The organism is Nonomuraea sp. K271, from assembly GCF_009908215.1.
GTDB lineage: Bacteria > Actinomycetota > Actinomycetes > Streptosporangiales > Streptosporangiaceae > Nonomuraea > Nonomuraea longispora.
This window is the reverse complement of record NZ_JAAAHR010000055.1, coordinates 1-48,793: the sequence shown is the minus strand read 5'-3', so window position 1 is coordinate 48,793 and position 48,793 is coordinate 1. Positions and strand designations below refer to the sequence as shown.

The 48,793-nt window shown below is 67.5% G+C and carries 51 protein-coding genes and 1 tRNA gene; 34 read left to right on the top strand and 18 right to left on the bottom strand.

The genetic code is table 11. The annotated features are described in order from the left end of the window. The 4 genes from GUY59_RS20460 to GUY59_RS20445 all read right to left on the bottom strand — a co-directional run. Positions 1–823: glycoside hydrolase family 36 N-terminal domain-containing protein (locus GUY59_RS20460; protein ID WP_330849186.1), on the bottom strand; the 823-nt coding region annotated here is incomplete at its 3' end. 51 nt (positions 824–874) lie between these two features. Further along, positions 875–1,726, bottom strand: coding sequence for a carbohydrate ABC transporter permease (locus tag GUY59_RS20455; RefSeq protein ID WP_138208508.1), 852 nt, complete (start codon positions 1,724–1,726; stop codon positions 875–877). Further along, positions 1,723–2,637 carry a carbohydrate ABC transporter permease gene (locus GUY59_RS20450; RefSeq protein WP_138208509.1) on the bottom strand — a complete coding sequence of 305 codons (915 nt, stop codon included), beginning with the start codon at positions 2,635–2,637 and terminating at the stop codon, positions 1,723–1,725. Before GUY59_RS20450 ends, GUY59_RS20455 begins: the two co-directional genes overlap by 4 nt. Continuing rightward, a complete protein-coding gene (locus GUY59_RS20445; protein WP_138208510.1) occupies positions 2,634–3,944 on the bottom strand; it encodes an ABC transporter substrate-binding protein in 1,311 nt (436 codons plus the stop codon). The genes GUY59_RS20450 and GUY59_RS20445 overlap by 4 nt, the downstream gene beginning before the upstream one ends. 203 nt (positions 3,945–4,147) lie before the next feature. Here GUY59_RS20445 and GUY59_RS20440 point away from each other — a divergent pair, with 203 nt between their 5' ends. Then, a complete protein-coding gene (locus GUY59_RS20440) occupies positions 4,148–5,296 on the top strand; it encodes an ROK family transcriptional regulator (protein WP_138208511.1) in 1,149 nt (382 codons plus the stop codon). Here GUY59_RS20440 and GUY59_RS20435 read toward each other — a convergent pair. Then, positions 5,293–5,976, bottom strand: a complete 684-nt coding sequence (locus GUY59_RS20435) for a TetR/AcrR family transcriptional regulator (protein WP_138208512.1) — start codon at positions 5,974–5,976, stop codon at positions 5,293–5,295. The genes GUY59_RS20440 and GUY59_RS20435 overlap by 4 nt on opposite strands. Before the next feature lie 86 nt (positions 5,977–6,062). Here GUY59_RS20435 and GUY59_RS20430 point away from each other — a divergent pair, with 86 nt between their 5' ends. Next, positions 6,063–7,001, top strand: coding sequence for an aldo/keto reductase (locus GUY59_RS20430; protein ID WP_161714626.1), 939 nt, complete (start codon positions 6,063–6,065; stop codon positions 6,999–7,001). 92 nt (positions 7,002–7,093) lie between these two features. Here the strand turns inward: GUY59_RS20430 and GUY59_RS20425 are convergent, their stop codons facing one another. Then, entirely contained in the window at positions 7,094–7,855 is a 762-nt protein-coding gene (locus tag GUY59_RS20425; protein ID WP_138201916.1) for a class I SAM-dependent methyltransferase, read from the bottom strand. A gap of 168 nt (positions 7,856–8,023) precedes the next feature. Between GUY59_RS20425 and GUY59_RS20420 the strand changes: the two genes are divergently transcribed. The 3 genes from GUY59_RS20420 (at position 8,024) to GUY59_RS20410 (ending at position 10,483) form a co-directional block, all read left to right on the top strand. Further along, positions 8,024–8,476, top strand: coding sequence for a hypothetical protein (locus tag GUY59_RS20420; RefSeq protein ID WP_138201917.1), 453 nt, complete (start codon positions 8,024–8,026; stop codon positions 8,474–8,476). 304 nt (positions 8,477–8,780) lie between these two features. Beyond that, positions 8,781–9,725, top strand: a complete 945-nt coding sequence (locus GUY59_RS20415; protein ID WP_138201918.1) for an ATP-binding cassette domain-containing protein — start codon at positions 8,781–8,783, stop codon at positions 9,723–9,725. Continuing rightward, positions 9,722–10,483 carry an ABC transporter permease gene (locus tag GUY59_RS20410; protein ID WP_171055429.1) on the top strand — a complete coding sequence of 254 codons (762 nt, stop codon included), beginning with the start codon at positions 9,722–9,724 and terminating at the stop codon, positions 10,481–10,483. The genes GUY59_RS20415 and GUY59_RS20410 overlap by 4 nt, the downstream gene beginning before the upstream one ends. Here GUY59_RS20410 and GUY59_RS20405 read toward each other — a convergent pair. Next, a complete protein-coding gene (locus GUY59_RS20405) occupies positions 10,467–13,622 on the bottom strand; it encodes a BTAD domain-containing putative transcriptional regulator (RefSeq protein ID WP_201761110.1) in 3,156 nt (1,051 codons plus the stop codon). The two genes, GUY59_RS20410 and GUY59_RS20405, sit on opposite strands and share 17 nt — an antisense overlap. 114 nt (positions 13,623–13,736) lie before the next feature. Between GUY59_RS20405 and GUY59_RS20400 the strand changes: the two genes are divergently transcribed. Next, positions 13,737–14,927 (top strand): cytochrome P450, encoded by a 1,191-nt coding sequence (locus GUY59_RS20400; RefSeq protein ID WP_138201920.1) that lies wholly within the window; start codon positions 13,737–13,739, stop codon positions 14,925–14,927. A 215-nt stretch (positions 14,928–15,142) separates the two neighbouring features. On the opposite strand, the gene GUY59_RS20395 is transcribed toward GUY59_RS20400, so the two are convergent. Beyond that, the gene (locus GUY59_RS20395; protein WP_138201921.1) at positions 15,143–15,589 is read right to left on the bottom strand and encodes a hypothetical protein; all 447 of its coding nucleotides are present in this window, start codon (positions 15,587–15,589) and stop codon (positions 15,143–15,145) included. A gap of 463 nt (positions 15,590–16,052) precedes the next feature. On the opposite strand from GUY59_RS20395, the gene GUY59_RS20390 reads away from it, so the two are divergent. After that, the gene (locus GUY59_RS20390; RefSeq protein ID WP_138201922.1) at positions 16,053–16,541 is read left to right on the top strand and encodes a tetratricopeptide repeat protein; all 489 of its coding nucleotides are present in this window, start codon (positions 16,053–16,055) and stop codon (positions 16,539–16,541) included. Positions 16,542–16,700: 159 nt separating this feature from the next. Here the strand turns inward: GUY59_RS20390 and GUY59_RS20385 are convergent, their stop codons facing one another. After that, complete coding sequence (locus GUY59_RS20385; RefSeq protein ID WP_252375004.1) at positions 16,701–17,297, bottom strand: TetR/AcrR family transcriptional regulator; 597 nt, start codon at positions 17,295–17,297, stop codon at positions 16,701–16,703. Between the two features lie 109 nt (positions 17,298–17,406). Here GUY59_RS20385 and GUY59_RS20380 point away from each other — a divergent pair, with 109 nt between their 5' ends. After that, positions 17,407–18,195 carry an SDR family oxidoreductase gene (locus GUY59_RS20380; protein WP_138201924.1) on the top strand — a complete coding sequence of 263 codons (789 nt, stop codon included), beginning with the start codon at positions 17,407–17,409 and terminating at the stop codon, positions 18,193–18,195. 74 nt (positions 18,196–18,269) lie between these two features. Here the strand turns inward: GUY59_RS20380 and GUY59_RS20375 are convergent, their stop codons facing one another. After that, positions 18,270–18,866 carry a CGNR zinc finger domain-containing protein gene (locus GUY59_RS20375; RefSeq protein ID WP_138201925.1) on the bottom strand — a complete coding sequence of 199 codons (597 nt, stop codon included), beginning with the start codon at positions 18,864–18,866 and terminating at the stop codon, positions 18,270–18,272. A gap of 84 nt (positions 18,867–18,950) precedes the next feature. On the opposite strand from GUY59_RS20375, the gene GUY59_RS20370 reads away from it, so the two are divergent. Further along, complete coding sequence (locus GUY59_RS20370) at positions 18,951–19,733, top strand: MBL fold metallo-hydrolase (RefSeq protein ID WP_138201926.1); 783 nt, start codon at positions 18,951–18,953, stop codon at positions 19,731–19,733. 56 nt (positions 19,734–19,789) lie between these two features. Beyond that, positions 19,790–21,055 (top strand): MFS transporter, encoded by a 1,266-nt coding sequence (locus GUY59_RS20365; protein WP_252375005.1) that lies wholly within the window; start codon positions 19,790–19,792, stop codon positions 21,053–21,055. A 579-nt stretch (positions 21,056–21,634) separates the two neighbouring features. Here the strand turns inward: GUY59_RS20365 and GUY59_RS50790 are convergent. Together GUY59_RS50790 and GUY59_RS20360 are read right to left on the bottom strand one after the other, a co-directional pair. Beyond that, positions 21,635–21,775, bottom strand: coding sequence for a DUF4267 domain-containing protein (locus tag GUY59_RS50790; protein ID WP_330849187.1), 141 nt, complete (start codon positions 21,773–21,775; stop codon positions 21,635–21,637). A 48-nt stretch (positions 21,776–21,823) separates the two neighbouring features. Continuing rightward, positions 21,824–22,387, bottom strand: a complete 564-nt coding sequence (locus GUY59_RS20360; protein ID WP_138201927.1) for a dihydrofolate reductase family protein — start codon at positions 22,385–22,387, stop codon at positions 21,824–21,826. Between the two features lie 1,063 nt (positions 22,388–23,450). Between GUY59_RS20360 and GUY59_RS20355 the strand changes: the two genes are divergently transcribed. From GUY59_RS20355 to GUY59_RS20350, 3 genes are read left to right on the top strand one after another with little or no spacing between them, the layout of a single operon-like run. Next, a complete protein-coding gene (locus tag GUY59_RS20355) occupies positions 23,451–24,389 on the top strand; it encodes an ABC-three component system protein (protein WP_201761109.1) in 939 nt (312 codons plus the stop codon). Beyond that, a complete protein-coding gene (locus tag GUY59_RS50785) occupies positions 24,386–24,655 on the top strand; it encodes an ABC-three component system middle component 6 (RefSeq protein ID WP_106246361.1) in 270 nt (89 codons plus the stop codon). Before GUY59_RS20355 ends, GUY59_RS50785 begins: the two co-directional genes overlap by 4 nt. After that, positions 24,630–26,369: an ABC-three component system protein gene (locus tag GUY59_RS20350; RefSeq protein WP_138201928.1), complete on the top strand. Its 1,740-nt coding sequence runs from the start codon at positions 24,630–24,632 to the stop codon at positions 26,367–26,369. The genes GUY59_RS50785 and GUY59_RS20350 overlap by 26 nt, the downstream gene beginning before the upstream one ends. Positions 26,370–26,624: 255 nt before the next feature. On the opposite strand, the gene GUY59_RS20345 is transcribed toward GUY59_RS20350, so the two are convergent. Next, positions 26,625–27,080, bottom strand: a complete 456-nt coding sequence (locus GUY59_RS20345; protein ID WP_161714625.1) for a GntR family transcriptional regulator — start codon at positions 27,078–27,080, stop codon at positions 26,625–26,627. A 138-nt stretch (positions 27,081–27,218) separates the two neighbouring features. Between GUY59_RS20345 and GUY59_RS20340 the strand changes: the two genes are divergently transcribed. The 8 genes from GUY59_RS20340 (at position 27,219) to GUY59_RS20305 (ending at position 32,425) form a co-directional block, all read left to right on the top strand. Further along, positions 27,219–27,491, top strand: a complete 273-nt coding sequence (locus GUY59_RS20340) for a hypothetical protein (RefSeq protein WP_138201930.1) — start codon at positions 27,219–27,221, stop codon at positions 27,489–27,491. Further along, complete coding sequence (locus tag GUY59_RS20335) at positions 27,475–27,786, top strand: hypothetical protein (protein WP_138201931.1); 312 nt, start codon at positions 27,475–27,477, stop codon at positions 27,784–27,786. The genes GUY59_RS20340 and GUY59_RS20335 overlap by 17 nt, the downstream gene beginning before the upstream one ends. 287 nt (positions 27,787–28,073) lie before the next feature. Beyond that, positions 28,074–28,766, top strand: a complete 693-nt coding sequence (locus tag GUY59_RS20330) for a GntR family transcriptional regulator (protein ID WP_138201932.1) — start codon at positions 28,074–28,076, stop codon at positions 28,764–28,766. Next, positions 28,763–29,671: an aminoglycoside phosphotransferase family protein gene (locus GUY59_RS20325; RefSeq protein WP_138201933.1), complete on the top strand. Its 909-nt coding sequence runs from the start codon at positions 28,763–28,765 to the stop codon at positions 29,669–29,671. Before GUY59_RS20330 ends, GUY59_RS20325 begins: the two co-directional genes overlap by 4 nt. A gap of 254 nt (positions 29,672–29,925) precedes the next feature. Beyond that, a complete protein-coding gene (locus GUY59_RS20320; RefSeq protein WP_138201934.1) occupies positions 29,926–30,873 on the top strand; it encodes a hypothetical protein in 948 nt (315 codons plus the stop codon). Between the two features lie 30 nt (positions 30,874–30,903). Continuing rightward, a complete protein-coding gene (locus GUY59_RS20315; protein WP_138201935.1) occupies positions 30,904–31,320 on the top strand; it encodes an RDD family protein in 417 nt (138 codons plus the stop codon). 6 nt (positions 31,321–31,326) lie between these two features. Beyond that, on the top strand, positions 31,327–32,145 hold the full coding sequence (locus GUY59_RS20310; protein WP_201761108.1) for a hypothetical protein: 819 nt from the start codon (positions 31,327–31,329) through the stop codon (positions 32,143–32,145). Next, positions 32,138–32,425 carry a hypothetical protein gene (locus GUY59_RS20305; RefSeq protein ID WP_138201936.1) on the top strand — a complete coding sequence of 96 codons (288 nt, stop codon included), beginning with the start codon at positions 32,138–32,140 and terminating at the stop codon, positions 32,423–32,425. The genes GUY59_RS20310 and GUY59_RS20305 overlap by 8 nt, the downstream gene beginning before the upstream one ends. A 168-nt stretch (positions 32,426–32,593) precedes the next feature. Here the strand turns inward: GUY59_RS20305 and GUY59_RS20300 are convergent, their stop codons facing one another. After that, a complete protein-coding gene (locus GUY59_RS20300; RefSeq protein ID WP_138201937.1) occupies positions 32,594–33,025 on the bottom strand; it encodes a hypothetical protein in 432 nt (143 codons plus the stop codon). Positions 33,026–33,091: 66 nt separating this feature from the next. Beyond that, positions 33,092–34,333 (bottom strand): sporulation protein, encoded by a 1,242-nt coding sequence (locus GUY59_RS20295; RefSeq protein ID WP_138201938.1) that lies wholly within the window; start codon positions 34,331–34,333, stop codon positions 33,092–33,094. Positions 34,334–34,786: 453 nt separating this feature from the next. On the opposite strand from GUY59_RS20295, the gene GUY59_RS20290 reads away from it, so the two are divergent. The 11 genes from GUY59_RS20290 to GUY59_RS20240 all read left to right on the top strand — a co-directional run bounded on the left by GUY59_RS20290 (position 34,787) and on the right by GUY59_RS20240 (position 43,528). Continuing rightward, positions 34,787–34,954: a hypothetical protein gene (locus tag GUY59_RS20290; protein WP_161714624.1), complete on the top strand. Its 168-nt coding sequence runs from the start codon at positions 34,787–34,789 to the stop codon at positions 34,952–34,954. A 21-nt stretch (positions 34,955–34,975) separates the two neighbouring features. After that, positions 34,976–35,305 (top strand): WhiB family transcriptional regulator, encoded by a 330-nt coding sequence (locus tag GUY59_RS20285; protein ID WP_138201939.1) that lies wholly within the window; start codon positions 34,976–34,978, stop codon positions 35,303–35,305. A 1-nt stretch (position 35,306) separates the two neighbouring features. Beyond that, positions 35,307–35,669 carry a hypothetical protein gene (locus GUY59_RS20280; RefSeq protein ID WP_138201940.1) on the top strand — a complete coding sequence of 121 codons (363 nt, stop codon included), beginning with the start codon at positions 35,307–35,309 and terminating at the stop codon, positions 35,667–35,669. Further along, positions 35,666–36,619, top strand: a complete 954-nt coding sequence (locus tag GUY59_RS20275; RefSeq protein WP_138201941.1) for a DUF2637 domain-containing protein — start codon at positions 35,666–35,668, stop codon at positions 36,617–36,619. The genes GUY59_RS20280 and GUY59_RS20275 overlap by 4 nt, the downstream gene beginning before the upstream one ends. Next, positions 36,619–36,945, top strand: coding sequence for a hypothetical protein (locus GUY59_RS20270; protein WP_138201942.1), 327 nt, complete (start codon positions 36,619–36,621; stop codon positions 36,943–36,945). Before GUY59_RS20275 ends, GUY59_RS20270 begins: the two co-directional genes overlap by 1 nt. Next, on the top strand, positions 36,942–39,122 hold the full coding sequence (locus tag GUY59_RS20265; RefSeq protein WP_138201943.1) for a cell division protein FtsK: 2,181 nt from the start codon (positions 36,942–36,944) through the stop codon (positions 39,120–39,122). The genes GUY59_RS20270 and GUY59_RS20265 overlap by 4 nt, the downstream gene beginning before the upstream one ends. A 141-nt stretch (positions 39,123–39,263) precedes the next feature. Continuing rightward, positions 39,264–39,476 (top strand): hypothetical protein, encoded by a 213-nt coding sequence (locus GUY59_RS20260; protein WP_138201944.1) that lies wholly within the window; start codon positions 39,264–39,266, stop codon positions 39,474–39,476. Further along, the gene (locus GUY59_RS20255; protein ID WP_236667329.1) at positions 39,476–40,384 is read left to right on the top strand and encodes a bifunctional DNA primase/polymerase; all 909 of its coding nucleotides are present in this window, start codon (positions 39,476–39,478) and stop codon (positions 40,382–40,384) included. Before GUY59_RS20260 ends, GUY59_RS20255 begins: the two co-directional genes overlap by 1 nt. After that, positions 40,381–41,931, top strand: a complete 1,551-nt coding sequence (locus tag GUY59_RS20250; RefSeq protein WP_161714623.1) for a YfjI family protein — start codon at positions 40,381–40,383, stop codon at positions 41,929–41,931. The genes GUY59_RS20255 and GUY59_RS20250 overlap by 4 nt, the downstream gene beginning before the upstream one ends. 14 nt (positions 41,932–41,945) lie before the next feature. Then, a complete protein-coding gene (locus GUY59_RS20245; protein ID WP_138201946.1) occupies positions 41,946–42,143 on the top strand; it encodes a helix-turn-helix transcriptional regulator in 198 nt (65 codons plus the stop codon). Beyond that, positions 42,143–43,528, top strand: a complete 1,386-nt coding sequence (locus tag GUY59_RS20240) for a tyrosine-type recombinase/integrase (RefSeq protein ID WP_138201947.1) — start codon at positions 42,143–42,145, stop codon at positions 43,526–43,528. Before GUY59_RS20245 ends, GUY59_RS20240 begins: the two co-directional genes overlap by 1 nt. A 67-nt stretch (positions 43,529–43,595) precedes the next feature. Here the strand turns inward: GUY59_RS20240 and GUY59_RS20235 are convergent, their stop codons facing one another. Both GUY59_RS20235 and GUY59_RS20230 read right to left on the bottom strand, forming a co-directional pair. Then, a complete protein-coding gene (locus GUY59_RS20235) occupies positions 43,596–43,931 on the bottom strand; it encodes a hypothetical protein (protein WP_161714622.1) in 336 nt (111 codons plus the stop codon). Positions 43,932–44,569: 638 nt separating this feature from the next. Then, complete coding sequence (locus GUY59_RS20230) at positions 44,570–45,595, bottom strand: helix-turn-helix domain-containing protein (protein ID WP_138201949.1); 1,026 nt, start codon at positions 45,593–45,595, stop codon at positions 44,570–44,572. A gap of 194 nt (positions 45,596–45,789) precedes the next feature. Between GUY59_RS20230 and GUY59_RS20225 the strand changes: the two genes are divergently transcribed. After that, entirely contained in the window at positions 45,790–46,737 is a 948-nt protein-coding gene (locus tag GUY59_RS20225) for a CBASS cGAMP-activated phospholipase (protein WP_201761107.1), read from the top strand. Between the two features lie 2 nt (positions 46,738–46,739). Further along, a complete protein-coding gene (locus tag GUY59_RS20220) occupies positions 46,740–47,900 on the top strand; it encodes a nucleotidyltransferase domain-containing protein (protein ID WP_201761106.1) in 1,161 nt (386 codons plus the stop codon). Between the two features lie 615 nt (positions 47,901–48,515). Here GUY59_RS20220 and GUY59_RS20215 read toward each other — a convergent pair. Continuing rightward, positions 48,516–48,597, bottom strand: a tRNA-Tyr gene (locus GUY59_RS20215). Positions 48,598–48,793 lie beyond the last annotated feature (196 nt).

Here is a 48,793-nt window from a genome sequence, read left to right as displayed (position 1 = left end):
GGGCCGCCTCGTCGAGGCCGCGGCCGTAGGTGGCGTGGACCCAGGGGCTCGCGTACGTCTCGCCGGTGGCCAGGATGACCTCGCCGGGCAGCAGCAGTTCGCCGCCGCCGAGCATCGTCCGGCCGGTCGCGGTGCGCTCGGCGTAGTAGCGGTGGTTGCCGCTGAAGCCGACGTGCAGGCCCCACGCCTCGCCGCGCTGGAACCCGGTCCCCTCGGTGGTGGCGAGCAGCACGGTGGCCGCGTCGGCGCCGGTGCGGCCACGGCGGTTCTCGCGCAGGTGGGTGCCGACGGTCAGCGGCCGCCGCTGCGGGACCCGTTCCTTGGACCACCGTCCCGCCTGGTCGAGCAGCTCGGTGGGGTTGCCCGGCACGGGCAGGACGAGGTTGAGCGCGTCCAGCGTGTACGGCAGCGCGTGGCGGTTGCGCAGCTCCGCCCGCGCGCGCAGCAGCCCGGAAGCGCCCAGTTCGACGGTGAGCATGAGGTCGAGCCGGGCGCGCTCGTCCGTGGCGGTGGCGGTGACGCCCCGTCCCTCCCGCTCGTACGTGACGACGGTGAAGGCGGGGGACCAGTTCTCTCCCTGGTGGTGACCGGACAGACCGGGCATGCCCACCCATCCGGTACGCCCCTCGGGAACCAGCGCCGTGCGTACGGGTGCCTCCACGGTCTGGTCGGCCCGTGGCCGCAGCTCGGCCGCCAGCCGCCCGAGGGCGTCGGCGCCGAGCACACCCAGGTCCGGCCCCCAGTACAGGATCGCGGGCAGGGCGTCGGGCGGACATTCCAGGACGACGGACACGCCGGCGGCGTGGAAGTGATGGAGGTGCATGAACGGCTTTCTGCTAGGCGGCATGGCGGTCGAATGCGGGTGCGGCAGCGCTCATCCCTTGAGCCCTCCGCTGAGCAGGTCCAGCCGCCAGAACCGCTGCAGGAACAACATCAGCGCGACGAGCGGGATCACCGACACGGCGGCGCCCACGATGGCGATGCCGTAGAGGGCGGGCTCGGAGGAGCCCTTGGCGAGCAGGGTGTACAGGCCCACGGTGATCGGGAACTTCCCCTGGTCCGACAGCATGATGAACGGCAGCAGAAAGTTGTTCCAGATGCCCACGAACTGCAGCATGAAGATCGTCACCATGCCGGGCAGCATCATGGGCAGCCCGATGGAGCCGAAGATGCGGTATTCGCCGGCCCCGTCGATCCTGGCGGCCTCCAGGGTGGCGTCCGGCACCGACGACATGGCGTACACGCGGGCCAGGTAGATGCCGAAGGGCGAGATGAGGCTCGGCAGCAGGACCGACCAGTAGGAGCCCACCAGGTTGGTCTCCGACATGATCAGATATTGCGGGATCGCCAGGGTCATGCCGGGCACGAGCACTCCGGCAAGGATCGCGTAGAAGAGCACGCTCCGGCCGCGGAAGTCGTACTTCGCCATGCCGTATCCGGCCAGCGTGGAGATCAGGGTGGAGGCGGCGGCGCCGACGCCCGCGTACAGCGCGCTGTTGGCCGCCCAGCGCAGATACTGGCCGTCGCCGAAGGCGAACAGGTCGCGCAGGTTGTCCAGCAGCCCCGTCCCCGGCGCGAAGGTGAACGTGGAGAACAGCTCGGCGCTCGACTTGGTCGAGGCCACGATCACCCAGACGACCGGCACCAGGCAGTAGAAGGCGCCGACGAGCAGCACGACCGTGGGCAGAAGCCTGGCCCGCTGGTGCGGGAGCGCGGCGGCCTTCACTGCATGCCCCCGAACGCCCGCTTCTGGGCGACCTTGAGAAGCACGACCGACACCACGAGCGTGCCCACGGCCAGGATGACGGAGGCGGCCGACGCCAGCGGCAGGTCGTCGCGGACGAAGGCGTCACGGTAGATCTGCATCAGCGGCACCCACGACTGGGAGATCTCGGTGGTCATCGGGCTGAGCGTGGTCGGCTCGCCGTACACCTGAAGGGTGCCGATCAGCGCGAACAGGCCGGTGAGCACGAGCGCGGGCGCCACCAGCGGGATCTTGACCCGCCAGGCGATCTGCCACTCGGAAGCGCCGTCGATGCGGGCGGCGTCGTACAGTTCGGCGGGGATGCCGCGCAGCGACGTGAAGATAATGATCATGTTGAAGCCGACGCCGCCCCACACCGCGATGTTGGCCAGCGACGGGTAGATGGCGCCCGCGCCGAGGAACGGGATCTCGCCGAGCCCCAGCTCCCGGGTGACGAAGCTGAAGGGACTGGTCGAGGGCAGGTACATGAAGCCCCACAGCAGGGAGGCGGTCACGCCGGGGACGGCGTACGGCAGGAAGATCGCCGTACGCGAGAAGCGGCGGCCGCGCGAGCCCGCGTAGTCGAGCAGCAGCGCGAAAAGCAGCGCCAGCGCGAGCGTCAGCGGCACGCTGATCAGCCCGTAGAGGGCGAGCCTGCCGAAGCCGGCGAAGAACTCCGGGTCGGTCAGCGTCCTGGCGTAGTTGCCGAGCCCGACGAAGACCTCCTCGCGCGTGCCGAAGATGCCCTTGCCGGTCAGCCGCAGGCCGCGGGCGCTGAGGTAGAGCGCGTAGCCGATGGGGACGGCCAGGAAGGCCACGAACAGCAGGACGGCGGGCGCGACGAACACGTACGGCGCCCGCGTCCTGCGGCGGGCGCCGGTACCGGCGGTCATGAGCCGGCGACCTTGAATCCCGTGGACTTCATGTCGTCGACCACGGCCTGCTGCGTCTTCTTCAGCGCGTCGGCCAGCGGTGTCCTGTCGCGGACGGCGGCGGACGCGGCGTCCCTGAACACGCTCTCGGCGGTGCTGACGTTCGGCCCCCAGCCGATGTGAGGGATCGTGCTCCGGGCGGCCTTGGCGGCGACCTGCCAGTAGTCCTTCTGCCCGGCCACCAGCTTCGGCGGCTGGCTGCCGGCGGTCGCCTCCTGCCCGGCCAGCGACGCCGGATATTCACCCTCGGCGATCTGGAGGTCGTAGGCGGTCTTGTCGGTGTTCATCCACTTGGCGAACGTGGCCGCGGCCTCGACGTGCTTGGAGTCCTTGGTGACGGTGATGGCGCTGCCGCCCTGGAAGGCCACCCGGTCGTCGCCTTCCTTCCACTGCGGCAGCGGGGCGATGGCCCAGTCGCCGGCCTGTCCCTCCGCGATGCCGTACAACACGCCCGGGGCCCACAGGGCGCTCGGCCAGCTGAGGATCTCGCCCTTGTTGAGCTTGTTGTTCCATTCGGGGGTGAGCAGCGGCTCGGCCGTGACGAGGTCCTTGTCGATGAGGTCCTGCCAGAAGGCGGCCACCTCCAGGGAGGGCGCGTCGGCGATGCCGACCGTCCAGGTCGTGTCCTGAACCTTCCACCAGGACGCGCCGGCCTGCTGGGCGAGCCCGGCGAAGTTGCCGAACTCGGCGGGGGCGAAGGTGGCGAGGTGGGCCTCGGGGTCCTTCTTGCGTACGTCGGCGGCCACCTTCGCGAAGTCCTGCCACGTGGCGGGCGGCTCGATCTTCAGCTCGTCGAAGCGTTTCCTGTTGTAGACGAACACCATCGGCCCGACGTCCTGCGGGATGCCGTAGACGGCGCCGTCGAAGCTGGTGAGCGTCCACACCTCCGGGCTGAACGCCTCTTTGACGTCGCCGGTGTGGGGGGCGATGTCGGCGAGCGCGCCGGCCACGATCATCGCGGGCAGCGTCTGGTATTCCAGGCACGCGGTGTCGGGGGCGTTGCCCGCCCGGCTCGCCGTGACCAGCTTGGTCGCGGTGTCGGTGCCGCCGCCGACGTCGGTGAACCGCACCTGAATGTCCGGATGGGCCTTGTTGAAGGCCTCGACCTTCTCCTTCTGGCCCGCGCTCCAGCACCAGTGTTGCAGCGTGACGGGGCCGGTCTCGGCCGCCTGCGTCCCGGCGCTCTCGTTCGTGCCCGACGAGCATGCGGCCAGGAGTACGGCCGTGCCGAGCACCGCGATCGAGCCGGAGACCCTTCTGAAACCCATGCACGCCTCCTTCTGGGCGAAGCAAAGATAGCTTCGCAACAAAGCCAACCTAGAGAACAAATGAGGCGCATGTCACTACTTGTGCACGGATTTCGGCGCGGCCATGTGCGCAGATCATCACACACCGGTCATGTTAGCTTTGTCGCGAAGTCAATGAACGGAGGCTGGCGTTGATGGGTGTTGCGCCCCGAAGATGGTTCGACATGTGGGACGCCCTGCCCGACGCCGCCCGCTCCATCGTCAAGGAGCTCATCATCCACGGCCCGCAGTCCAGGACCGCGCTGGCCAAGACCCTGCACCTGTCGACCGGCAGCCTGACCCGGCTCACCAGGCCCCTGGTCGACGCCGGCCTCCTCGTCGAGGACGACGTGGTGCACGACCCGGTCAACGGCCGGCCGACCCGCCCCCTCGACGTCGCCGCGGGCGAACACCGTTTCCTCGGGATCAAACTCACCGCCGACCGGATCCACGCCGTCATCACGGACCTGCGCGCCGGCGTCGTCGCGGCCCGCGACGAGCCGATCGCCGACCACTCCCCCGACGCCGTCTGCCGCCAGGCCAGACGGCTGCTGGACGAACTGACCGGCGGGACGGGCGTGACGCCGACCGTCGCGGCCGGCGTCACGATCGGCGGGGATGCCCGCAGCTCCGCGCCCGTCGGGGACGAACGGCTCATCGACGCGCCTTTCCTCGGCTGGCGGCAGGTGGCGCTCGAACCGCTGATGGAGCAGGCGCTCGGCATCCCGTGCGTGGTCAAGAACGACGTTGCCGCGCTGGCGCACCAGCACCACTGGTTCGGGGCCGGACGCGGCCTGCGCGACTTCGCGCTGCTCACGATCGGCGCGGGCATCGGGTATGCCCTCATCGTGCACGACCACCTGGTGGCGGCGGCCGAGGCCGACCTCGGCATGTTCGCCCACCTCGTGCTGGACCCCGGCGGGCCCATGTGCGCGGAAGGTCACCGCGGATGCGCCTCGGCGTACCTGTCGAGCGACTCGATCGAGCTCGCCGCGGGGCTGGGGCTGCGGCGGGCGGTGACGTACGAGGACGTCATGCGGGAGGCCGCGGCCGGCGACCAGGTGTGCCTGGGCGTGGTGCGCGAGGCCGCACAAGCCCTCGGCAGGCTCATCGCGCACATCACGACGATCTCCTTGGTGAAGACGGTGATCCTGGCGGGCGAAGGCGTCGAGCTGGCGCGCGTCGGCAAGGACGGCCTCGACGCGGCGCTCACCGCGAACCGCCGCGGCGTGCCAGGCTCGGCCGATGTGGTGATCGAGGCGGACGACTTCCGCGAATGGGCGCGCGGCGGGGCCGTGGTGGCCATCCAGAGCTTCGTGACCGGCAGCGACTAGGGAGCCCCCTGCGGGCGGAGCGCGTCGATGACGAGGTCGAGCAGCCGGCCCGTCTGCTCCCACCTGTCGCTCGCGGCCGTGGACAGGAAAACCCCGAGGAGCATCGCGGTGACGTCATCGGCATCGACGTCCGCGCGGAGCGTGCCCGCCTGAGCGCCACCGGCGAGGATCGTTCCGATCGCGGCGGTGATGCGCTCCCTGGTCGTCGGCGTCGCGATCCGCCCGGAGGCCCAGCCGGCGCGCAGCGTGTCGACCATCCCGCGTTTCGTGGCGACGAACGCCGCGTAGCGGTTCATCCACTCACGGAGTGCGACCTCGGGCGTGAACTCGTCGAGCAGGGTCGCGGCGCTCGCGGTGACGTCGTCGAGCTCGGCGGAGTAGACGGCCTCGACGAGCGCCTCGCGGGTGGGGAAGTGGCGATAGAGCGTGCCGATGCCGACGCCGGCGTCCCGGGCGATGCCTTCGAGCGACACGGTGTCCTCGGCGGCTGCGAAGGCGGCCCGCGCGACGGCGAGCAACTTCTCGCGGTTGCGCCGGGCATGGGCGCGAACAGGCCTGTCGGGGCGGCCGGCGGGGTCAGCGCGGTCGACGGGGTTGCGGCGGTCGGCGCATTCGGCGGGGTCGGGGCGGTCGGGCTGGTTCGTTCGCGCCGCGGACGGCGTGGATTCGGGAGAAGTCAAAGCGGAGGCACCTCCGATAGTGCTACAGTCAAATTAGCGGAGGAGCCTCCGCTTTCTGGCCATCCACACGAGGACGGACTTCCATCATGCCCACCGGCACCTCATCGTCCGACGTCACCGCCACCGGCGTCGCGCGTCCCGGCGGCGCCGGCCGGCTCGCCGGCCACACCGTCTCCCGCGTCGGCTTCGGCGCGATGCAGCTCGAACGCCTGCACGGTGACCGCGGCGCCGCCGTCACGCTGCTCCGCCGCGCCGTCGAGCTCGGCGTCGACCACATGGACACGGCCCAGTTCTACGGGAACGGCTTCGTCAACAAGCTCATCCGCGACACGATCCGCCCCGAGGACGGCGTCGTCGTCGTGACCAAGATCGGCGCCGACCCCGACCCCGACGGCCCCCTCCCGCTCCGAGCCGCGCAGCGCCCCGAAGAGCTCCGGGCCGGCGTCGAGGACAACCTCAGGAGCCTCGGCGTCGACCAGCTTCCCGTCGTGAACCTCCGGCGGCTCGACATCGGGCCGGGCATCCAACCCGCGGGCGACCAGGTGGTCGACCTCGACGACCAGCTCGCGGTCATGACCGCGATGCGCGACGAAGGCAAGATCGGCGCGTTCGGGCTGGGCAGCGTGACCGCCGACGGGCTGCGCAGGGCGATCCCGGCGGGCATCGCCTGCGTGCAGAACGCGTACAGCCTCGTGACCCGCGACGACCAGGACCTCGTCGAGCTCTGCGCGGAGGAGGGGATCGCCTGGGTGCCGTTCTTCCCGCTCGGCGGCGCGTTCCCGCAGATGCCGAAGGTGACCGAGGAGCCGGCGGTGCGCGACGTGGCCGCGTCCATCGGCTGCACCCCGTCGCAGCTCGGCCTCGCCTGGCTCCTCCGGCACGCCCCGAACGTGCTGCTCATACCCGGCACGGCCAACCCGGCCCACCTTGAGGCGAACGTGGCCGCGGGAGCCATCACGCTCGACGACGCGACCCTGGCCACGCTGGACGCCGTACCGTCGCGCTCCGCCGACATACGGCTCTGACGGACCACGGCTCATCGTGCTCGGGGGTCGGAACGGTGCTCACCGGGCTGGGAGCACCGTGACGGTGTCGATCGTCAGGACGTCCCGGCCGGTCATGGGCGTCGGCGCGCGAGGTGCACGGTGACGTCGGCCGTGACCTCGACGGTCGCGGGCAGGACGCGTACGATCCGGCCGAACACCTCCCGCTGCTCATGGGCCGGCAGCACGAGGTAGGCCGAGACGGTCGAGAGATAGCCGACGTAGTCGCGGGCACTCATCGTCAGCCGCCGTTCCACCACGGACTGCCGGACGTCCTCGAACCATCCGGACCGCTGGAGCTCTGTGCCCGGCCACTGCATGTGCTGCTCCGGAGGCGTGCCGTCCGGCGACGGCACCTCGTCGGTGGCGAGGAACGGTGACCGCGCCGCACGAACCGCCGCCTCCACGGCCGGGTCGGCCAACTGGACGGGGCCGCCGAACGAGGCGAACACGCCGCCCGGCTCCAGCAGCGCGACCATGCGAGGCCACCGGTTCTCCGGGTCAGTCCAGTGCAGCGCCGCCGCCGCATAGACCAATTCGTACCGTTCGCCGGGTCGCAGGTCCTCGAAGGCGGACCGCACGGTGCTGACGTTCGCCGGCACGTGTGCGCGCAGCTCGGCGAGCATGGCCGCATCGGGCTCCGTCGCGGTGACGGTGACTCCTCGCCGGGCGAACAGACGGGTCGCCTTGCCCGTGCCGGCGCCGATTTCGAGGGCGGTCCGCACCGGCCGGCCCGCGTACGCCATCACGAGGTCGACCAGCCGCACAGGATAACCCGGCCGGAACCGTTCGTACGCTTCCGCCATCGCCCCGAAGCTCAATGCGCGAATCGACATGCCGAGATCCTGGCACGAAACCGCCTGGGCCGCGGGCCGGGCTCGTGGTGGCGACGAAGGCTCGCCGCGCGGGTGGCATACCGCGGATATACCGCCGTTCCCTAACGTCGGACCGGCCGGAAAATCCACGCGGACCTATCGGGTCGCGAGAAGGAGAAGATCGCACACATGCGGAACATCGTGGGGCGCATCGCGTCCGCGGGCACTGTCGCGCTGGCGGCGTCGGCCGCGCTCGTCATGACGGCCTCCAGCGCCCAGGCGGCGGGTTACTGGTCGAAGGACGCACCAAGGCATGCCACCGGCGTCGGCAACCTGACGACGAAGAGCGTCACCGTCGCCAAGAAGACCTACACGCTGCAGCTTCGCGCGGGCAAGTGGGGGGCGAACACCTACATCTGGGCCCGCGTCCCCAAGAACTCCGGAGCGAACGGCAACAACGTGTGGTTGTCGGTCTACAACCCCTCGACGAAGAAGTGGCAGAACTCGCCGTCGCAGTCGATCAAGAACACGACCTACAGCCAGGCGCACCGGGCCAAGGCCAACTGGCTGTACAAGGCCTGCACGAAGCAGCCGGGCCTCGGTGGCAGCGCCGCCAAGTGCACCGGCACCTGGAAGGTATGACGTCCTGACCGGCGGGCTCGCGCCTGTCGGCTGCCGGTGAACGTGCGCGTTCACGAGGCGAGGGTGATGCCGGACCGGGTAACGCCGTCCGGCATCCCCGCGGGGTTCCTCCGGTGGGTCGTCGCCGATCTCGATCGCATGCCGCAGCTGAGCGTTCATCACGCCGAGTTCGGGCATTACGGCTCCGGATACGCCTCGCATCGTCTTCGACGCCTGGTTCCACTGGATCGACTGACGTCCGGGGGCCGGGTCATGTCAGCACGGCAACGGTTCGGTGTCAGGGCGCCCGCCGATGGTGGACACCATGAACGGTTCAGCGATCGCGGCCTCGGGGCTGCGCAAGGCGTACAGAGACAAGGTCGTGCTGGACGGCGTCGACCTGGAGGTCCGGACCGGTACGATCTTCGCCCTGCTCGGGCCGAACGGCGCGGGGAAGACGACCACGGTGAACGTGCTGACCACGCTGCTAACCCCCGACGCGGGCAAGGTGGTCGTGGCCGGGCACGACGTCGTCACGGAGACCAGCGCGGTGCGCGCGGCGATCGGGGTCACCGGGCAGTTCGCCTCGGTGGACGACCTGCTCACCGGCGAGGAGAACCTGCTGCTGATGGCGGACCTCCTGCACCTGCCCCGGGCGGAGGGCCGACGGGCCGCGAGCCGGCTGCTCGACCGGTTCGAGCTGGTGGAGGCGGCGGGCAGGCCGGCGGCGTCCTACTCCGGCGGCATGCGCCGCAAGCTCGACCTGGCCATGACGCTGGTCGGCACGCCGCGGATCATCTTCCTTGACGAGCCCACCACGGGGCTCGACCCGCGCAGCCGCCGTACCATGTGGGAGATCATCAGGGAGCTCGTCGCCGACGGCACGACGATCTTCCTCACCACCCAGTACCTCGACGAGGCCGACCAGCTCGCCGACCGCATCGCCGTGCTCGATCAGGGCCGGCTGGTCGCGGAGGGCACCTCCGGCGATCTCAAGCGCCGGGTTCCCGGCGGCCACGTCCGGCTGCGGTTCGCCGATCGCCACGAGCTCGACGTCGCGGCGCGGGTGCTGCACGAGTCCACGAGGGACGACGAGGAGCTGGCCCTGCGGCTGCCCGGCGACGGCGGGGTGCGGGCGCTGCGGGCGCTGCTCGACCGGCTCGACGCGCACTCCGTCGAAGCCGAGGAGTTGTCGGTGCACACACCGGACCTCGACGACGTCTTTCTCGCCCTCACCGGCCACAGCGCCAAGGAGGCTGACGCACGATGAACGGCATCACAGCTTCCCTGGCCGACTCCGCGACCATGTTGCGGCGCAACTTCCGGCACTCGATGCGCAATCCGGTGGCCCTGTTCAACGCCGTCATCATGCCGATCGTGCTGATGTTCCTGATGGTCTACATCCTGGGCGGCGCGTTCGACGTCGGGGTCGGCTACGCCGACTATGCGACTCCCGGGTTGATCATAACGACCGTCTGCTACGGCATCAGTCCCACCGCGATCGCGGTGAACTCCGACATGACGAGCGGGTTCATCAACCGGCTGCGCGTCATGCGGGTGTCCAGGGCCGCGGTGCTGAACGCGCACGTGGTCGCGACCATGCTGCGCAGCCTGGTGGCCATCGCGTTCGTCGTCGGGGTCGCGTTCCTGATGGGGTTCCGGCCGTCGGCGGGCGTGCCGGAGTGGCTCGGCGTGATCGGCATCGTCGTGCTGACGGTGGTGGCGATCGGGTGGCTGACCGTCGCGTTCGGTCTCGCGGCGAAGACGCCGGAGAGCGCGGGCCTCGCCGCCGTCCCGCTCATGCTCCTGCCCTTCCTGAGCAGCGCGTTCGTGCCGGCCGGGACGATGGGGCCCGGGGCGCGGCAGTTCGCGGAGTACCAGCCGTTCACCCCGATCATCGAGACGCTGCGCGGGCTGCTGAGCGGCACGCCGGAGGCGGGCCCGGCCGTCACGGCGATCGCCTGGTGTGTGGGGCTCACGCTCGTCGGTTACCTGTGGGCGCGCACGTCGTTCACGAGGCGAGGGTGATCTCGGCCAGCTCACGCCAGTCCCGCTTCCGGCCGTCACGGGCCGCCTCCGCGAACACGGTCTCGCCGAGGCGGCTCCGCGCGTCGGCGGCGATCCTCGCGGCGTCCGGCAGCGAAAGATCCGGCGTGCCGCGTACGGCGTCGCTCGCCGCGAGCAGGCGTACGGCCTGCTCGTCCCGTCCCTGGCGCAGCGCGAGGTCCGCGAGGCCGACCAGCACCTCGGCGATCAGCGGCGGATACGCCGTCTCCACGGCCGCGCGGAACGCCTCGGCCCGGTGCGCGCGGGCCTTGCCGGGGTCGTCGGTGAGGTAACCGTACAGGTGCTGGACCGCGGCGCGGAGGGAGCTGGTCATCTCCGAGCCGGGCTGCACGGTCCACGCCGTGGCCAGAAGGCGGTGTGCCTGATCCCGATCGCCGCGCCAGCGTGCCAGTCGCGCCTTCGCGAGCGCCAGTTCGGCCAGCGTGTCGGGCCAGGCGATCCCGTCGGCGTAGCGCTGCGCCTCGGCCATGGCGGCGGTGCTGGAGCGCTCGTCGCCGAGCAGCCAGTACAGCAGGGCCTGCCGCGCCCGCAGCCCGACCACGTCCTCGGTCGCGCCCACCTCGGCCAGCGCAGCGGCCGCCTCTTCGTACAGCTCGCACGCTCGTGCGAGCTCGCCGCGCATCGCGAGCCGCTCGGCCAGGAACGTCAGCGCCAGCGAGATCCCCCATCGGTCGCCGAGCGCGCGGAACTCGGCCAGGGCTGTCTCGCCGTCGGTGTCCACGCCGGTCTCGTCGCCGTCGAGCGTCAGCCGCAACCGGCCGCGGGCGAGCCTGGCCTGCGCGCGTACCCATGGATCGTCGTCGGCGATGAGCGGCTCGAACGCCGGCAGGAACGCCATCGGCTCCTGCAACATGCGCTCCAGCGGCGCGACGAACCCGAGCATGGGGTGGCGGCGCCGGCCGACGCGCTGGGTCAGCCGGTGCGCCTCGTGGATCCACTTCTCCGCCTGGAACTGGTCGCGGCCCGGGGCGGAGGTGACGAAACTGGCCACGGTCGCGTACGCCAGCGCCCGCACCTCGTCGGACGCCTCACCGTCCAGCGAGGCCGCCGCGATGCTCAGCTCGGCGCCCTCGGCCCTGTGCCCGCTGAGGAAGTAGTACCAGCCCGCGGCGGAGGCCAGCCGCATCGCCTCCTCGGCCCAGCCGTCGGCGATCGCGCCGCGCAGGGCCGCGGTGAGGTTGTCGTGCTCGGCCTGCAGCGTGGACAGCCACTCCAGTTGCTCGGCTCCGCGCAGGTGCGGATCGGCCGTCTCGGCCAGCTCGGTGAAGTAGGCGAGGTGCGCCGAGCGCGCCGCCTCGCTCTCCCCCGCCTCGGCCAGCCGGTACGCCGCGTACTCCCTGATCGTGTCGAGCATCCGGTAGCGTGGCGCGTCCTCCCCGTCGGCGAGCAGCAGCGACTTCTCCATCAACGCGGTCAGCAGTTCGAGCACCTGCTCGCCGGCGACCGTCGCGTCCGCGCACACCCGTTCGGCCGCTTCGAGGCTCGCCCCGCCGGCGAACACCGACAACCGCCGCAGCACGCCGCGTTCGGCCTCGGTCAGCAGGTCCCAGCTCCAGTCCACGACCGCGCGCAGCGTCTTGTGCCGGGCCAGCGCCGTACGGCTGCCGCCCGTCAGCAGGCGGAACCGGTCGTCGAGCCGGCGTGCCAGCTGGTCGACGGACATCGTACGCAGCCGCGCCGCGGCCAGTTCGATCGCCAGCGGCACCCCGTCGAGCGCCCGGCAGATCCGCGCCATGGCCGCCAGGGTTTCGGCGTCGGAGCCCATGTCCTTGCGCACCAGGTGCGCGCGGTCCCGCAGCAGCCGCACCGCGGGCGACGACCCCGCGTCGGACGGGTCGGCGCCCTGCGAGGGCAGCGCGAGCGGCTCGACCTGCCACAGCACCTCCCCGGTGATGCCGAGCGGTTCCCTGCTCGTGGCCAGGATCCGCAACCGGCGGGACTCCCCCAGCAGGCGATCGGCGAAGGCCGCGGCCGCCTCGATCACGTGCTCGCAGTTGTCGAGGATCAGCAACATCGCCCGCTCGCGGACCGCGGCGACGAGCCGATCCATCGGTTCGCCGCCCCGCGCGCCGCCGAGCAGGGGCTGGTCACGCAGGCCGATCGCGGTGAGGGCGGCCTGCGCCAGCTCACCGCCCGCGCGTAGTGGGGCCAGCTCCACCAGCCAAGCACCGTCCGGCAACTCGGCGAGCATGGCCCTGGCGGTCTCCCTGGCCAGCCTGGTCTTGCCGGAGCCGCCGGCGCCCGTCAACGTGACCAGCCGGTGCCTGACCGCCAGCCCGGCGACCGCGGAGAGGTCGTCGTCCCTGCCGACGAAGCTCGTCAACTCGGCGCGCAGGTTGGTCCTGGGATGCTCCGCCCGCGCGCTCACCTCGCCCCGCAACACCGCGGTGTGCAGCGCGGACAACGCGGCCGACGGAACGGCGCCGAGTTCCTCGGCGAGCCGCACGCGCGTCCGCTCGTACACGGTCAGCGCCTCGTTGCCGCGCCCCGCCTCGGCGAGCGCCCGCATCAGCGCCGCCGCGAACCCCTCCCGCAGCGGATGCGCGGCCACCAGCCCGGTCAGCTCGGAGACCAGCTCCGGGCCGCGGCCGAGGCGGAGGTCGGCGTCCACCCGATCACCGAGCGCGGCGAGGTGGAGCTCCTCCAGACGGGCGACCGTGGCGTCGAACACGTCGCCGCCCCGCAGCGCGATGCCCGTCATGGGCGTGCCGCGCCACAGCGCCAGGGCCGAGCGCAGCAGGTCCGCCCGCGCGGCGGGCTCGGCGGCACGGGCCTGGCCGACGAGCTGCTCGAACCGGCACACGTCCACGGCGTCGGGCGCCACGGCCAGCCGGTATCCGCCGGAATCCGCCTCGATCACGCCGTCCGGCAACACCCTGCGCAACCTGGACACCAGCGCCTGCAGGGCGTTCACCTCGTCGGAGGGCGGATGGTCCCCCCAGATCCAGTCCACCAGCCTGGCGCGGGTGACGATCCGGCCCGGTTGCAGGGCGAGGGCGGCGAGCAGCGCGCGCAGCCGCACCCCTGGGACCTCCAGCACGGCGCCGTCGTGGTCCCGCACCGCGAACGGTCCCAGCAGTTCAACTTGCACACCACTCATTTTGCCGAACCATCACGACATTCCGGCCGGGGCCGCCGTGTCAGCACGGTGACGGCCCCGTATCAGAGGCGTCCGCGAAGGTGGACTCGTACACGACCTCTGAAAGGAACGACCATGCAGCACACCATCACCACGATGCCGGCCGCCCGTCAGCCCGGCTGCCCCTTCGACCCGCCGAAGGAGCTGACCCGGCTCGGGCCCATCACCCCCTACACGTTCCCCGACGGGCATCAGGGCTGGCTGGTCACCGGTTATGACCAGGTCCGGGCGATCCTGGCCGACCCGCGGTTCAGCTCACGCAAGGAGCTCATGCGCCACCACCCGACCATCGACTACGGCGACATCGAGGTCCCTCCGGCGCCGCCCGGCGAGTTCCTCCTCATGGACGACCCCCAGCACAGCCGCTACCGGAAGCCGCTGGTGGGCAAGTTCACCGTACGCCGGATGCGCCTGCTCACCGAGCGCGTCGAGCAGATCACCGCCGAACACCTCGACGCCATGGAGCAGGCCGGGCCGCCGGTCGACCTGGTGACCGCGTTCGCCAAGCCCATCCCCGCCGTCGTGATCTGCGAGCTGCTGGGGGTGCCGTACGACGACCGCGGCCTTTTCCAGCAGCACATCGACAAGTTCCTCGGCGGCGAGACCAGCGACGACGAGCTGATCGCGGCCTACACCGCCACCCAGCGCTACCTCGCCGAGCTGGTGGCCGCCAAACGTGCCGACCCCACCGACGACGTGCTCAGTGACCTCACCGACACCGACCTGACCGACGAGGAACTGCGAGGAGTCGCCCTGATCCTGCTGGCGGCCGGGCTCGACACCACCGCGAACATGCTCGCGCTGGGCACCTTCGCGCTGCTGCGCAACCCCGCGCAGTGGACGGCGCTGTGCTCCGATCCCGCGCTCGCCGACCGGGCCGTGGAAGAGCTGCTGCGGTACCTGAGCGTCGCCAAGCAGTTTTTGCGGGTCGCGCTGGAGGACGTCGAGGTGGGCGGGCAGAGCATCAAGGCCGGCGCGACGGTCATCCTGTCGCTCAACACCGCCAACCGCGACCCCGGGCGCTTCCCCGACCCCCACGTCCTCGACCTGCGCAGGCAGGACGGCGGGCACCTCGCCTTCGGCCACGGCATCCACCAGTGCCTGGGCCAGCAGTTGGCCCGCGTCGAGATGCGGGTCGCCCTGACGGCGCTGCTCGGCCGTTTCCCCACGCTGCGGCCGGCCGCACCGGAGGAAGAGATCGCCCTGCGCCCGGAGAGCGCCGACATCCACGGCATCAAGAGCCTCCCCGTCACCTGGGACGCCTGAGCGCAGCCGTGATCAGGGGTCCCGGTCCCCGATCACGGGCGCGATCTCGTCGGCGACCAGACTCCGGTAGGTCTGAACGTTCGATTATCCGCGCACAGGTGCGGGCGGGCGATGAGTTTCCGGCGGGCCGCCGGTCTGCTTCGGTGACCACCGTACGAAAGGATGCCACCGCCGCGGCCCGTCGCCGGGCGTCTCGTTCGCCGTCGTGACCACCATCAGTCGCAGAACTGCCACCGCGTGGTGGTGGCGGCGATGATTCCTCCGCCGTAGATCCTCTTGATGGATCCCATCCACTTGATGCACGTGCCGGCGGCCTTGGCGCTGACCGCCGCGTAGTGGGCGTAGTTTCCCTCGTCCGTGATGGGCTTCTTGCCCTGACGTTCCAGCATGGCCTCCGTGTAGCTGGCGACGCCGTCCGCCCGGCCGACCCTCAGGGTGACCACGCAGTTCTCCTGGTACGTGCCGTTCCACAACACGTAGACCTCACCCAGGGGCATGTTGTTCTTGTCGTCCCAGAGGTCTTCCCTTTTGAGCTGCGTGTAGCTCCCGTTGGACCAACCGCATCCCTTGTCGGACACGACGGCCTGGCTCAGGGTGTGGGCCGAGGCGGGCGAGGCCACGAACGCCACCGAGGCGAGCACAAGGCCGAGACCCAAGCCCATACGCACAAATAAGCGCCGGTACATCCGAGACATGACAGGTCCTTCCAGGTACGGCTAGATCGCTCCCCGACGGCGGGGAGGCGCTGATCGCCGCATGGACCACGTGGGCCGAATCCCCCCGCCGGCTCAAAGCTCAGCATGCCGTGCCCCACGCACGTTGTCGTTGGCCGAGCGTGCACAGTTCCTTGACCGCCGATCCACTCACGTCAGCCTCCCGACCGGACGACGGGCAGGCCGCCGGCGACGACATGGATGCAGCCGGCCACGGCCGCGACTGCGAGCGCGCCGCCAAGGGACGCCGGACGCACGACCGGCCCGGACCACCAGGGAACCCCCGTGTTCCGGGCCCGCCGAGGACGTAGATCCCGACAGCGGCCAATGTGGCGAAAAGCCGGCAGTACGCGTCGTCGCAGCGGCGATACTGGCACCTCGCGAGGAACGAGCCGCCCGATGGGAGCCACCGATGATCGACGACCCGACCATGACCCGGATCGGCCAAGGGGTGGAGCTGCACCACCACCAAGGTCAGCGTGAGGCCGCCCGCGACCTGTTCGCGCAGATCTGGGACGACATCGGCGGCGAACAGGGCGATCCGCTGCACGTTTGCGTTCTCGCCCACTCGATGGCGGATGTGCAGGACGACGTGCAGGAGGAACTGCTCTGGGACCTGCGGGCGCTTGCCGCCGTCGGCCAGGTCACCGACGAGCGGGTGGCGCAGGCCGGGGTGCCGTTCTCGGCGGCCGGCCTGTACCCGTCACTGCACCTCAACGTGGGCGAGTGCTACCGCAAGCTGGGCGATCCGGACCGCGCCCGCGAGCACCTCCAGCAGGCGCGGGACACGATCGGCGCGCTCGGCGACGACGAGTACGCGCAGCTCATCAGAAGTGGCCTGGAGCGCCTGGCCGAACAACTGCAAGGCGAGCCACTGCCCCAAAGCGGCCCCGGCGAATGACAGGCCCGGCCACATGGCGGACTTCAGCAGGCCGTAGCCGTCGCAGAGCGGATGCGGGTCGCCGCAGTGATGGCCATCGACGTCTGCGACTTCTCCGTGACCCGTCCGGCCCATGTCCCTGCCCTCTTTGCTCTCCAGGCCGGAGCGAGCCTCACTACTTCAGCCGGCCTCAGGCCCCGTACGGGTCAGTCCCTGGCCGGTGCCGACACCGCACAGCAGCATGTCGACCACGCGGGTGGCGGCGGCGTCGGGCTCGCACTCGCGCATCCGCGCCGCCACCCCTATCAGCGCGTAGATGACCCACTTGGCCCAGGCGAGATCGGCGTCGGCGCGCAGCACGCCGCTCTCCTGGGCCCTTCGCAGCAGATGGTCGCAGCGCCGCTCCACGTCGGCATGCGCACGTACCCACTCGCCGTCGCCCGGCCCGACCAGGTCGAGCGCGAAGGGCCACTGCCGCTTGACCTGCAGCACGTTGACCGTGACCTGGTAGAGCGCGACCAGCGGCGGGGTGGTCTCTGGATGTGCGGCGTCCACGGCCGCGGCGAACTCGCGGGCCGCCACCGTGGACAGCGCCTCCAGCAGCGCCTCGCGGGAGGCGAAGCGCCGGTGCACGGTCGTGCGCGCCACCCCCGCGGCCTCGGCGATCTGCTCCATGCTCGCCGCCGGATCCTCGGCGAACACGCGCTCCGCGGCCTCCAGGATCGTCCGCACCGTACGTTCCGCGTCGGAGCGCAACGCCCTGGTCCCCTCGTTCACAACCCTTGAGGATACGGCATCGCACCGATTGACCATGAACTTGCAACAACTTGATGCAAGTAATATGTTATTCGCTACAGGACAGATGCGTCTATCTGTGGGAGATGGCATGGACATGCAACTCACCGGCAAGACGGCCGTCGTGACCGGCGCGAGCAAAGGCCTCGGCCTGGCGATCGTCCGGGCACTGACGGGCGAGGGCATGCGGGTCGTCGGGGCGGCACGCACGATCAGCCCTGAGCTGAAGGAGACCGGCGCCACCGCCGTGGCGGCTGACCTGTCCACCGCGCACGTGCCCGGCGAGGTGATCGCGCGGGCGCTCGCCGAGCTGGGCGAAATCGACCTGCTGGTCAACAACGTCGGCGGCGGAGAGGCGACCCCCGACATCGCCGGCGGGCTCGCGGCCATGAGCGACGACCTCTGGCAGCACTCGTACGACCTGAACCTCTTCAGCGCCGTCCGCGCCACCCGCGCCGCGCTGCCCAGCCTGCTGCGGCGGCGCGGCAACGTGATCAACATCTCCTCCGTGTCCGCCAGGGTGCCGAGCGCCGGCCCGATGCCGTACTCGACGGCCAAGGCGGCGCTCACCGCGTTCGGCAAGGCACTGGCCGAGGAGGTCGGCCCGCAGGGCGTGCGGGTCAACACGATCTCCCCCGGCGCCGTCCGCACCCCCATGTGGGAGGCGCCGGGCGGGTACGGCGAGCTGCTCGCCCGCTTGAACGGCGTGGAGCTGGAGCAGTTCCTGGAGGGGCTGCCGGCCGCCACCGGCGCGACGACCGGCAGGTTCATCGAACCTGAGGAGATCGCCGCGCTCGTCACGTGGCTGGCCTCACCCCACGCCGCCAGCGTCACCGGCGCCGATCACATCGTCGACGGCGGCGTCGTCAAGACGGCCTGACCCGCCCGATGCCGGCCCCCCGAGGCTTCCTGCTCCACGAACACGAGACCATCGGCGAACAGGACCCCGACTCCTCAGCCTGATGCCGGCCGGGTGCGCCGGGCGTAGGCGCGGACGGCCCGGGCGCGGTCACCGCAGCGGGTGGAGCACCAGTGGCGGCGGCCGTGACGCAGCAGGTAGCGGCTGCAAGGGGTGGATCCGCAGGCGGTGAGGCGCTCGGCGTCGGGGCCGGTGAGGAGATCGGCCGCGTTGGCCGCGAGAGTCGCCAGTGCGTGGTCGAGGATCTCGTCCGTGGGGCACGGGACCGCGCGGTAGGGGCCGTGCTCGTTCCAGTGCAGCCGGGCGGCCGTGGGGACCCTTGTCATGGCGTCATTGGCGGCGGACAAAGCCGCAGGCGAGGCGGGCAGCCCGGAGACGAGGGCGGCGAACAACGCCCTGAGGTGCTCGCGCAGTGAGCGCAGCCGCACCGTGCACGTCTCCTGCACCTCGGTGTCGGCCGGAGCGAGATCGCGTTCGGTGAGCCACTGCTTCGTCGCCTCGGGAGTTCGGAGGGCATCGATGACCTGCCCTCCGGGCAACGTGAGGACGCTGTTGACGAAGTCGAGAGCGAGGTAGTCCTCCGCTCCCGGCGCGGGCGGCAGCACAGACGGTGCGGGCAGGGTCTCGCTCATAGCTCTCATGGTACGGCTTGCGCCCAACCGTGAGGTAGCGCTACTTTTCACGGATAAACCACGTCTTATCCGTGAGGTGCCTTCATGGCCAGTACGAACAACGAGCAGATCCCCGTCCGAGTCCTCGGTGGGCCGACCGCCCTTTTCGAGTACGGTGGCCTGCGATTCCTGACCGACCCGACGTTCGACGCTCCCGGCGACTACCACGTGCCGCGCGGCCGGTTGACGAAGACGGCGCCACCTGCCGTCGCCCCCAGCGACATCGGCCGTATCGACGTGGTCCTGCTCTCCCACGACGAGCATCCGGACAACCTCGACGACTCCGGCCGAGCACTGCTCGCCGACGTCCCGCTCACCCTCACCACGCCAGGTGGCGGGGAACGCCTGGGATCTCCGGCCAGAGGGCTGGCCGACTGGGAGTCGATCGAGTTGGACCGCCCCGGCGGCGGCACGATCACCGTCACGGGAGTGCCTGCCATCCACGGACCCGGCGCACGTGAGGACGTCGAACCGGTCACCGGCCAAGTCGTCGGATTCGTCCTGACCGGAGAGGGCCTGCCCACGTTCTACGTCAGCGGCGACAACGCCTCGCTCGACCTGGTCAGGCAGATCGCCGAACGCTTCGGCCCGGTGGACACCGCCATTCTCTTCGCCGGCGCTCCGCGCTTCCCCATCCTCTTCGACGGCGCACTGATCGTCCTCGACAGCGCGCAGGCCGCCGAGGCAGTCAAGATCCTCGGCGCCCGCCGGGTGATCCCCGTCCACTACGACAGCTGGGCGCACTTCACCGAGGGCCGTGACGAACTGGTCACCGCTTTCGCCGACGCCGGACTGGCCGACCGCCTGGACCTGGGCGACCGGGGCTGACCGCGTACCGACCGCCGCCTCTGAGACACCAGTCGGCCTACCGAAAGAACTCACTCGTGAAGACAACCGTGCCCGGCACGCTCGAGGACCTTCCGCGCCTTCAGGCGCAGCGCCGCGTCCTGATCGTCCTGGTCGCCGCTCAGGTCCTCAGTGGCGCCGGACTGGCGGCCGGCGTGACCGTCGGCGCCCTGCTCGCGCAGGACATGCTCGGCTCCACCAGTCTTGCCGGGCTGGTCAGCGCCCTGTCCATCGCAGGTTCGGCGCTGGCGGCCGTCGCCGTCGGACGCATCTCCGAAAGGTACGGCCGCCGCCCCGGCCTCGCCGCCGGATACCTGGCCGGCGCCCTCGGCAGCGCGGGCATCGTCGCCGCCGCCATGGTCGGCAACCCCATCCTGCTGCTCGCCGCGATGTTCGTCTATGGCGCCGGCACCGCCACCAACCTGCAGGCCCGCTACGCCGGCGCCGACCTGGCGCCCGCCGCGCGCCGCGCCGGCGCCGTGTCCACCGTGCTGGTGGCCACCACTCTGGGCGGGGTGCTCGGCCCCAACCTGGCCGCGCCCACGGGCGACCTCGCCCATGCCCTCGGAATCCCGTATCTGGCCGGACCCTTCCTTCTCGCCGGCGCCGCCTACACGACGGCCACCGTGGTCCTGGCCGGCTGGCTGCGCCCTGACCCCCTGCTGCTGGCCAACGCCCTCGACGCCGAACGCGCCGCGTCCCACCCGCGAGCGGACGATGCCGGCGGCCGGCCACCCGCAGCGGCCGGAGGGCGCCGGCCCGGAGTGCTGGTCGGTGCGGTGGTCATGGTGGTCACCCAGTCGGTCATGGTAGCGATCATGACGATGACGCCCGTCCACATGCAGGACCACGGCCACGGCGCCGCCGCGTCCGGCCTCGTCATCGCCGTCCACATCGGCGCGATGTACCTGCCCTCGCCGCTGACCGGCTGGCTCGTCGACCGCTTCGGCCGCCTCAGGATCGCCGCGGCGTCCGCGCTGGTCCTGACGGCCGCCGGAATCGTCGCCGCCAACGCCCCGGGCGGCTCTGTCGCCCTGTTCGCGGTGGCCCTCGCGCTGCTGGGACTGGGCTGGAACTTCGGCCTCGTCGCCGGCACCACGATCATCACCGACGCTGTCCCGCTGGCGACCCGTGCCAGAACGCAGGGCCTGGTCGACGTCTCCATCGCCATCGCGGGTGCCACCGGCGGCATGGCGTCGGGCCTCGTCGTCGCCGCTTCCGGTTTCCCCTTCCTGGCCGTAGGCGGCGGCATCCTGGCACTGGCCATCATCCCGGCGGTCGTCGCCGCAACCCGCACCCGATGAGCGCCGGCGACTGGGCCGTCATCGCCGGCTCGGGTCGAGTGGATGTTCTCATGCTGGTCGGCACCTGCCCCCGATCCGACCACCAGGCTCCTCCGTCGCGATCGCGGCAGCCCTCATCTGCTACCGCCGGATCTCCGAATGAGACGACGTCCATAGTCGCTCTCCGGCGAGTACTTCCGGGCCACGACGGCGTTGAACACCCGCCACACGACCATCGTCCGCGTACGCGTTCAGGTCTGCTTGCAGGTCCAGGACGTACCCAAGACAACGCTCCGTCGTCCGGCATACCACCGTTTCCTACGCTCGGGACCGCCGATGTGATACAGCCCGAGGGGAAGGTCGTGAAGCCAGCGCCGAAGAAGAAGTTCCGGTGGTCCGCCGCCATCGTGAGCGGCCTTGCCGCCGCGGCCGTCGGACTTACGGTGCACGCGCCCAGCGCCCAGGCCGCGTAAGTCCCTCATCCGGATCGCCCGGCCTTCGTGCCCCGGCATGTCCGCCCGGATGTGAGGGTCCGGCTGTGCCCTGCGCGGGTTGACGTCGTCGCCTGCTCATGAATCTTGTCCGGGGGGACCGAGCCGGTTACGCGATGAGGAGGAGCACGCTGATCGCCGGCATCACCACTGCGGCGGCACCGCGGATGCCGTAGGCGGCTGCCCTTGGGCCGTTGTCGCGCAGCACGACCAAGGCGTCGCCCACGGGTATGACGGTCCCGGCCGACATCACCCAGCTCGGGTGGCCCGAAGCACGGGCCGATCCGAGGTAGGGCACTCAGCGCCTGGCCTCGTACCTGGTCAGGAGTACGCCGCCGGGGAACGTCCGGGTCTCCATCAGGGTCAGGTTCACCCAGTTGTCCAGGGCCGTAAAGAACGGCGTGCCGCTGCCCAGCAAGACCGGTGCGGTGACCAGCACGTACTCGTCGATCAGCCCGGCCCGTATGGCCGCTGCGGCTAGTGTGGCACCGCCGATGTCCATGGGGCCATCGTCCTCGGCCTTGAGCCGGGTGATCTCGGTGACCGCGTCGCCGGTGACCAGACGGGTGTTCCAGTCGACCGTGCTGGTCGTCGAGGAGAACACCACCTTCGGCATATCCCGCCAGCGGCGGGCGTACTCGATCTCCGCCGGTGTGGCGCCAGGCTGCTGATCGGCGGTCGGCCAGTGGGAGCTCATCGTCTCCCACAGTTTGCGCCCGTACAGCGCCAGGCCCGTCGCGCCCACCCGGTCGGACCACCACTGGAACACCTCATCGCTCGGCACGCTCCAGCCGAGGTCGTCGCCTGGTGCGGCGATGTAGCCGTCCAGGCTCAGGTTCATGCCGAAGGTCAGTTTCCGCATGGCGTCAGCCTCCTGTAAGTCGCTACTCGGCGTACAGACCAGCACGGCACGGGAAAATCATCGGTCAGGCCACGCCGACCTATGCCGACGTACCGGAGCAGGTGGGACAGCCGGGCAGGTCGCGCGCACCGATCTGATCCCAGTCGAGTGCGCTACCCAAGTCCCCAAATCGGCACCCGACCAGCGGAAACGCCGATCAAAATCATTGCACGCATATTGGTGGGCCACCGACATACGGTCGCTCTCGATGACATCTGGCTGCGTACCCCAGAAACGCAGAAGAGGCCCCGTAGGGCCTCTGAGCTGCTGCGCTAACTGTGTGTGGCAGGTGCAAGGTTCGAACTTGCGTAGGCTGAGCCGACGGTTTTACAGTCCCGTCGCAACATGCCTCTGACCTGCACCTTCTTGCTTGGTCAAGCCATGGTGGGAACGCATAGGGAACGGTCATGACCTGAGCCTCTCAACGGACCATCGGGGCGGACCGGCGCGTGATCACTCCCGAGCTTCCACGGCCTTGCTGAAACGGTCGGTGTCTTGACCACGATCGCCGAGTTAAAAGGTTCGCTTGGCGGTTTTTACATCAGGCGTGGCCGACCCAACCGTCAGTGTCTGCTGCCGCCTATCAAACCAGCGGCAACTCCAGCTACATGTCTGCGCCCATCAGTGACCACTGCATTCACTTCGTGCCTCCCCCTGCAGTCGCAGCGCCATGTCGACAGAGTGCCTCGGATGACGGACTCCCCAGCGAGCCAACCATCGCGCGTGAGGGCGCATCGGAAACGCAGCACACCCGGCCAAGGCCGTTCGCGCAATCCGCCTTCAGCCATCCATCATGCCGTGGTCTGATCCGCCACCACCAGGCGAAACAGCAACCGCTTCACCTGCTGATCCTTGCTAGAAGAGCTCATGAGTGAACAAGTAAGGACCTCGCTGACGTCCTCCTGACCGACGGAGAGCATACGCGACAGACCAGCATACCGGGACAGACTGGCGATTACTAGTTGAAACGTTGATCCAGAACTGTACGATAGCCAATGTAAGGACGATCGGTCGAGGAGGCGCGGTGCTGTTCGAGCAGAGAGCATTCGCCAAGCTGAGCTTCTTACACAAGTTGCCAGACTTATACGAAAACGCGTTCGAGGACTTTTTCCATAACCTTATGGCAGCCCGCTATACAGACTATGTCGATGTTAGAACACATGGAAATATCGGCGATCAGGGCGGCGACGGCCTCAGCCTCCACAACCGCAGACTGTACGCCGTCTATGCCCCACAGGTCTTCGATGTCTACAAAATTAAAAGTAAGTTCTCATCGGACCTGAAAAAGGCCAAGGCGAAACGCAACGGCCAGTTCGACACGTTCGTGTTCGTACATAATGATTATCGTGGAACCCATCCTGACATGGCGTCCATAATTGCCATCGCTGCACGAGACCATGCGCCGCTGAAGTTTGATCACATGGGCAGAAGGCGCTTATGGCAGGAAATCATGAAGTTGAGTCTCGACCAAATCGAGGATTTACTTGGCTGCGTTGTTCCGGTGCATGAGCGAACGTATGGGGTCGGCTTAGAGGATTTAGCCGAACTCCTTAGCCATCTTCGTGAAAAGCGACGCGCCGCCGACCCCATGATGGACCTGCAGGAGGTCAGCGGTCTGAAGCTCGACTACAACGGTCTCGATGGCGAGAGCCGGGAAGATCTCGTAAAAGCCATGAAGTACACATACCTCGTAGAGGAGTACTTCGCAGGACTCATCAACCCGCATGAGATAGACGAGATCGCAGCCGGCTTCTCGATGTATTACCGTCAAACGCGTGATCTTCTGGACGATCCGGAAGATATCCTTTGGCATCTAGAACAGTATGTTCTCGGCAACGCCCGCCAACACCCACAAGTGCATCGTGCCGCCTGGGTTATACTCGCGTACTTCTTTGAGAGATGCGATATATTCGAGCAGCCTTCACCTGACTGGCTGCCAGCAACTCCAGGGGTCGCGAAGTGATCACGCCCACAAAAGGGATCGCCCCCGATCGCGCACTGCTGGCCGTCGGCGCCCAGATTCTGCAGCAAATCGACGGGCCCACATCAGTTAGCCAGGCATGGTACAAACTCCGGGCATGGAGACTAGAAAATAGTCACCCTGCGCCTATATCTTTCAGCTGGTTCACACTATCCCTGGATGTTCTGTACGCAATGGGTCTGATCGAAGCCCGAGATGGCCTCCTGGTTACTAGGAGGGTAGATGCTTCGGAAGCTAACAGCCGATGACTCCCGCTTCAAGACGCTTGGTTTTAGCCCGGGACTCAATATCGTTGTGGCAGACACCACCTCCGTCTCAGCTGCTACAGACAGCCGTAACAGTGCCGGGAAGTCCAGCATAATTGAGTTGCTCCACTTCCTTCTAGGGGCGCGACCAGATAAGCACCTAGCAACCAAAAAGGCTCTGCGTGGCATTCGTTTTAGTTTGCACCTAGATTGGCCGGGCGTTCCTGACACCCTGCGCGTAACGCGCACGGGAACAAATCCGAACATGGTAGAGCTTGATCACGACGTCACTACTGGGACACAGGGGCAACTCAACTTTGGTAGCACCGATATCCCTCTGTCGGAGTGGAATCAGCTTATCGAAGCGGCTTTGTTCGGCCTAAAAGATGAACATGACGGCATAAGCGGACGGAACCTTCTATCGTACTATATTCGCCGAGTAAGCTCTCATGCCTTCAACGAACCGATTCGCACCCATGCCCGCCAAACTGAAGCCGTTGCGGCGAGCAACTTGGCTTACTTGCTTGGTTTGGACTGGCGACTCGCTACACGCTATCGCGAAATCTCGGCGAGAGAAGCTACGAGAACTCAGTTGAGGAAAGCTGTTAACGACCCGGTATGGGGACGCATTGTTGGCAACACAGCGGAACTCCGCGGTCAAATTACAGTTGCTGAGGCGCGGATCACCCGGTTGCGAGAGCAGATAGACAGCTTCCGGGTCGTTCCTGAGTATGAGAACTTGAAGCAACGTGCGGACGCCATAGCTAAAGAGATTCGGCGACTCACAAACGAAGATGCAGTGGACCGCCGAAATCTACAGGACCTCGAGTCAGCTATCCGCGAAACAACCGAAGTCAACGTCGATTATGTAGAACGCGTCTACCAGGAACTGGGCGTTGCGCTCTCCAACCAGGTTCGACGCCGTTTCGAAGATGTCCGTTCTTTTCACGAATCCGTCGTACGCAATCGCCATCGGTATCTGAGTGACGAAATATCTATAGTGCAACAGAATCTCGAAGAACGAAAAGTTCAGAGAGAACGTCTAGGGGATGAACAGGCACAGATTCTGCGACAACTCGACGAAGGGGGAGCTCTTGAGGCGCTTACAGTGCTCCAGCGCGTGTACGCACAGGAACAAGCGTCTCTAGACGCTCTGAGGAATCGGTTGGCAGCAGCACAAGCTCTAGAGGCGAGTGCTCGCCAGATAACCGCCATGCGAGTTCAGATTGAGGACGAGATGGCGGCCGACCTGGAGGACCGAGCTACGCAAAGCAGTGAGGCCACCCTTCTTTTCGACCAGTTTGCAAAGAAGTTGTACGGCGAGCAACGAGCAGGCTACCTTGCGATTGAGGCCGGGCGAAATAGCTTGAAGATCACGCCTCGCATTGATGATGATGACAGTCGAGGCATTGGCAGCATGGTTATCTTTTGCTTCGACCTAACATTGGCAGTCATTGCTCGTCGTCACAACAGGGGCCCCGACTTCCTTGTCCATGATAGTCATCTTTTTGATGGTGTTGATGATCGACAGCTCAAGGCTGCCTTCGAACTCGCCGAACAAGTCTCTCGCGAAGAGGGGTTGCAATACATTGCGACTATCAATAGCGATGATTTGGGGAAGGCGCAAAGACGTGGTTTCAACTCGAGTCCATATGAGTTGACTACCCGACTCACTGATGCCTACGAAGACGGCGGCCTGTTCGGCTTCCGTTTCTGAATCAGCATGCAACCGTACGCTGTTCCGGGCTGGCGCGTCGAACAAGCGCCAGGACTGTGCGTCAAGGTGAGAAAGACCAGGGTCCACGTCGGTAGAGTCCCTCTCCGGCTGCTGACTCACAGCCTTCGCACAATCCGCAGATTATGCGAATTGAGGCGTCCCCGCAGGTCAACAGGCTCCCGAGATTGCCTGTGCTGGAATGACGGGCTGCCAGCAGATTGCCGCAGTATCCGCAGAACCGCCGCCCACCGACCATCACTCGCCGGGCGGCTCATCCTCCACGACCAGCTCCACCCGATCCCCACGCAGCACCCGACGATGCTTCCGCGGCCCCGGCACCACCTCGAACACCGGCACGCCCTCAGGCATCCCACCGAACTCCCGCAGCTCAGCGGACGTAGCCAACTCCCGCCGCTCATCCGGCGTAGGCATCCGCGTGATCACCCGTGCCCCGGCCGGCACCGCGTACGGCTCGCGCTTCGGCTCAACGGCCACCATCGACCCCCGCTTGCGCACCGTGGTGATCCGCCCCTCGGCGCGGAGATGGGCCAGAGCCTCGCGTACGGTGTCGCGGCCCACCTCGTACATCTGTGAAAGCTGAGCCTCCGAGGGCAACCACGCTCCGGGCCGGTAGCGGCCGGCCGTGATGTCGTCGCGGATCGCAGCCGCGACCTGCCGGTAGACCGGCACCCCAGAGCTGTAGTCGATCACAGCGCACAAGTGTCACAGGGCCATATTGCCATGAGCCTTGTGGCCATGAGGCCCTACCGTTAACGTGGGCAAACACCTCTCCGCGCAAGTTTTCAGGGAACCAATTATCAGAAATTAGGACGGAGGACGCAATCCCTCATGACCACCGCCCGCGAAGCACTGTCCGACCCTGACCTGCGTGGCGCGTTCAGGCGCTTCTACGTCTGGCGCACCCCCGACGGCCTCTGGCACGCCAAGCCACTCCCCAAGCTCACCGAGGGAGAGATCGCCTACCAAATCCTCCCGGAGCTGGTCGCCGAGACCCCCATCCAGCTCGCCTACCGGTGCACCTGGCAGCGCAGCCGCCGCAAGGTCTACCGCTACCTGCAGAAGTACGAGGTAAGGAGCGCGGCCCTTGAGCCAGCCCCCTGAACCCCCACCGGTGCAGTGGGAGCCGTACCGGCGCCGCCCCCGCGACCGCATCCGCATCACCGAGACCTCATGCTGCGGCGCCTACGAATGGGCCGCACAAGGCGGGCTCTTCCTCATCCTGCGCCCCACCGCCCGACCAGGCCGCTATGAGGAGGCAGGCCGAGGGCTCTACCGCCAGGCCCGCATGGTCTGGGAAGCACTCCTGACCTACCACGAGCGGCGACACCAGTACGAACAAGCCGCCGCAAGCAAATCCCGCCCTCGCGAGTCACGCGACGGCGAACAAGCCGCATGAGACACCGCTGCAAAGTGCGAGTTTCTGCGGCATAACGCGGATCTCCACCGACGCGCACACGGGCCACCCGCCATCCCGGTCCGTACGCACACCGAGGAGTTCTGCGGATAACGCGGCCGTACCACCGCAAGATCGCAGCTCATCGCCGCGCGGCAACAACCTCCTGCCCTCCCGCGTCCGGCACCCTCGTCACGGGAAAGGAACAGAGGGACGCAAGGCCGGTAACCCCAGCCGGCCACGCGTGCCCGCCCTACCCTAGAGACACTGTGCCTCGGCGAGGGAGCGCGATGAGCAAGGCGACGGATGCCCCTACCTACGTTCGGATAGCCCAGGACATCCGCAGCCGCATCCTCCAAGGCGATCCCCCCGCCGGCGCCATGCTCCCCTCCGAAGCAATACTCGCCCGAACGTACGGCGTCGCGCGAGGAACGGTCCGCCAGGCGGTGGCCGAGCTGGAACGCTCAGGACTGGTGGCGAGCGAGGCCGGCCGGGGCCGGCGCGTCATGGGCAGCGACCCAGCGACCACCACCCGCACCGCCGCCACCCAGTACGAGACGATCGCGGAGACGCTCCGCAAGCGCATCGACAGCGGTGACCTGGTCGCCGGCCAGCAGCTGCCCGGTGAGGCCGCCATTGCCGACGAGTTCGGAGTGTCGAAGGGCACAGCCCGCCAAGCCCTGCAGCTCCTGGCCGGCGAACGCCTCATCGCGTCCGTCCACGGCAAGGGCTGGTTCGTCGGCGGCCCCGAGCACGCCCGCACTCGAGCGGACGCGGTCGCCGCCGACCTCCGGCAGGACATCGCCGCCGGCAAGCTCGCCCCGGGATCCGTCCTGCCCGGTGAGAACGTACTCGCCCAAGAACGCGGCGTCGCCCGCGTCACCATCCGACGCGCCTTCGCGCTCCTGGAAGCGGAAGGAGCCATCGAGAAGAGGCCCGGCATGGGCCGCGTCGTCAAAGCACGAGCCAAAGGTGACACGTGACCGTATCGCAGACGCCCTCGATCCCCTTCACCACCACCGAAGCCCTGGCGACCCTGCACGAGACCTGCGAAACCGCAGGACTGGCCAGCCAGGACGCTCGCTTGATCCGCCTCGGCGAGAACGCCCTGTTCGCTCTCCCCACCGAGCACGTGGTCGTGAGGATCGCCCGCAGCGTCGAGGTACTGGACGACGTACGCAAGGAAGTGGCCGTCTCCGCCTGGCTGAACGACTCCGGCATCCCAGCCGCGCAAACGACGGCCCACGACCAGCCCCTCATCGTCAGAGGCCACCCGGTGACGCTCTGGCACTTGATCCCCGACAGCGGCTCCCCCGCGACCCTCAACGACCTGGCCGCCATCCTGCGCGGACTCCACAGCCTGGCCGTCCCCACCGACCTGGGCCTGCCGCCGCTGGACATCCTCAGCCGCGTCTCCGAACGCATCCACGCAGCCCCCGGCCTCACCGACGAGGACCGAGCGTTCCTCCTGACACGGCGGAACGACCTGCAAAGCGCCTACGACGCCCTGGCCTTCCCCCTCACCCCCTGCGCCGTCCACGGCGACGCCCACAACGAGAACCTCATCAAAGCCGCAGACGGAAACATCCTGCTCATCGACTTGGAGCGCTTCGCCTTCGGCCCACCGGAGACGGACCTCGCCGTCACCGCCATTGAGCACTCCGTCGGCTGGGGCACGCGAGCCGAGTACGACCAGTTCGCGGAGCGGTACGGCTTCGACGTCCTGGCCTGGGACGGCTACCCCGTACTCAGAGACATCAATGAGCTGAAGATGACCACCTGGCTCATGCAGAACGTCAGCGAGAACGACGCCATAGCCCAGGAGTTCCACAACCGCATGCACTCGCTACGGCACCCGGACGCACCCCGGCGCTGGCGCGCTTTCTGAGCACCCCGATAAGTGCCCGGCTCGCACACCCGGAATGGGGTGTACGCAGCAAACGACACGAACGTTGAGCGCTATACCGGTTAGGAACGGCAGATTCTTGTTCCCCGCCTACCACTCAAGCTACACACCTGCCAAATGCCCAGCTAGGCGCGTTCATTACGCCGCCACGCCGGTTCCGCCACATTCGCTTGCCCCCGTATTGCCGATATACGAGTTACCCGCATATTTGTGGCCTCGGCGATACGCTCAATCCGATGAGTCTCGTCGGGATGAAGCCGGATCAAGCTCGGAACCTGGCAGCCGCTGCCGAGGTCACGGGCGGATCGCTCGCGGTCCAGGGTGCGGTGATCCGGCGGCTCCTGGAGCGTTGGAACGGCGACGCCAGCCGACTGGCCTCATTTCCAGCGCGTGCGTCATGGGCGCAAGATCAAGCCAAGGACATTCGACGTCGCGCCGGCCTCCTTGAGAAAGACCCGGAAGGCACGGCGCTGTTCGCAGCCATGACCTCCGTGCTGGACTTCTGGGAGGAGCACAAAGCACAGGCTCAGAAGGTGATCAAGCCGCTCAAGGTTATGGCGATCATGAGCGGTGTGGAGGCCGCGGTTCAGCTGCAGCGGCGATGGGCCCAAGGGAGAAATGTGGCCGGCGCTCGTGCGGTCTACGACATCCGCCGTTACATGGGAGCCCTCCCCGGTAACCGCAAGCTCTCCGAGCTGATCTCAGAAATGCTCAAGGCGCGGAAAATCCAAGATCTCTACAAACAGCCATGGAAGTGGCAGCAGACGCTGTCAGCCGCGTTGAAGCGACTTAAGATCCCTGGCGCCGGCCTCCTGACCAGGAACCCTCCAGGTGCCGGGATCTTCGCACGTGTCACCCTCCCGGCCGCCGCCGTCACCGGCGTCAAGGAAGCGGTGGCACCCACACACGACGGCGCGCAAGGCTGGGTGGATCGCGGCATGGGCGCCGTCCAAGTTGGCGGCGCGGTCGCGGTCATGGGCGGCGCGAGCATCGCCACCGCGCTCGGCGCATCAGCGGCAGTGGCTGCGGCGGTACCGGTGGCCGGCTGGGTCGCGCTGGGCGTGACCGGCGCCTATTTCCTCGGTAGTTGGGCGTGGGACACCTGGGGAGACGACATCAAGGCAGGCGCGGGAAAGGCCGTACAAGGCGCGAAAGAGTTCATCGAGAAATTCAAGTTCTGGTGAGACCCTGATCCTTTGACGTGCGGAGGCTCCATGACCTCAACCGAAGTTCCGCCCCGGGCGAGCAGCAACCGCCGCATCATTCCGCCCAGCGTGGACGCCCTGCTCGCACTGCTTGCTGGGATCATCGTCAGCGACCCGCTGAACGGGACCCTCGCCTACTGGCCGGCCTTCGTCGGAGCGCTGCTCGTGCTGTCCTTCTGCAACCACGTGCTCTTGACGATCGCGCTGGGCGGAAGCGTCGGCAAGCTGCTGACCGGTCTGCGGACCGTTCGTACGAGCGACCTTGAGAAGCCGACCATCGGCCAGGCGACCCGGCGCTGGCTGTGGGGCTTCTTCTACATCGCCTACATCCCCATCATGGTCGTCACCGGCACCGACATGGATCACCACGACATCGCCGGCCTGCGGATCGTGCGGAGAGCCGACGTCCGCCGCTTGAAGGGCTGATGGACGGTGAACGTACGCCTTGACATGGAGCTGGCCCAGTTCCGTACGCAGATCAGCGAAGCCATCGCCGAGGACGGCACGCAACCCCTGGTCCGATTAACCGACGAGGAACTCGCCGTCCTCGACCCCGAAGAGACCCTCGTCCCCATGCCTCACCTGTCCACCATGGACGCCCAGCAGCGCGAATGGGCCATGGCCACGGCCCTGCGCTCCCTCGTCGCCCGCGAGACCGTCAAGATCGACAACATCGAGGACCTCGCCACCACCCTGCGCGACGCGCCCGCCTCCACGATCGACATGCACATCAGGATGGACGTCGACCTCGCCCTCACACTACGCCGTACCGCGGACCGTACCCTCGCGATCAAGCAGCACAGCGGCGCCGGTACCGCCTACGCCCACGTCCACATCCACACCGCGAACCTGCTCCTCGTGGAGCGCATCACCACCGGCGGCATGCACGTGTTCACCCTGGTCAACAGCGTGGAGGACGCGGTGGACCTCGTACAGCCGCTGCTGGATCCCTTCGGCGTGGCTGACCGGGACGGCCCGAGCATGCCCCTGGACCCCTCGGCCCTGGAACGCGAGCACGTCGGCCCCCTCGCAGCAGTGATCGACAACGCCCGGATCGTGGGCGAACTCGTGCTCCTCAGCGACCCACCCGGTCCCATGATGACGACGTACGCCACCGACCGCGCCGTCTGGGCCGTGATCGTGGACAGCCCACACGCGCCGACCGGCATCACGGCCAGGCCGGTGAGCCACGCCGCCCTCTCGGCCGCAATCGCCGGCATGCTGAGCAGTCAGGAAGCCGGCCGTGCCTGATCAGTTGAGCGAGTGGCAGGCGGACATGCGCGTCATCGCCGAAGCCGCCGACGGCATCGAACGCACCCTGCAAGCCGTGGACGCCACCTGCGACAGCAGCATCTGGGCCGGCCCCGCCGGCGACCGCTTCCGGGACGAGTGGGCTCAGCAACGGGCCGCGATCCGAGCAGCGCTCAACGACGTCAGAGCGCAGACCCAGGAAATCACGGCAAGGGTGAAACGCGAGGAAGAACAACGCCCCATGGGCAACCCGAGCGGACCACGCGCAAGCGCTTACTGATCAGCGATCACTTAGGCTTCTCCCCTGCGGTTGCACGCACGCTGCCTCCGCTGCTGATTGCGGCGAGCACCTACCACGAACCGACGGCATCGCCCCGAGTCGAAGACTTCCGACGCGACGGTAAGGGGGCGTCCTGCTATGGAGTCGGCTCCAGCGCGGCCAGAACACTCACCAACCTACATAGGCAACCACGCTGACAAGCGCTTCTAGCTTGGCGCCCTCCTTTTCGAGGGCCTTCTTGACCTCAGGTCGATCAAATTCCTGAGCAGCGCGGAGCGCATATACCGCCAGGTTAGACCCTTTCCACTTGGGCGAATGCATCGAGATACGGTACGGCGAACCGTCTGCCGTGGTGACCCAGCCTCGACTGCGGAGAAAGGCGACCGCCTTCTTGAAGGAAGCCACTTCAGTCTTGCCTCCGACATCGATTACGAAAGAGTCGGTCACCACCGTTGCGGTCCCCTCTACCCCTTCGTAGCGCTGCTTCCAGACGATCGTGCCAATCTTGCCGACCTCTCCCCGTACAGCGGGATCAACCTCTTCGCGTTGCTCCGCACAACCCCCAACTACAAGAGAGAGCGCAAGAGCGACTACCGTCACCTTCCTTCTCCGCATAGCAGCTGAGCCTATCCCTCAGCGCGGCTGTCGATTTGATGTTGACCGCCACTAATCGTGTTCCGGTGAGTACTTCCGGGCGACGACGGCGTTGAACTTCGCTACCTGCCCATCGCCCGCGTACGCGTCCAGGTCTGCTTGCAGGTCCCTGATGTACCGGAGATACCGCTCCGACTTGAGCGACCCGGCGAGGTCGATGGCCTCCAGCGCGATGGTCGCGGCCTGCGATGGTTCGCCCATGTGCACGCAACTCGCCGCCTGAACCAGCCGGTCGAAGGCCAGCGTCCGCACGTACATCGGATCACAAAGCCCCACCGCTTGGCCGACGAACTCCATCGCCTGGGACGGCTGGCGCAGGTCCCGATAGCAATGGGCGCCCTCGCTAGCCAGCTCGGCGGCGTCGAAGTACGAGACCCACGACGGATCTTCATCCACGTTGCGCTTGGCGAACCACTTCTCCGCCTCAAGCAGGGCTCGCGCACAACTTGCCTCGTCGCCGTTCCCGGCGTGCGCACGCGCCTCCATGGCGTGGAACAGCGCCATTGGGGTCGCGGTGGAGTGGCTACGACAACCCTCCTGCGCCGCACGCGCGAGCTGGATCGCCTGGTCGTAGCGGCCAAGGTAGTTGGCCTGGTGGCTCATGTCAGCCAGGATCAGGCCGCCCAGCATGCGATCTCCGGACACCTGAGCGAGGCGCAGCCCTTGTAGGAAGTAGCGCTGCGCGAGCCCGTGCCGGCCGAGGTCGTACGCCGTCCAGGCAACCAATTCCGTGATTTCAGCAGCCGCCGCGAACAACGCCCGTCCCACCGATTCCTCGAATTTCCCATCGAGCAGGGGAACGACTTCCCGGTTGTAATACTGGACGAGCGCCGAACGCGCATGTCCCCCACCGAACTGAAAGCCCATGTTCGCGAAAAGCTGGGTGGTGGCGCGAATGGTCTCCACATCCCACGGACCGACCGAAGGCCGCGCGTGCTCCCGTACCGGCATCGGCTCCGGCCGCGACAGCAGCCACGCGATGAGCGACTCGTTCCAGGCGTCGGGGACGACCACCGACTGCAACGCCACCGGATCATCGGCGAGGTCACGCCGCGTCAGCCCCAGCAGCCGACTGCCCACGTCGGAGATGCCGCCACCATGAGCAAGGGTGCGTTCGAGCGTCTCAGGAGTCACGACGCCGGCAAACCCGATGTCGTCCAGCGTGAACGTGACGCCGGCCTTCCTGCTGAGCGCCTCGGCGATGAACCGCGCGGTCGCCGGCCGCGGCCTCACCCCGTCCAGCCAGCGCTTCACATCCACATGCGTACAACTCAGCGTTACGCCCTCTTCTTGCGCAAGCTGTCGTACTCGTGAAGCAAGTCCCGAATTAGAACAATCTGCCCGGCGCATTGCATCAGCAAGCCCCACATTGGGCATTCGAGACATCTTCACCTCCGCATGTGATCGCCTCCGCAATCATGGCGCGAACACGGCGCCGGACGCCCGCTTTCCCGAGAAATCCCGGCCCGCGTTTCTCCTGGTCAGGGCTTGAATCACCCCCAAAAATCACCCCCTGTGCATTCAGTCCCGATCACGAGCACAGTGTTGCCGCAGCGCCCGGCGCGGAACTCTTAGATCAGCAAGACCGGCTGAGCCGAGGACCGCAGGACTCCGACACGAACCGTCCCTAGGACTTGACTCTCCGTAGCTGTACATGTTCTATGTCTGTTAGTACCTGCCCTGCAGGTCAGAACCGAGAGGCTCAACATGCTCGTCCGTCCGCGCAAGGTGCTCCCGACCGTCATCACGATCTGCCTCGCCCTCTACGCCCTGAAGGACCCGGAGGGCGCGGCAACCGTCGTCAAGGCGGCGGCGCACCTGCTCGTGAGCGCTACCGAGTCGGTCACCCGGTTCATCCAGACCGTCAGCAACTGAAACCCAGAAAGAGACCCGACAGTGGCCTACAACCAGAACCGCCCGCTCCACCCGGCGCGCATGTCGCTCGCCGACCTCGAAACCCTCTGGCAGAGCGGCGACGAGACGCCGCTCCCCGAGTGCACATACGACCCGGAACTGCACACCGGCCCGCGCCTCACCATCGAGAGCGCCGAGGAGCGCGCCGCCCGCGAGGCCGTGGCCCGCGACGTGTGCTCCACCTGCCCGGCCCTGCGGCTCTGCGAGCTGTACGCGCGGCAGGCCCGTCCGACCTCGGGTATCTGGGCCGGCCGCACGCCCGCTGAGCTGACCACCCACACCACCGCATCGGAGAACCTGGAGGTGGCCTGACATGGCCCGCCGCACCCGCACCCGCTTCTGGGACCCGTCCGGCCGCCGGTACGGCATCCCCACCTACCCGAGGAAGAAGATCCCGCCGCACCTGCGCACGCTGCGCCAGCTCGCCTCCGAGGGGCTCCGGCCGGGCGATCAGGGACCGCAGGCGCAGGTCCTGTGGTGCTCGCGCGTTTCCGGCCCGCCCCGGGTTCGCGCCGCCTACCTGTACGACGTGCGCCTCGCCCTGCCGAAGCGCGCCCCCAGCCGGCGCATCCGGACGACGGCGCCCAAGGGCCGTACGTGCCCGGTGTGCCTGACCGAGCCCATCGACCACCGTCTCGTCGTGTGCCCGGACTGCGCGGAGGAGGAAGCAGCATGACCAGCCCCGTACCAACGAGAATGACCACCAGGCGCCCGCTGACCGACGGCGAGCGCACCGCGATAGAGATCACCGCGATCGCCACCGGAGCGCTCGGCCTGCTCGGGTTCGTCAACAGCTTCGAGCGCGTCGCCACGGCGGCAGAGCCTTCGTTCGGGTGGTTCGCCTGGACCGTTCCACTCGGTATAGACCTCGGCATCGCCGTGTTCTCCGCGCTGGACATCGTCCTGGCCCGGCTCGGCATGCGGCTGGGCTGGCTGCGGTTCATCCCGTGGGCACTGACGGCCGCGACGGTCTACCTCAACGTGGCCACGTATCTCGGCGCAGCCGACTGGTTCGCCGTCGTGGCCCATGCGCTGCTGCCGCTGCTGTGGGTGTTCGCCGTCGAGGTGGGCGCGCACGTCGTACGCAAGCACGCCGATCTGGCCCGGCCGGATCACATGGACGGCATCCGCCGCTCCCGCTGGCTGCTCGCTCCGCTGGCCACGGTCTTCCTGTGGCGCCGGATGGTGCTGTGGGAGATCCGCAGCTATCCGGAGGCGCTCGGCCAGGAGCGCGAACGCATCCTCGCCAAGACAGAGCTGCAGGACCGGTACGGCCGGCTGTGGCGCTGGAAGGCGACCAGGCGCGAGCGAGCCCTGTACCGCCTCGGCGAACTCACGCCCAAGCACCTGGAGATCCCGCCGCCCGAGCCGACGCGGGCCGCCCTGCCGCCCGCACCGCCGAAGCACCGCAAGCGGCGTACGCGATCGACGCCCACGCCGAACGTAGGAGACCTCATGCCTCTGGGACGGCACATCGCCGCCAACCTCGCCGCACAAGGCCAGCCCCTGACTCGTGACCGCCTCCGCGACGCCATCCGCAACACCGGCCGGAGCATCTCCACCGACCGAGCGAGCGCGCTCCTGACGCGGCTCAAAGCGGAGGTACCGGAAGGAGAAGCCGCCTGATGGGCCTCACCATCACCGACACGCACATGACCTCGGACACCTGCCCGAACACGGCCGAACTCCGCGAAGGCGGATGGACGGTCACCGGCTACCCGGGACGGCTGTTCGACCACCATCAGGCCATTACCGCCATGCTGCTTGCCGAGCTGCTGGCCCTGACCGCACAGGCGGACGGACCGCACGTACCGACCGCACACGAGAAGAAGCGGTCCGACCGCACCTCGACCGCTCAGACCGCTGACTGGGACGCGGCCTCATCCGCCAAGACAACGACCGCGCCCCAGCACTCCACCGCCCTTCAGACAGCAGAGGTTCCTTCATCATGACGCAGCCACCGGACGACCCCAACCACGACCCGAAAGACGACCAGCCGGACGACAAGGGCGCGGACATCGTCGACCTCAACGCCGCGCGGTCCGGCCGCCGGTCCGAGTCGGAGCCGCTCGTCCTTGAAGGCGAGGTGCTCAGGGTGGACCAGCCCGGTCCGTCCCGTACGGACTGGCGGGCCAGCCTGGAGCGCAAGGCGACCACCCGCCAGCCGATCATCCCGCTGTGGCTGCGCTCCCGTGCGGAGGCCATCGAGACGTTGAGGTGGGCCAGCCTCCACTACGCGCACGTGGCCGGCTACCAGCTCATCCGCACGCCGCTCTACGCCGGGCGCCTCGTCGCCCGCGCCCCGCGCGGCCTGGTCCGCCTGGTGAGCGGGTTCGTGCGCTGGACGTTCGACCTCGAAGGCGAGCCCGCGCGCATCGCCGCCGTCCGCAAGTCCGACTATGACGGGTACCTGAAGTTGAGCAGGCAACGCGACATCCGTGTCCGGGCGCGCGGCTGGATGACCGGACTCATCCTGCTGGGGCTGCTGGTCCTGGCCGTCGTCACGGTCAACCAGCCCACCGCCGCCCAATGGGGGATGCTCGCCGTGGCCGTGGCTCTGCTGGGCATCCTCGGCAAGCCCGCCGACAGGCCGCTGATCAACCGCGCGGTGATGGCGTCCGAGGTGGAGAAGCTCACCAGCGACATCGTGGTCCGCGCGCTGAGCGTGCTCGGCATCGCCGGCATCACGCAGGCCCTGTCCAAGAACCCGAAGGACGCCATCCGGTTCGTCGCCCCGATCACCCGGGACGGCCCCGGCTGGCGGGCCGACATCGATCTGCCGTACGGCGTCACCGTGGCCGACGTGCTGGACAGGCGTAAGCAGCTTTCCGGTGCGCTGCGCCGCCCGCTGGGCTGCATCTGGCCCGAGGGCGACCCCTCCGTCCACGAGGGACGGCTGATCCTGTGGGTGGGTGACAAGGACCTGTCCAAGACGGTCGTACGGTCTCCGCTCAAGCGGGCCAGTTCGCACGACGTGTTCAAGGGCGTTCCGTTCGGCAACGACCCGCGCGGACGCCTGGTCACGGTGCCGCTGATCCAGCACAACGTGCTGATCGGCTCCCAGCCCGGCCAGGGCAAGACCTCGTCCATCCGCGAGCTGGCCGCCGGCATCGTGCTCGACGCCACGGTGGAGGCGTGGTTCCACGAGCTGAAGGGCACCGGCGACCTGGACCCGTACGACAAGGTCTGCCACCGGTACGTCTCCGGCATCGAGGACGAGGCCATCGCCTACGCCGCCGACTCGCTCACCCTGCTGCGCAAGGAGGTCATGCGCCGCTCGGCCGCGCTCAAGGCGCTGCCCGCGGACCTGTGCCCGGACAAGCGCGTCACCCGCCAGATCGCCGACAAGCGCTCGTTGGGCCTGCATCCGCTGGTCTGCATCATCGACGAGTGCCAGAACCTGTTCGCCCATCCCGAGTACGGCGACAAGGCAGGCGATGACGCCGAGTTCATCATCAAGCTGGGCCGCGCCCTGGGCGTCGTGCTGATCCTGGCCACCCAGCGCCCGGACCGCGACAGCCTGCCCACCGGCATCTCCGCGAACGTCTCCATCCGGTTCTGCCTCCGCGTGGCCGGCCAACTGGAGAACGACATGATCCTCGGCACCTCGGCGTACAAGAACGGCATCCGCGCCACGGTGTTCGTCCCGGAGAAGGACGCCGGCACCGGCTACCTCGTCGGCGCGACGCCGATGCCCAAGGTGGTCAAGGCCGCCTACCTCAACACGCCGGAGACACAGCTCATCGCCGACCGGGCGTACGCGCTGCGCAAGGCGCGTGGAACGCTCAGCGGCCACGCGCTCGGCGAGACGCCAGAGCAGGCCGCGCCCAGCTTCGACCTGCTGGCCGACATCCTCGCCGTGGTCCCGCCGTCCGAGGCCAAGGTTTGGAACGAGGTCGTCGTGGATCGCCTGGCCGAGATGCGGCCCGACGCCTACGGCGCGTGGGCGGCGCTGGAGGGCGGAGCGAAGACGGCCCAGCTCACCACGGCGCTCAAGCCGTACGGCGTGCGCACGATGCAGGTCTGGGGCACGCCGGAGAGCGGCGGCAAGGGCGCCAACCGCATCGGCATCGCCCGCGACGACATCACCACCGCCATCACTCAGCGCGACAAGGGCAAGGCGTCTTAGCCCTCGCCGATCGCCTCTAGACCTAGAGGTGCACCCCTCTAGGTCTAGAGGCTCCCCTAGAGCCCGAATCCCTGTTCTACCTGGGCTCTAGCGCCTAGAGCCCGACCTGCGAAAACCCTGGAAACGGCCCTGGAGGCCCCCATGGACCACGCCATCGCCCTTCTCGCCACCTGCCTACCGTTCGTCACTCTCAGCTACATCATCGTGTGCCTCGCATCGCCATGGGGCCGCTGCACCCGCTGCCGCGACGGCCGCAGGAGCCGCACCTGCCGCGCCTGCGACGGCACCGGCAAGCGGCCCCGCCTCGGCTGGCAGCTCTACACCCACGTCCGCCGTCTGTACCGCGACCGCTGATGACCGCTCAGGAGACCCGCATGCGCGACCTCACCCGCTACGCCCTGGCCGCCGCAGCCCGCGGCTGGCACGTCTTCCCGCTCGCCCCGCACGACAAGCGCCCGCTGCCCGGCTTCACCGCATGGGAGGCCCACGCCACCACCGACCCCGCGCTCATCCACGACATGTGGACGCGCGGCCCGTTCAACATCGGCATCGCCTGCGGCCCGTCCAACCTGGTCGTCCTCGATCTGGACGTGCCCAAACCCGACGAGCACCCGCCCGCCGCCTGGGATCGACCCGGCGTCAACGACGGCTCCGACGTCCTGGCCATGCTCTGCGAGCAGGCCGGCCAGCCGCTGCCGCTGGAGACTTTCATGGTCCGCACCCGGCGCGGCGGCACCCACCTGTACTTCACCGCACCCGCCGACCGCGACCTGCGCAACACCGCAGGAAAGCTCGGCTGGAAGATCGACACCCGCGCTCGGGGCGGCTACGTCGTCGCCCCCGGCAGCACCGTCACGCTGCCGGACGGCACCGGCTCCTACGACGTCCTGCACGACCCACCTCCGGCCCCACTCCCTTTGTGGCTCGCCGACCACCTCACCACTCAGCCATCGGTCAGCTCAGCGGGCGCAGTGCTGAACGCTTGCGGCGGAGACCGAGCCGCCGGCTACGCCCTGGCCGCGCTACGCGGCGAGATCCAGCGCGTCCTGGACGCCGTCCCTGGCACCCGCAACACCACACTCAACCTGGCCGCCTTCGCCCTCGGCCAGCTCATCGCCGCCGGCCTGCTCCCGCGCGCCCTCGCCGAAGCCTGCCTGCTGAACGCCGCCGAAGCCACCGGCCTCAGCCTGCGCGAAGCCTTCACCACCATCCGCTCCGGACTCGACAGCGGACACCGCCGACCCCGGAGGACAGCCGCTTGACCACCGCCACCACCGCTGAGGCCATCCTGAACACCTGCAACGCCACCCAACAGCTCACCGACCTGCACCACCCACCCACACCCTGGGAGACACCCGCCCCGCTCGGCCAGCGCGGCGACCTGCCACCCTTCCCGGTCCACGCGCTCCCGTCCTGGGTCGCCGACCACATCAGCGCCGTCGCCGAGGAGACGCAGACCCCGACCGACCTGGCCGGCTGCGTCGCCCTGGCCGCCCTGTCCACCGCCGCAGGCGGACGCGCCGTGGTCAACGTGCGCGGCTCCTGGATCGAACCGGTCAACCTATTCGTCGTGGTCGCCATGCCACCCGGCTCCCGCAAGTCCGCCGTCTTCCGCGCCATGACCGCACCCTTGACCCGTGCGGAGAACGTCCTGGTGGACCGCATCACGCCACAGATCACCGAGGCTGAAGTAGCCCGCCGCCTGGCCGTCGAAGTCGCTGAGAAGGCAGCACGAAGTGCAGGAACGGCACGCGGAGAGGCAGCACCGGAAGCCATCGCCGAGGCCCAGAGCGCCGCCCTGGCCGTGGAAGACATCAAGGTGCCCGTCAAACCGCGCCTCATGGCCGACGACATCACCCCGGAGACGGCGGCAAGCCTTCTGGTCGAACAGGGCGGACGCCTGGCCGTCCTCTCGGCCGAGGGCGGCATCTTCGCCACCCTCGCCGGCCGTTACTCCGGCACGCCCAACCTCGACCTGTTCCTCAAAGGCCACGCCGGAGACCCACTCATCATCGACCGCCGAGGCCGCAGCGAACGCGCCGACAACGCCGCCCTGACCATGGGCCTGGCCGTACAGCCGGAGATCGTCTCGGACATCGCCACCATGCCCGGCTTCCGCGGCAAGGGCCTGCTCGGGCGCATCCTCTACAGCCTCCCGAAGTCCAACGTCGGCTACCGGCGCGTGGACTCAGCGCCCGTGCCCGAGCACATCACGAGCCGCTACGACGCCAACCTGCAACGCCTCACCATCGGCATGTACGAGTGGCACGACCCGGCTCGCCTCACCCTGACCACCGAGGCAGCCGAGGTCTTCACCGAGCACCGCCGCGCCACCGAACGCCGCCTGCGCCCGGACTCCGGCGACCTCGGCCACATCACCGACTGGGCCGGCAAGTTCGACGGCGCCGTCATGCGCATCGCCGGCCTCATCCACCTGGCCACCGATGTGGACTCCGCCTTCCGCCGTCCGATCACCACCGACACCGTCAACGCCGCCATCACCCTCGGCCAGTACTTCACCGCCCACGCCCTGGCCACCTTCGACGCCATGGGCGCCGACCCCGACCTTGAAGCCGCCCGCGTCGTCCACGCCTGGCTCCACCGCACCACCACGGAACGCTTCACCGTCCGCGAAGTCTTCACCGCCCTACCCCGCAACCGCTTCCGCAAGGTCACCGAACTAGAACCCGCCCTCGACCTCCTGGAACAACTCGGCTGGATCCGCCGAGAACCCGAACCACCCCGCACCGGCCCCGGCCGCCGCCCATCACCCGCCTACGCCGTCCACCCGACCCTGCACTCCGCCTGACCGAGGAACCGCCCTTGAAGACAAACACCCGCACCGACGAGAAGCTCACCGTCGCCGAAGTCTGCGCCGAACTCAAGATCGCCCGCTCCACCTTCTACGACTGGCGAGCCAAGAAGCAGGGCCCACGCTGCATCACCCTCGCCAACCGCGAACTCCGCATCCGCCGCTCCGAACTCGACCGCTGGCTCAACGAACGAGAGGACGCCGCTTGATGCAGGAGATCGCCTACGACGTGCGCATCCGCAGCATCGAGAAGCGCAAGAACGCCCAGGGTGCGGTCATCTCCTACCGGCTGTCGTGGAACGTGGACGGCGAGGTATGGAAGGAGACTTTCAAAACGGCAGCGCAGGCAGACGCCTTTCGCTCCGAACTCATGACGGCAGCCCGTCGCGGCGAACCGTTCTCCGTTTCCACCGGACGGCCGACCTCCTGGCAGCGCGAGGTCGAGCAGCCGGAGCCCATGAGGTGGTACGCCTTCACCCTGCGATACGTAGAGGCCAAATGGCTCTACGCGTCCCCGAACCACCGCCGGGGCATCGCCGAAGCTCTGACCGACGCCACCGAAGCCCTGCTCACCGATGCGCACCCGTTCCCGAGAGAGGCCATACGCGCCGCCCTGCGCTGGTCGTACAGCAACCGTGTCAGGGACACCACCGAACCGCCCCCTGAGTTCGTGGACATAGTGCGCTGGCTGGAGAGCCACACCACTCCACTCGCCGCTCTGACCGAGCACGGGTCAGGAGCTGTGCTGACACGCCATGTACTGGCCCGCATCAGCCAGACCAAGCAGGGAAAGCCTGCCGCCGCGAACACCTCCAACCGCAAGCGCATGGTCCTGAACAACGCCATGGAGTACGCCCAGGAGATCGGCGAGCTGTCGTCCAACCCACTCAAGGCCGTCAAGTGGGCCAAGCAGCGCACCCTTACGACAGTGGACCCGCGCGTCGTCATCAACATCAGCCAAGCTCGCCGCTTCCTCAAGGCAGTGGAGAACCACAGCGAGCGAGGCAGACGCATGAAGGCGTTCTTCGGATGCATGTACTTCGCCGCACTCCGGCCCGAAGAGGTCGTAGACCTACGTCAGGAACACCTCGTCAGCCTTCCTGCTGACGACTGGGGAGAAATGCGGCTCACCAACGCCGAGCCCCGTTCGGGCAGTCGCTGGACGAACAGCGGCAAGGTGAGGGAACGCCGGGAACTCAAGCATCGAGCCGTAGGCGAGATACGGCGAGTGCCCATCCACCCCGAGCTGTCCAACATGCTGATCGAGCACCTCAAGGAGTTCGGCGCCGGCCCCGGCGGACGCATCTTCATCGGCCCCCGCGGCGGCCTCATGACCGACCGCGCCTACCTCAAGGTCTTCCACGAAGCCAGGGCGCGAGGTTTCACACCGTCTGAAGCTAGGTCGCCCCTGATGGAGGTTCCCTACGCCCTACGCCATGCCGCTGTTTCCACATGGCTCAACGCTGGCGTGCCAGCGCCACAGGTGGCCGAATGGGCGGGCCATAGTGTTGATGTTCTGCTACGTGTCTACGCCAAATGCATCTATGGACAGCAAGACGAAGCCATGCGCCGCATCTTCAAGGCCACTCGGTGAAATCACCGCTCAGATGAAGAAAGTCCCGCTTTCCTGCCGTAGGCTGAGAAGAGCGGGACTGGAGCATCTATTCGTATGAACCAGGCTTGCTGTAGCGGCCTTCAGAGTTTCGCCGTGTCCCGTAGTAGAGCGTGGACTCCGACATGCCGGTAAGGCCACAAGCCTCCGCGAACTCCTGGATGTTGAAGTTCGGGTCCTCATGCCCCAGGACTTGCGCTGCAACCCACATCACGTTGGTCTTCACAAAGCGAGCTTCCCGCTCGCTCAGCAGCGTGTCGCTTCGCTTGCCAAGAGAATCTAGCTCCCACTGATGGCCTGCCCGATCCAGGCGATAGGGAGCATCTCTCCAGTCGTGATTGCTGATCTCTGCCGCGAACTCGCAGGCAAGACGGCTCAACGCCATCACTGTCCCTCCTAGTAGGACGGGCGGCTCTATGACCATCCGAATAGGTCGCCGCCTATGAGCTCGAACCTACCTCATGGCAAGGCCACACGTCTCTGGATTCGGTGACACTCTGTTTGGCCGTCTGTGTCCACATCCGGACACCGTGTAGACCTATCGTCCACCAGCAACGTCATAGAGTTGTGGCGGAAGGGACAGAAGTTCCTCCCAGTCCCGAGGCCCATCCACCAGATGCAGACAAGGACTCCTGGCTGGTCGCCAACTTCCACTGGGTTCTTCTGGTGCTGCTTCTTCTGATGCTGGCCTTCCTCATAGGCCGTGCTACGCTGACATCGATTTCGGGACTGAGGCCATCCCGACAGCGAACCCTTGTGACGAAGTACGCGAAGCCGTAGAAAAGCTGACCGCGAAGATCCACCCGTCTGACAATGTCGGAATGATGGGGGATCTTTCATTTGATCACCGGTAACCCGTCATGTTTCACGGCTGAGCTCGTGGCTACAGCTAGAACAGGCCTCGATCAGATAAATACCCAAGGTCGATAGAGACCTGCACCCGCACAGGCAAAAAGTCTTGCCTCTCATTCCACGAACTAGCAAACTCCGCTTTTGAGTATCCGGCAAGACCAACGCTGAGAGTCAACTACTTGTCGCCACTGTAATGTTGGCCAACGTATCGTGAGGCAGAAGGCTCCGAACAGAGTGGCTCGCTGGCGATGCCAAAAACTCTAGAAGGCGCTGCGGCTGCTCAGGTATGCCGAGCGGTACGGGTTCGACCCGCCGCCACCCTCGCGCCGAGGCCGCCTTGATGGCGGTGAGATAGGTGTTCTCGCTCATGCGACCGAGCGTGCGTGCCCGCATAAGAAGAGCAGCCAGGGAGACTTGCCAATAGCGCTTCAGCTCAAAAAGCCGAGGCCAATCGACCTTCGTCGGCAAGTGGTGGCGTATCTCATCCGCTGGCATGAGAAACGCGGCCGCAAACTGATGGGCTTGGGTTTCGACTTCCTTCACCCCCCAAATTTGCTCACCGTGGAGAACCAAGTGCGCAAGCTCGTGAGCGGCGTCGAAACGCGATCTAGCACGATCGTTCTTGTCCGTACCGAGCACTACGACGGGGTGATCCGGAAATGGCAGCGAGAAGGCGTCAACGTCGGCACTGTCGAGCGGTAGGCGGATGATAGCCACACCATGATCTTCAAGGAGCTCAACAACATTGTCGACAGGGCCAGGCCCCAGGCCCCACTGGGAGCGAACCTGTCCCGCGATCTTCTCTATCTCATCGACGGCAACGCTGAGTCCAGAGGTTCGCATCTCTGGCACATCAGCCAGCGCGAATCTCCCCGCCGCAGCAGCATGGACAGCCACGTCGTGTGCGACGTGCGCGATGGCTCTGGCACGGCGACGGTCCGCCACTGCCGTACGGCGCAATGATCGGAAAAAGCCCTCATGGGTCTCAGCGATCGGCTGATGGAAGAAGCTGATCGGCACAGCCAAGGCCATGCTTAAGGCAGTGATCGTTTCTGGACTCGGCCGGGCAGCGCCACTCTCGAACTGGCTGACCGCCGCCGGAGAGAGACCCACGGCAGCGGCCAACTGTGCCTGGCTGAGCCTGGCCAACTCTCGGGCGACTCGAAGACGCGTTCGTTCGAACGCCAGCGTGCTCATGATCCTCCTAGCCCGATCTTGCCCTCCACATTTTGGCTGACAGGGTGTAGTGCTCCGCGAAGGCACGACACATCGTTACTCCTTCAGTGTAGAAACCAACACGGAAACATGTGTTGTGATATTAAGTACGATCAACAGTGTCGGGTGTGTCGGAGGGAGCGGTCCATTGGTCACGCGTGGTTGGGCGGTGGTAGGTGTCTGATCGATTTCAGATCCTGTCCCTGGACGGCGGAGGCCTGCGGGGGATGTTCTCCGCCGCAGTCCTGGCACGACTCGAAGAAGATCTCGACGCCCACATTGTCGACCACTTCGACTTGATCGCCGGCACCTCCACCGGGGGCATCATCGCCCTCGGCCTGGGGCTGGGACTGTCGCCGCGCCAGGTGCTTGAGTTCTACACCCAGCACGGGCCCCGCATCTTTCGCGATCGCACTCATCTTCGGGGCCTACGGCACCTCGTGCGCGCGAAGTACCACGTGGCCCCACTGCGCGCCGCGCTCATCGAGGTGTTCGGCAACCGCACCTTCGGCGAGAGCACCAAGCGCCTCGTGATCACCTCGTACAACATCGGGGCCAACGACGTTTACCTGTTCCGCACCCCACACCTGCCTACGTTAAAGCGCGACTGGCGCGAGCGCGCTGTCGATGTCGCCCTAGCTACCTCAGCCGCCCCGACATACCTGCCTGGCATGCCGTTGGACGGCGCCCGTCTGATCGACGGGGGCATCTGGGCGAACAACCCCTGCATGGTCGCTCTTACCGAGGCGATCGGTCCACTCGGTCTTCCCTTGAGCGCCATTCGGGTGTTCAGCCTCGGCACCACGACCGACATGCGCAACCGAAGCCGTCGTCTGGATCGTGGCGGCCTGCTGCCGTGGGCTGGCGATGCCGTGGAGATGCTGATGCGCGCACAGAGTGAGAGTGCCACCAAACAGTTACGACACTTCATCGGCAAGGAACACGTCCTCCGTCTCAATCCCACGGTTCCCACTGGGGCCGTCGCCTTGGACAAGGTCGACGCTGACGCCTTGATCGGACTGGCCGGCCATGAGAGCCGCAGTGCTTCCCCGAGCTTCACCCGCTGCTTCGCTGACCACGACGCGGCACCGTATATCCCCTACTACAAAGCCCGAAAGGACTGACCTTGGACACCCTGGAAGAGATGCTGTCGATGTTGCTCGACGGCGCCGTCGAGACCCTTGACATAGCTCCCCACCTTTACGAGCGCACGGTAGGCGAGTATGAGGACGTAGGAACTTGGCTAGCCGAGAACGGCAACCCGGACTGGCGAATATATGCACAGGGCTCGTTCCTGCTCGGCACCGTCGTACGACCCAACACCCCGCGCGGCGAGTACGACATCGATCTGGTCTGCCGGTTGCCGATCGTCAAGGAGAGCATCACTCAGTTCGACCTCAAGAAGCGAATCGGGGACGAACTGTCCAAATATGTGCGCTGGAAGAAGCAGCACGGCAAGCATGGCGCGCCTAAGGGAATCGAGGAACGTCGGCGTTGCTGGACTCTTGACTACTCAGACGAAGGCTTCCACCTGGACGTGCTGCCTAGCATCCCCGACGCGGAGTACCCGCCCACCGGGATCTTGCTCACCGACAGGGAACTGCGCTGGTGGCAACACAGCAACCCGATCGGATATGCCGAATGGTTCAAGCGTCGGTGCGAGATGCAGGCCTACCTGATCGCGGCTGCCACGAAGCGGCACGTTAACGTAGCCGACGTCCCCGAATGGGAGATTCGCACCACACTGCAACGCACCGTCCAGGTCCTCAAGTGGCACTGCATGCTGCGCTTCGCCAACGACCCCGACAACCGACCCCCGTCGATCTTGATCACCACGCTGGCCGCCCGGGCCTACAACGGCGAGCGTGACCTCTTCACTGCCACCTCCAACGTCCTGAGCCGCATGTTGGCCTTCGTCGAGAATCGCAAGGGCACGTGGTGGGTGCCGAACCCAGCGCATGAGGAGGAGAACTTCACGGACAAGTGGAACGAATACCCCGAGCGGCGCGAGGCCTTCCTCAACTGGCGCCGCGACATTTCCTCCGTGCTCTCCGAACTCGTCCGCATGGAGGCCAAGGGCCTGGACATCATGGCCAAGCGCATGTCGGAGAGCTTCGCGTCCGCGCCCATCATGCAGGCGTTCGAGCGCATGGGCGAGCGACAGCTAGAACAGCGGCAGGCCGGCACCCAGTACATGGCTCCCACAGGCTTGCTCACCGCGACAGCCGTCGGACCTCGCGTCCGTGACCACGTCTTCCATGGCGACCGTGCCGCCACGCACGATTAACCTCGCCCAACAGCTCGCCGCGATCGTAAGCGTGCTCCCGGGTGCACGTGGCACTGTGCGTCGCGGCGAGCTCAGGTGCCTCGTCCAGCTACAACCAACACCGGCCAGCCGGATCTACACGGTTCGTGTGGTCTATCGGCATGCCCGCAGACCCCACGTCACCGTGGTCGATCCCCCGCTTGCTCTCCATCACAACGCCAATGCGCTGCCTCATGTCTACCCTGAGAACGAACTGTGCCTGTACTACCCAGGCCAGTGGAGCCATGACATGTTGCTGGCCAAGACGATCTTGCCGTGGACTGCTGAATGGCTGGTCCACTACGAGCTATGGCTGATCACGGGACGTTGGGCTGGCGGCGGTCATGTTGACGCTGTGGAATCGGCGCCGTCGCCAGGTACCCATCAGACGTCAGTCGCTGCAAGACGTGAGTCCCCAGCGGGATGAACCCGCTCGTTGCCTTCGCCGGAACGACCATGATCTGCAGACCTTGATCCTTTGGGAACGTATAGGGAACGATCAACCGTAGAGCGCCGGTCTCAGCCGTAGACGGCCGGACACAACGCGAGAGGCCCGTCACCGCGTTTCCGCTGGTGACGAGCCTCTTCGTGCTGGTGTGGCAGGTGCAAGGTTCGAACTTGCGTAGGCTGAGCCGACGGTTTTACAGACCGCTCCCTTTGGCCACTCGGGCAACCTGCCGTGTCTTCCGCTCTCGCGGCGACAGACAGAAGGATAGCGGACTTCAGAGGTGTACGTGACACCGGTTTGTCCCGGGCCGGATACCCATCGCGTACCACACACGCACTGCCCGGTTCTTCGGCGCACGCAACTTCCTCCGTACGCGGTCGTGTCGTGGCGGGGTGCGTGGAGGTTCGGGGGGGAAGTGGGCGTGGTG

What these genes read in the sequence shown, in the direction of transcription:
- GUY59_RS20450 (WP_138208509.1), bottom strand. Translation starts at nt 2,637, where the DNA reads ATGACCGCCGGTACCGGCGCCCGCCGCAGGACGCGGGCGCCGTACGTG.
- GUY59_RS20445 (WP_138208510.1), bottom strand. Translation starts at nt 3,944, where the DNA reads ATGGGTTTCAGAAGGGTCTCCGGCTCGATCGCGGTGCTCGGCACGGCC.
- GUY59_RS20440 (WP_138208511.1), top strand. Translation starts at nt 4,148, where the DNA reads ATGTGGGACGCCCTGCCCGACGCCGCCCGCTCCATCGTCAAGGAGCTC.
- GUY59_RS20430 (WP_161714626.1), top strand. Translation starts at nt 6,063, where the DNA reads ATGCCCACCGGCACCTCATCGTCCGACGTCACCGCCACCGGCGTCGCG.
- GUY59_RS20425 (WP_138201916.1), bottom strand. Translation starts at nt 7,855, where the DNA reads ATGTCGATTCGCGCATTGAGCTTCGGGGCGATGGCGGAAGCGTACGAA.
- GUY59_RS20420 (WP_138201917.1), top strand. Translation starts at nt 8,024, where the DNA reads ATGCGGAACATCGTGGGGCGCATCGCGTCCGCGGGCACTGTCGCGCTG.
- GUY59_RS20415 (WP_138201918.1), top strand. Translation starts at nt 8,781, where the DNA reads ATGAACGGTTCAGCGATCGCGGCCTCGGGGCTGCGCAAGGCGTACAGA.
- GUY59_RS20410 (WP_171055429.1), top strand. Translation starts at nt 9,722, where the DNA reads ATGAACGGCATCACAGCTTCCCTGGCCGACTCCGCGACCATGTTGCGG.
- GUY59_RS20405 (WP_201761110.1), bottom strand. Translation starts at nt 13,622, where the DNA reads ATGAGTGGTGTGCAAGTTGAACTGCTGGGACCGTTCGCGGTGCGGGAC.
- GUY59_RS20400 (WP_138201920.1), top strand. Translation starts at nt 13,737, where the DNA reads ATGCAGCACACCATCACCACGATGCCGGCCGCCCGTCAGCCCGGCTGC.
- GUY59_RS20395 (WP_138201921.1), bottom strand. Translation starts at nt 15,589, where the DNA reads ATGGGCTTGGGTCTCGGCCTTGTGCTCGCCTCGGTGGCGTTCGTGGCC.
- GUY59_RS20390 (WP_138201922.1), top strand. Translation starts at nt 16,053, where the DNA reads ATGATCGACGACCCGACCATGACCCGGATCGGCCAAGGGGTGGAGCTG.
- GUY59_RS20380 (WP_138201924.1), top strand. Translation starts at nt 17,407, where the DNA reads ATGGACATGCAACTCACCGGCAAGACGGCCGTCGTGACCGGCGCGAGC.
- GUY59_RS20375 (WP_138201925.1), bottom strand. Translation starts at nt 18,866, where the DNA reads ATGAGCGAGACCCTGCCCGCACCGTCTGTGCTGCCGCCCGCGCCGGGA.
- GUY59_RS20370 (WP_138201926.1), top strand. Translation starts at nt 18,951, where the DNA reads ATGGCCAGTACGAACAACGAGCAGATCCCCGTCCGAGTCCTCGGTGGG.
- GUY59_RS50790 (WP_330849187.1), bottom strand. Translation starts at nt 21,775, where the DNA reads ATGTCGGCCGGGACCGTCATACCCGTGGGCGACGCCTTGGTCGTGCTG.
- GUY59_RS20360 (WP_138201927.1), bottom strand. Translation starts at nt 22,387, where the DNA reads ATGCGGAAACTGACCTTCGGCATGAACCTGAGCCTGGACGGCTACATC.
- GUY59_RS20350 (WP_138201928.1), top strand. Translation starts at nt 24,630, where the DNA reads ATGCTTCGGAAGCTAACAGCCGATGACTCCCGCTTCAAGACGCTTGGT.
- GUY59_RS20340 (WP_138201930.1), top strand. Translation starts at nt 27,219, where the DNA reads ATGACCACCGCCCGCGAAGCACTGTCCGACCCTGACCTGCGTGGCGCG.
- GUY59_RS20330 (WP_138201932.1), top strand. Translation starts at nt 28,074, where the DNA reads ATGAGCAAGGCGACGGATGCCCCTACCTACGTTCGGATAGCCCAGGAC.
- GUY59_RS20320 (WP_138201934.1), top strand. Translation starts at nt 29,926, where the DNA reads ATGAGTCTCGTCGGGATGAAGCCGGATCAAGCTCGGAACCTGGCAGCC.
- GUY59_RS20315 (WP_138201935.1), top strand. Translation starts at nt 30,904, where the DNA reads ATGACCTCAACCGAAGTTCCGCCCCGGGCGAGCAGCAACCGCCGCATC.
- GUY59_RS20290 (WP_161714624.1), top strand. Translation starts at nt 34,787, where the DNA reads ATGCTCGTCCGTCCGCGCAAGGTGCTCCCGACCGTCATCACGATCTGC.
- GUY59_RS20280 (WP_138201940.1), top strand. Translation starts at nt 35,307, where the DNA reads ATGGCCCGCCGCACCCGCACCCGCTTCTGGGACCCGTCCGGCCGCCGG.
- GUY59_RS20275 (WP_138201941.1), top strand. Translation starts at nt 35,666, where the DNA reads ATGACCAGCCCCGTACCAACGAGAATGACCACCAGGCGCCCGCTGACC.
- GUY59_RS20270 (WP_138201942.1), top strand. Translation starts at nt 36,619, where the DNA reads ATGGGCCTCACCATCACCGACACGCACATGACCTCGGACACCTGCCCG.
- GUY59_RS20265 (WP_138201943.1), top strand. Translation starts at nt 36,942, where the DNA reads ATGACGCAGCCACCGGACGACCCCAACCACGACCCGAAAGACGACCAG.
- GUY59_RS20260 (WP_138201944.1), top strand. Translation starts at nt 39,264, where the DNA reads ATGGACCACGCCATCGCCCTTCTCGCCACCTGCCTACCGTTCGTCACT.
- GUY59_RS20255 (WP_236667329.1), top strand. Translation starts at nt 39,476, where the DNA reads ATGACCGCTCAGGAGACCCGCATGCGCGACCTCACCCGCTACGCCCTG.
- GUY59_RS20240 (WP_138201947.1), top strand. Translation starts at nt 42,143, where the DNA reads ATGCAGGAGATCGCCTACGACGTGCGCATCCGCAGCATCGAGAAGCGC.
- GUY59_RS20235 (WP_161714622.1), bottom strand. Translation starts at nt 43,931, where the DNA reads ATGGCGTTGAGCCGTCTTGCCTGCGAGTTCGCGGCAGAGATCAGCAAT.
- GUY59_RS20230 (WP_138201949.1), bottom strand. Translation starts at nt 45,595, where the DNA reads ATGAGCACGCTGGCGTTCGAACGAACGCGTCTTCGAGTCGCCCGAGAG.